Source organism: Micromonospora sp. NPDC049497, assembly GCF_044465805.1.
Taxonomy (GTDB): Bacteria; Actinomycetota; Actinomycetes; order Mycobacteriales; family Micromonosporaceae; genus Micromonospora.
Genome location: NZ_JBITMC010000001.1, coordinates 225,583 through 282,503, shown reverse-complemented (window position 1 = coordinate 282,503; position 56,921 = coordinate 225,583). Strand labels below are relative to the sequence as shown.

Sequence of the window (56,921 nt, the reverse complement as noted above, 5' to 3'; positions counted from 1 at the left end):
ATGACTGATACGGCGAGGACGGCCCGCGCCGGCGTCCCCGAGCGTCCCACGCTGGACGGGCTCGAGGAGACCTGGGCGCGCCGCTGGCAGGAGGAGGGCACGTACGCGTTCGACCGCAAGAAGGAGCGGGCGGACGTGTACGCGATCGACACCCCGCCGCCGACCGTATCGGGCGAGCTGCACATGGGGCACGTCTTCTCGTACACGCACACCGACGTGGTGGCCCGCTTCCAGCGGATGCGCGGGCGGACCGTGTTCTACCCGATGGGTTGGGACGACAACGGCCTGCCGACCGAGCGCCGGGTGCAGAACGTGTACGGGGTGCGCTGCGACCCGGCCCTGCCGTACGACCCGTCGTGGCAGCCGCCGGCCGCCCCGGTGGACGACGCCGCCCGGAAGGACCCGACACCCGTCTCCCGACGCACCTTCATCGAGCTGTGCGAGCGGCTGACCGTCGCCGACGAGCAGGTCTTCGAGGCGCTCTGGCGGCGGCTCGGGCTGTCCGTGGACTGGTCGCTGACGTACACGACGATCGGCCGGGTGGCCCGGGCGACGTCGCAGCGGGCGTTCCTGCGCAACCTCGCCCGGGACGAGGCGTACCAGGCGGAGGCGCCGACCCTGTGGGACGTCGGGTTCGCCACCGCCGTCGCCCAGGCGGAGCTGGAGGACCGGGAACGGCCCGGCGCGTACCACCGGCTGCGGTTCGCCGGGCCGGACGGGCGCGAGGTGCTCGTCGACACCACCCGGCCGGAGCTGCTGCCCGCCTGCGTGGCGCTGGTCTGCCACCCCGACGACGAGCGGTACGCGGACCTCGTGGGGTCGGCTGTGCGTACGCCCGTCTTCTCCGTCGAGGTGCCGGTGCGGGCGCACCCGCTGGCGGACCCGGCCAAGGGCACGGGCATCGCGATGGTCTGCACGTTCGGCGACCTGACCGACGTGACCTGGTGGCGGGAACTGGCCCTGGACACCCGCGTGGTGATCGGCCGCGACGGCCGGCTGCTGCCGGACGCGCCGGCCGGCGTGCCTCCGCAGCCGTACGCGGCGCTGGCCGGGCAGACCGTCAACGGCGCCCGGCGGACGCTCGTGGAGCTGCTCGCCGACGCGGGCGACCTGGTCGGCGAGCCGCGGCCGATCACGCACCCGGTGAAGTTCTACGAGCGCGGCGACCGTCCCCTGGAGATCGTCTCGACCCGGCAGTGGTACCTGCGCAACGGCGGTCGGGACGCGGCGCTGCGCGACGAGCTGCTGGCCCGGGGCGCCGGGCTGCGCTGGGTGCCGGAGCACATGAAGCACCGGTACGACCACTGGGTGGGCGGGCTGACCGGCGACTGGCTGGTCAGCCGGCAGCGCTTCTTCGGGGTGCCGGTGCCGGTGTGGTACCGGCTCGACAACGCTGGCGAGCCGGACTACGCCCACCCTCTCACACCGGATGAGGCGACGCTGCCGATCGACCCGTCCACCGACGTGCCGCCGGGCTACTCCGAGTCGCAGCGCGGTGCGCCGGGTGGTTTCGTCGGTGACCCGGACGTGCTGGACACGTGGGCCACCTCGTCGTTGACCCCGCAGATCGTCGGCGGTTGGGAGACCGACCCCGACCTGTTCGCCCGGGTCTTCCCGATGGACCTGCGCCCCCAGGGGCAGGAGATCATCCGGACCTGGCTCTTCTCCTCGGTCGTCCGCTCCCACCTGGAGCACGGTGTGCTGCCGTGGCGGGACGCCGTGCTCTCCGGCTGGATCCTCGACCCGGACCGGAAGAAGATGTCCAAGTCCAAGGGGAACGTGGTCACCCCGATGGCGTTGCTGGAGCAGCACGGTTCCGACGCGGTGCGGTACTGGGCGGCGAACGGCAAGCCGGGCATGGACCTCGCGTTCGACCCGGCGCAGATCAAGGTGGGCCGCCGACTCGCCACGAAGCTGCTCAACGCGTCGAGGTTCGCCCTCGGTCTGGGTGCCGCCGACGCGCTGCGCGCACCGGCGACGTCACCGCTGGACACCGCGATGCTCGCCGAACTGTCCACCGTGGTCGCCACGGCGACCACGGCCCTGGACGCGTACGACCACACGGCGGCGTTGCAGGCCGCCGAGTCGTTCTTCTGGCGGTTCTGCGACGACTACATCGAACTGGTGAAGGAGCGCGCCTACGGCACCGGGCCGGGTGCGGACTCGGCCCGCGCGGCGTTGGCCACCGCGCTCTCGGTGCAACTGCGGCTCTTCGCGCCGGTGCTGCCGTACGCGACGGAGGAGGTGTGGTCCTGGTGGCGGTACGGGTCGGTGCACCGCGCGACCTGGCCCACCACGTACGAGGTGGGCCGGGCGGTCCAGGCTCCGGGTGACCCGGCGTTGCTCCGGCTGGCCGGTGACGCGCTCAGCCAGGTCCGGCGGGCCAAGTCGGAGCGGAAGCTGTCGATGAAGGCGGAGGTGCCGCTGGCCGAGGCGCTCGGTCCGGCCGCCCTGCTCGACCAGCTCACCGTGATCAGCGAGGACCTGCGGGCGGCGGGGCGGATCGGCAAGCTCGACCTCCTGCCCGACCGCACCCCGGAGCTGGTGATCGCCTGCGCCTTCTAGCTGCGGCGCGGTGCGGCGCGGTGCGGTGCGGCGCGGTGTAAGGAAGGGCCCCCTATTAACGCCTGATGCATAGGAAGGGCCCCTTGTTAACGCGCGCGCTCCGCGAGCGGCGGTGTTAACAAGGGGCCCTTCCTCTACCGGAGGCGTTAAGAAGGGGCCCTTCCTTACACCTCAGCTGGTTTCGCCGGCCACCGAGAACGAGCGGAGGCGGTCGATCGCCAGGACGGTGAACCCGATCGCGACCACTGCGGTCATCACCGACGCCACCGGAACCGAGACGGTGGTGGAGAGCAGCCCGGTCGGGGCCAGCCGGTCGGCCAGGGCGATCACGTACTGCTGGATGGACAGCACCTTCGTGCCGCTGACGAAGTTGCCGAGCAGCCCCTCCCAGATCAGCACGTAGACCAGACCGAGCAGCACCGGCCGCCGGGTGATCAGGCTGAGCGCCAGGAACAGCGCCGAGTACGCCAGCGCGCCGATCGCCGAGGCGGCGGCGAGGGCCAGCCCGAGGCGTACCGAGTCGGCGAGCACGCCCGCGACGTAGAGCGGCAGGGCGACGGTGGCCGCGGTGACGCCGGCCGCCACCGCCAGCTTCGGAAGGACGATCTGCCAGCGCGGCAGCGGCTTGGTCAGGATGTGCACCACGGTGCCGTCGTCGATCTCGGCACCGAGCACACCGGTGCCGACGATCAGGGCGACCACCGGCAGGACCACGGCCAGGCCGAGGCCGACCAGCACCGGCGGGCCCCACTCCCCCGGGTCGACGCCCAGCGCCCGGGAGAGCACCGCGAGCAGCACCAGCAGCACCGGCAGCGGAAGCAGCAGCAGGAAGCGGCGACGCCCGAACAGCCCCCGCGCGGTGATCCAGGTAACGGTCGACATGTCAGGCCTCCACCAGGTAGGAGAAGACGCTCTCCAGGGACTCGTCCTCGGGCACCAGCTGCTGCACCCGGATCCCCCGGGCCAGGGCGATCTTCGGCAGGGCGCGGGTGAACGCGCCGTAGTCGCCGGCCCGCACGGTCAGCCCGTCGCGGCCAAGCTCCACGCCGGTCACCGACGTCTCGGCCATCAGGGCCACCGCGAGGGCCCGGTCGTCGGTCGAGCGTACGGCGAAGACGTGCGGCCGGTTGGTCATCAGCCGGCGGATGGTGCGGAAGTCGCCGGACGCGGCCAGCCGGCCGGCCACCATCACCTGGACCGTGCCGGAGACCTGCTCGACCTCCTCCAGGATGTGCGAGCTGAACAGGATGGTCCGGCCGGCCGCGCCGAGGCGGTGCAGCAGGTCCATCATGTGCAGCCGCTGGCGCGGGTCCATGCCGTTGAACGGTTCGTCGAGCAGCAGCACCTGCGGGTCGTGCACGAGCGCGGCGGCGACCCGGGCGCGCTGCCGCATGCCCTTGGAGTACGTGCCGATCCGGCGCGCCTGCGCGCCCTCCAGCTCGACCAGGGCGATCGCCCGGCGGGCCGCGTCCTCCGGGTCCGGCAGCCGGTGCAGCTTCGCGCTGGCCAGCACGAACTCGTACGCGGTCAGGAAGGTGTGCACGGCCTCCCGCTCGCTGACCAGGCCGAGCCGGCGGTAGACGTCGGGGTTGCGCCAGGTGGGGCGCCCGTCCAGGGTCACCGCTCCGCGGGACGGGGCGAGGAAGCCGGCCATCATGTGCAGCAGCGTCGTCTTGCCGGCGCCGTTCGGCCCGAGCAGCCCGGTGACGCCCGGGCCCAGCCGCATGCTCACGTCGTTGACGGCGACCACGTTGCCGTACCAGCGGGAGACGCCCGCGAGGTCGAGCGTGCTGGTGGTGGCGGCCGAGACCGCCGCCGTCGGGTCGGTGCTGGTCGCGGTCATCGGGCGGCCACCTTCCGGTATCGCAGGAGCAGCAGGGCGACGCACGCGCTGACCAGCACGACGGCGGCGAGGGCGTAGACCGGGCCGAAGCCGCCGATCGGCAGGCCCCCGCCCTGGCTCTCCGGCTCCAGCAGGTCACCGAGCGCCCAGGTGCCGACGCCGCTCACCAGGGTGGACGGGGAGGCCAGGAAGGCCAGTTCGTTGATCGCCTGGGACGGCATGATCGACAGCGTGCCGACGACCGGCGTGGTCATCAGGAAGACGGCGACGATCCCACCGGCGGCGAAGGCCCGCTTGCCGGTGAACGACGCCACCAGCAGCCCGATCGAGGCGAAGACCACCGCCCAGAGGCCGGCGTACAGCAGGCCGGGCAGCAGGTCCAGCAGCTCGTTCCACACCCCGCGCATGCCCTCCTTGGTAGTGAAGGCGGCACCGAGGAACATCACCAGCTGCGGGCCGCCGAGGAGCAGCCACAGCGCCGTCATCATGGCGAGCAGCTTGGCCAGCGGGTAGTCGGAGCGCGGCAGCGGGCGGGAGAAGTACAGCGGCAGCACGCCGCTGCGCAGGTCGCGGCTGACCAGCTCCGGCGCGGCCACCGCGACGAAGAAGATGACCAGCCAGCTCATCGCGTCGGCGAACTGGGCGTACGTCATGACGACCTCGCCGATCTGGCTGCGGACGGCGGTGACGCCGGCCGCGACCAGGGTGACGATGCCGACCACCAGCCAGGGGAAGATCTTGGCCTTGGCGGTGCGGCCCAGCCCGAAGACGGTCCGCAGGCCGTGCAGGTAGAGCGCGCCGAAGACGTGCCGGCGGCCCAGCCGGGGACCGGTGTAGCGCTGGTAGCCGATGTCGTGGATGACGCCGGTCGGCTCAGGCATGGCTGGGCTCCCTCGTGGCGAACAGCTCGGCGACCCGGTGCCGCCGCTGGTCGAGCCGGTGCAGCGGCAGGTCCAGCTCGGCCACCGCGCCGAGGATCGTGTCGTAGGTGGTGTCGTCGGTCAGCTCGACGAGCAGCAGGCGGCCGTCCCGGCGGACCGGGAGGCGCAGCGCGGCGAGCCGCGCGGCCAGGTCGTCGGTGCCCTCGCTGACCTCGACGGCGAGGACGTCGGTGGCCGTGGTCATGGCGGAGATGCGGTCAGCGCGCAGCAGCCGCCCGCCGTCGATCGCGACGAGCGTGTCGCAGATCCGCTCGACCTCGCCGAGCAGGTGGGAGCAGACCAGGACGGAGATGCCGAACTCGGTGCCGATCCGGTGCACCAGGGCGAGCATCGCGTCCCGGCCGGCCGGGTCGAGGCCGTTGGTCGGTTCGTCGAGCAGCAGCAGGTCCGGGTCGTGCACGAGCGCCTGGGCGAGCTTGACCCGCTGCTTCATGCCGGTGGAGTAGCCGCCGACCGGGCGGTAGCGCTCCTCGTAGAGCCCCACGTGCCGCAGCGCCTCGGAGGCCCGCTCGCGGGCGACGGTGCGCGGCAGGCCGCTCATCCGGCCGAGGTGGGTGACCAGCTCGGCGGCGGAGAGGTCGGGTGGGAGGGCGTCGTGCTCGGGCATGTAGCCGACGCGGGCGCGCACCTGGTCGGAGTCGGTGGTCGGGTCGAGGTCGAGGACCCGGACCCGGCCGCTGGTCGGAGGAAGGAGGCCGAGCAGGATCTTGATCAGCGTGGACTTGCCGGCGCCGTTCGCGCCGACCAGGCCGATGATCCCGGGCTCGACCGCGACGGTCAGGTCGGCCAGCGCGGTGACCCCACCCCCGTACGTCTTGGTCAGCGACTCGGTCGCGATGAGTGTCACGCCGCCAGCGTAGGTAGCCGGCGCACACCGGGACATCAGGCGCGCCCCTGATCCCACCACTAGGGGGCGTAAGAGTCTGGTAATCCCGCGGGAGCCGTCCGGGCGGAAGACTGGTCCCCATGGTCACCCGACTGCCGCGCGGGCCGCTGGTCCGGGGCGCGCTCGCCGTGCTCGTCGTCGTCTCCACGTTGGGACTCTGGTGGTTCCAGCCGTGGAAGCTGGTCACCGACACCGAGGTGGACGAGGAGCTGTCCACCGTCGCCACGGCCGCGCCGCCGGCGGCCGGCCCGACGACCGGTGGGACGGTCCGCGAGCCGGCGGGCGGCGGCCCGTCGGGGGGCCGGACCGCGGCCGGGCCGTTGCTGGTCGGCGAGGGCGCCTTCGTCACCCACGAGCACGCCACCTCCGGCACCGCCCGGATCATCCGTACGCCGGACGGCCGGCACCGGCTGGAACTGGTGGGCCTGGACACGTCGAACGGTCCGGACCTGCGGGTCTGGCTGACCGACCGACCCGTCCGCTCCGGCACCGCCGGCTGGCGGGTCTTCGACGACGGCCGGTGGGTGGAGCTGGGCCGGCTCAAGGGCAACCGGGGCGACCAGGCGTACGACATCCCGGCCGACGTCGACCTGGCCGGTCTGACCAGCGTGTCGATCTGGTGCAAGCGCTTCGCGGTGTCCTTCGGAGCGGCCCCGCTGACACCGGTGGGCTGACCCCGGGAGGCCCTCGTCACCCGACCTCACCCGGCCCGGGTGGAGTGGCACTCGACCGATCACCCGGTGGACTGAGAAACTGTGTGCCGGTCGCGGTCTTGGGGGTCAGATGAGCAACGGGTGGGTGCTGCCCGACGAGGTGCTTCGGGACGCGCCGGCGTACACGCCGCGCCCGGGTGAACTGGCCGACCTGGAGTTGTTGCTGACCGGGGCGTACGCCCCGCTCGCCGGCTTCATGACGCGCGCCGACCTGGTGTCGGTCAGTCGGCGGGGCCGGTTGGCCGACGGCACGCCGTGGCCGGTGGCGGTGACCCTCCAGGTGCCGGCGGCACTGGCGCAGGGGCTGGATCCGCGCGATCCGGCGCGGCGCACGCTGGTGCTCGCCGACGCCGAGGGCGCGCCGGTGGCGGCGCTGGACGTCGCCGACACGTGGCCGGTCCGCGACGGCGTGGCGGGCGTCGGAGGGCCGGTCCACCGGCTGGGTGACGGAGGTCACGGTCCGTTCCAGCGGCTGCGCCGCACCCCCGAGGAGGTACGCGGGCTGCTGCCGCCCGGCCGTGTCCTCGGGGTGATCGCCGACCGGCCGTTGCACCGGCCCCAGCTCGCGCAGATCGCGCACGCCGCCCGCACCCTCGCGGCTCACCTGCTGGTGCTGATCCCGGTGGGCGAGGACGGCGGTGGGGGGTTGCCGCCGGAGGCGCTGGTCCGCAGCGTCTTCGCCGCGCGGGACCGGATGCCTCCGGCCACCCTGGTGGGCGTGCCGCTGTCCCGACGCCGGGAGGAGATCAGCGACGCCCTGCTGCGGGCGCGGGTGGCGGCGGCGTACGGCGTGACCCACCTGCTCTCCACCGGCGAGACGCTCTCCGGTGCCGGGCTGCGGGTGCTGGTGCCCCGCGAGCTGGCGTACGACAACCGGGACGGGCAGTGGCGCTGGCGGGAGGACATCCCGCCGCGTAACCGGCGGCTGGCGCTGACGCAGGCGGAGATCGACGACCTGCTGGACCGGGGTTTCCCGCTGCCCGAGTGGCACACCCCGCCGGCGGTGGCGAAGGAGCTCGTCCGGGCCCGGCCGCCCCGGCGGTACCGGGGGTTGGTGATCTTCCTGACCGGCCTGTCGGGCTCGGGCAAGTCGACGGTCGCCCGGGGGCTCGCCGACGTCCTTCGGGAGCAGGGCGACCGCACGGTGACCCTGCTCGACGGTGACGTGGTGCGGCGGGAACTCTCGGCCGGGCTGAGCTTCAGCAAGGCCGACCGGGACCTGAACGTCCGGCGGATCGGCTGGGTGGCCGCCGAGATCGCCCGGCACCGGGGGGTGGGGATCTGCTGTCCCATCGCCCCGTACGCGCAGGCCCGCGCGACCGCCCGGGAGATGGCGCTGACCGCCGGGGCGGGCTTCGTGCTGGTCCACGTCGCCACCCCGCTGGAGGTCTGCGAGCAGCGGGACCGCAAGGGCCTGTACGCGCGGGCCCGCGCCGGCCTGCTGACCGGGATGACCGGCATCGACGACCCGTACGAGGAGCCGACCGACGCCGACCTGGTGCTCGACACGACCGACATGCCGATCGACGAGGCCGTGCAGGCGGTGCTGCACCACCTGACCGAGACCGGCTGGGTCGAGCCCAAACTGCCGGCCGTCTGAGCCGCACCGCCCTGCTCCGGCGGGCCCGACCGACCCGCTCCCTTCCGTGGTCGCCTCGCGCGCGCTAGTGTTCGTTCTTGTTGGAACACGTTGGACCGCGTGAGAGTGCGCGGCGGGACGGAGGTGCTCGGTTGCTCGCCCAGCAGCGGCAGACCGCCATCCTCGACCGGGTACGGGCCACCGGCGGTGTCCGCGTCACCGAGCTGGCCGCCGAGTTCGGCGTCTCCGACATGACCATCCGCCGCGACCTGGACGTGCTGCACGAACGGGGCCTGCTGGCGAAGGTGCACGGCGGCGCGACGATGACCGGGCCGGGCTCCACCGACGAGCCGGGCTTCCGGGCGAAGTCGGTCCGCCAGCTCGCCGAGAAGGCGGCCATCGCCCACCGCGCCGCCGAACTGGTCCGGCCGGGCGCCGCCATCGCCCTCTCCGCCGGCACCACCACCGCCGAGCTGGCCCGCCGGCTGGTCGACGTGCCGGGCCTGACCGTGGTGACCAACTCCCTGCCGGTCGCCGAGATCCTGCACGCGTCCGGGCGGCCCGACCAGACGGTGATCCTGACCGGCGGCGTGCGGACACCCTCGGACGCCCTGGTCGGCCCGCTCGCCGTCGGCGCGATCCGGTCGCTGCACCTGGACCTGCTGTTCCTCGGCGTGCACGGGATCACCGAGCGGGCCGGCTTCACCACACCGAACCTGATGGAGGCGGAGACCGACCGGGCCCTGGTGGCCGCCGCCGACCGCCTGGTCGTGCTGGCGGACCACACGAAGTGGGGCACCGTCGGCATCTCCTCCATCGTCGAGCTCGCCGCCGCCCACGTCCTGGTCACCGACGACCGGTTGCCCGCCGCCGCCCGGCGGGTGCTCGACGAGCAGGTGGACGAGCTGCTGATCGTGACCGGGACGGGCGCGGGACGGGCCACGCCGACGAACGAAGGGGTGGCGGAGTGAAGCGCACCGCGATCGAGCTGGCCGACGGCCGCGAACTGGTCTACTTCGACGAGCGCGACGACGCCGTCCGGGACCAGCCGGACCGCCGCGAACTGCCGCCACCCCCGCCGGCGTCCCAACTCCGGTACGACCCGCTGACCGACGAGTGGGTGGCGGTCGCCGTGCACCGGCAGACCCGCACCTTCCTGCCGCCGGCCGACCAGTGCCCGCTGTGCCCGTCGACCGCCGACCGGCTCAGCGAGGTGCCGGCCCCCGACTACGACGTGGTCGTCTTCGAGAACCGATTCCCGTCGCTCAGCGGGCGGGTCGCCGACGAGCCGGCGGAGATCACCCCGTTCACGCCGGTCCGCCCCGGCCAGGGCCGCTGCGAGGTGGTCTGCTTCACCGACGACCACAACGCGTCCTTCGCCAGCCTGCCGCCGCGCCGCGTGCGTACCGTGCTGGACGCGCTCGCCGACCGAACGCTGGCACTGGCCGAGCTGCCGGGCGTGGAGCAGGTCTTCTGCTTCGAGAACCGGGGCGTGGAGATCGGCGTGACCCTGCACCACCCGCACGGGCAGGTCTACGCGTACCCCTTCCTCACGCCGCGCACCCGGTCACTGCTGGCCGCCGCCCGCCGGCACGCCGAGCGCACCGGGGGCCGCAACCTGTACGCGGACGTGCTCGCCGCCGAGCGCGCCGCCGGCGACCGCGTGGTCGCCGCCAACGAGCACTGGACGGCGTACGTCCCGGCGGCCGCCCGGTGGCCTTTCGAGGTGCACGTCGCGCCGCACCGGCCGGTGCCGGACATCCCCGCGCTGGACGACGCCGAGCGGGCCGCCTTCGGGCCGCTCTACCTGGACGTGCTGCGCCGCTTCGACGGCCTCTTCGACATGCCGATGCCGTACATCTCGGCCTGGCACCAGGCCCCGGTACGCATCGACCGCGAGCTGGGCCACCTGCACCTTCAGCTGTTCAGCATCCGACGGGCGAAGGACAAGCTGAAGTACCTGGCCGGCTCCGAGTCCGGCATGGGCGTCTTCATCAACGACATCGCCCCCGAACGCGCCGCCGAACTCCTCCGCGCCGCGTGAAGGACGAATGGGCCGGGGCGCTCCGGCGCAGCATGCGCCGCCGGCCCGTTCGCAAGGGCCCCTTCTTAACGCCTGCGGTAGAGGAAGGGCCCCTTCTTAACACCGCCTCCGACGCGGCGTCCGCCTCCGATGCGGCGTCCGCCTCGGGCGGGACGCCCGCCTCGGGCGCGGCGTTCTGGAGACAGGGCGCGGGGGGCCCGGGACAGGGCCCCCCGCAGGGAAGGGACGGCTGGCTGTGCACGACAGCCGGGAAGGCTGGCTGATCGGCACGCGGGTCGCGAGGCGACTTCGGTCAACCTTCCTGGACGCGACTGGCATCTCGTCCACCCAGGTCAACGAGGCGCGCCGAGGCGAGTGACGGTATTTGGCGTGTCACACCCCGGACACGCACCGTACCGGGCCTTGACGCACGGAAGCCCGCCGGCGTGGTGCCGACGGGCTCCCGGGCGTACGGGGTGAACTCAGGCGGAGAGCCTGCGCGCCAGGTTCTCGTCGAGCGCGTTCATGAACTCGTCGGTGGTCAGCCACGGGGCGTCCCGCGAGATGAGCAGCGCGAGGTCCTTGGTCATCTGGCCACCCTCGACGGTGTCGACGATGACCTGCTCCAGGGTGTTGGCGAACTCGGTGACCGCCGGGGTGCCGTCCAGCTTGCCCCGGTGGGCCAAGCCACGGGTCCAGGCGTAGATCGAGGCGATCGGGTTGGTCGAGGTCTTCTCGCCCTTCTGGTACTGCCGGTAGTGCCGGGTGACCGTGCCGTGCGCGGCCTCGGCCTCGACGGTGCGGCCGTCCGGGGAGAGCAGGACCGAGGTCATCAGGCCGAGCGAGCCGAAGCCCTGCGCGACGGTGTCGGACTGCACGTCACCGTCGTAGTTCTTGCAGGCCCAGACGTAGCCGCCCTCCCACTTGAGCGCGGCGGCCACCATGTCGTCGATGAGCCGGTGCTCGTAGGTGATGCCGGCGGCGTCGAACTCGGCCTTGAACTCGTTCTCGAACACCTCGGCGAAGATGTCCTTGAAGCGACCGTCGTACGCCTTGAGGATGGTGTTCTTGGTCGACAGGTAGACCGGGTAGTTGCGGTCCAGGCCGTACCGGAACGAGGCCCGGGCGAAGTCCCGGATGGACTCGTCGAAGTTGTACATGCCCATGGCGATGCCGCCGCCGGAGAAGTTGGCGACCTCCATCTCCATCGGGGCGCTGCCGTCGGCGGGCGTGTAGGTGACGGTCACCTTGCCCGGGCCGGGGACGACGAAGTCGGTGGCCTTGTACTGGTCGCCGTGGGCGTGACGGCCGATGATGATCGGCTTGGTCCAGCCCGGCACCAGCCGCGGGACGTTGGACATGATGATCGGCTCACGGAAGACGACGCCGCCGAGGATGTTGCGGATGGTGCCGTTCGGCGACCGCCACATCTTCTTCAGGCCGAACTCCTCGACCCGGGCCTCGTCCGGGGTGATGGTGGCGCACTTGACGCCTACGCCGTGCTCCTTGATGGCGTTGGCGGCGTCGACGGTGACCTGGTCGTCGGTTTCGTCGCGGTGCTGGATCGACAGGTCGTAGTAGTGGAGGTCGACGTCGAGGTAGGGCAGGATCAGCTGCTCCCGGATCTGCTTCCAGATGATCCGGGTCATCTCGTCGCCGTCGAGCTCCACGACCGGGTTGTTTACCTTGATCTTCGCCATCGGCCGGCGCTCCTCTCGGGGGACACGTGCTCAAGCAGTACGAGCGTACTGGAAACTGGCCGGCACCTCCGAGCCGGCCTCGGCCGGGAGAGTGGCCGGGCAGCCGACGCGGGAGATCACTGGCATCATCGGCCGATGCCACTGAGCCGCATCCTCGGGTCTATCACGGTCACCGCACTGAGCGACGGCGAGGGGCCGTTCTTCCAACCGCGCGAGGAGGCGTTCCCGGACGCCACGCCCGGGCAGTGGCGCGCGGCGGACCGGCGTGACCCGGCGTCGACGACGGCGGACGGACGGTGGTGGTTGTCCTTCCGCAGCTTCGCGCTGCGCGCCGGGGACGGGCCGGTCACGCTTGTCGACGCCGGCATCGGTCCGGCCGACTCCCCCGCCGCGAGCTGGGCGCCGGTGCCGGGCCGGCTCCCGGAGGAACTGGCCGCCGCCGGCATCGAACCCGCCGACGTCCGTACGGTCGTCCTCACCCATCTGCACAGCGACCACATCGGCTGGGCGGTGACCGGCACGCCGGGCCGACCGTGGTTCCCGAACGCCGACTACGTGGTCCAGCGGGCCGAGTTGGACGCGACGGAGACCATCAACCCGGGGCTGCCGGCCGGCCTGGTCGCGCCGTTGCGCACCGCCGGCCAGCTCCGGGTGGTCGACGGCGAGACGACCCTGATCCCGGGCGTACGACTGCTGCCGACCCCGGGACACACCCCCGGCCACCAGTCGGTTCTGGTGGAGGCGGCCCACGAGCGACTCCTGCTCACCGGCGACCTGCTGGTGCACGCCGTGCAGCTGGTGGAGCCCACCCTCGCGTACGTCCACGAGGTGGATCCGGCGACCGCCCGGCGGTCCCGCACGACGCTGGTGCGCGACCTGGCCGCGGGTCTCCCGACAACCCTCGCCACCCCCCACCTCTCCGCCCCCTTCACCCCTCTCTGATCCCCTCCCATCCCCGGGCCCTGGACGCGCACGATCGCGCTCGGCGCGAAAGGGGGCACGCCGATGTGCCGGCGTGCCCCCTTTCGGGTCGTGCTGATGGATCACATGCTGGCGACGTCGGCCTGCTTGGCGCGGACAGCCTCGGCGGCCTCCTTGAGACTCGCCAGCTCGTCGGCGTCCAGGTCGGTCTCGACGACCCGCTTGACGCCCTCGGCGCCGATCTCGGCCTCGACGCCCAGGTACACGCCGGCGATGCCGTACTCGCCGTCGACCCAGGCGCAGACCGGCATGACCTCGCCGGAGTCCTCCGCGACGGCCTTGGCCATGCGGGCGGCGGCGGCGGACGGGGCGTAGTACGCCGAGCCGGTCTTCAGCAGCGCGACGACCTCGGCGCCACCGTTGCGGGTCTTGACGACCAGCTCCTCGATCTGCTCGGCCGGCATGGCCTCGCGCAGCGGCTTGCCGTTGACGGTGCTCTTCGACGGGACCGGAACCATCGTGTCGCCGTGCGAGCCGAGGGTCAGGGTCCGGACCGACTTCACCGGTACGCCGAGGGCCTCGGCGACGAAGTTGGTGAACCGGGCGGTGTCGAGCATGCCGGCCTGGCCGAGCACCCGGTTCTTCGGGAACTGGGTGGCGAGCTGGGCCAGCGCGGTCATCTCGTCCAGCGGGTTGGAGACGACGATGACGACCGCGTTCGGGGCGTACTTGGCGACGTTCTCGGACACCTGGCGCACGATCTTGGCGTTGGTCTCCAGCAGGTCCATCCGGCTCATGCCCGGCTTGCGGGGCAGACCGGCGGTGATGACGACGACGTCCGAGCCCTCGATGGCCTCGTAGCCCTCGCCGTTCGGGCCGGTGGTGACGCCGACGACCTTGGTCTCGAAGCCCTCGACCGCGCGCGACTGGTTGAGGTCCAGGGCGAGACCCGCGGGCTTGCCCTCCACGATGTCGGTGATCACGACGGTGTCGAAGACGTCGTACTCGGCCAGGCGCTGTGCGGTGGTGGAGCCGTAGAAGCCGGCCCCGACGACAGTGACCTTCTTACCCATGGTCGTCCCACTCCCTGATACCAGTCGGTTTTCCGGACCGTATCAGTCATCCTGGCACCGATCGGGCCAGGGGCGGCGACCATCGCCGGGATGGGGTGAACGTCACCGCCGTCCGGTCCGGCCCGCTCAGTCGCGCTCGGCCCGCTCGACCACGTTGGTGAGAAGCATGGCGCGGGTCATCGGGCCGACGCCGCCCGGCATCGGGACCAGCGCACCGGCCACCTCGGCCACCCCGGGGTCGACGTCGCCGGTGTAGCGGCCCTTGCCGTCCGGGCCGATCACCCGGGTGATGCCCACGTCCACCACCACCGCGCCCGGATTGATCATGTCGGCGGTGAGCAGGCCCGGTACGCCCGCCGCCACGATGACGATGTCGGCGGCGCGAGTGTGCGAGGGGAGGTCCAGGGTGCCGGTGTGGCACAGGGTCACGGTGGCGTTCTCGCTGCGCCGGGTCAGCAGCAGGCCCAGCGGGCGGCCGACGGTGTTGCCCCGGCCGACGACCGCGACCTTGGCGCCGCGCAGCGCGACGTCGTGCCGGCGGAGCAGCTCCACGATGCCGCGCGGGGTGCAGGGCAGGGGTCCGGGGTAGCCCAGCACGAGCCGGCCCAGGTTGACCGGGTGCAGGCCGTCGGCGTCCTTGTCCGGGTCGATCAGCTCCAGCACCCGCTGGGTGTCCAGGTGGCCGGGCAGCGGCAGTTGGACGATGTACCCGTGGCAGGCCGGGTCGGCGTTCAGGTCGGCCAGGACCGCGTCGACCTGGTCCTGCGTGGCGTCGGCGGGCAGCTCACGCCGGATGGAGGAGATGCCGACCTCTGCGCAGTCCCGGTGCTTGCCGTTGACGTACGCCTGGGAACCGGGATCCGCGCCGACCAGCACGGTGCCGAGTCCCGGCGTGATCCCGCGTTCCGCGAGTGCCTTCACCCGCGTCCGCAGCTCGTCCTTGATCTCGGCCGCGGTCGCCTTGCCGTCCAGAAGCGTCGCCGTCACGCCCAGATCGTCTCACGGCCGCCCCCCACGATCGCGACGACATGCGCAGCCCGTCGGCCGGTCCGCCGGACGCGCCGCCAGGTAACGGTGAGTGAAGTGCGCTTAGTCACCATGCGTAATTTTTTGTTGAGCCCCTCACAGCCGCAACCGACGAGGGGATCGCCGCGGGCGCAAACCGCGTGGGCACCACCAGACGACTCAAGCGTGCCGAACCGGACCCTCCCTCGTCACCACCGACCGCCGACAACCCCCTGGTGAAAGGCACGAGGCTGGCGGCCCCCATAGCAGGAACAGGAGCCGCGGGCAAGACGGCGATGACCGCACCGTTACCGCTTCGCAACGCCCTCGTTGCCGACGGGCGCCGGACGACTTACCGTTGCCCAACGTTGCGCAGCGTCACCCAACGCCGGGCCTGACTGCGCAGCGTGAGGAGATGAGGAGACTTCATGCGAGTTCGTAGGCTGGCTGCCTGGACCGCTCTCCCGCTTGCGGTGACCCTGGGCCTGGTGGCCTGCGGCTCGGGCGGCGGCAGCGGATCCGGTGAGAGCGACCCCAACGCGGCCGTGCGGATCGAGATCGCCGAGCCGCAGCACCTGGTGCCGACCAACACCAACGAGACGAGCGGCTCGCAGGTGCTCGCCGCCCTGTTCAGCCCGCTGGTCGACTACGACGAGGCCAACAAGGCCTACGAGGTGGCGGCCGAGTCGGTGACGTCGTCGGACAACACTGTCTGGACGATCAAGCTGAAGGACGGCTACACCTTCCACAACGGCGAGAAGGTCACCGCCGACAACTACATCGACGCGTGGAACTACGGCGCGTACGCCCCGAACGGTCAGAACTCCAGCTACTTCTACGAGAAGATCGCCGGGTACGAGGACCTGCAGGGTGAGAAGCCGAAGGCCGACAAGCTCACCGGCCTGAAGAAGGTCGACGACCTGACCTTCACCGTCACGCTGTCCCAGCCGTACTCCGAGTTCAAGACCATGCTCGGCTACACCGCCTTCTACCCGATGCCGAAGGCCGCGTTCTCCGCGCCCGGCGTGCTGGCCGAGGGCTACGAGCAGGCGCCGATCGGTCAGGGCCCGTTCAAGATGAAGGGCACCTGGCAGCACGACGCCAAGGTCGAGGTCGAGAAGTACGACGCCTTCCCCGGCGAGAAGCCGAAGGTGGCCGGCGTCGAGTTCCGGATCTACCAGCAGCAGACCGCCGCGTACGCGGACGTACTGTCGGACAACCTCGACGTGATCAAGACGATCCCCACCGAGAACCTGTCGACCGCCTCGACGGACCTGGGCGACCGGTTCAAGCAGAGCCCCGCCTCGACGTTCCAGTTCCTCTCCTTCCCGACGTACCAGAAGGAGTTCAGCAAGCCGGACGTCCGCAAGGCGATCTCGATGGCGATCGACCGCGACGAGATCACCACGGCGATCTTCAAGGACTCGCAGAAGCCGGCGCGCGCGTTCGTCTCGCCGGTCGTCGCGGGCTACCGCGAGAACACCGTCGGCGAGGCCGGCCAGTTCGACGCCGCGAAGGCCAAGGCCCTGTACGTGGCGGCCGGTGGTCCCCGCGAGATCCAGATCTCCTACAACGGCGACGGTGGCCACAAGGACTGGGTCGACGCGACCTGCAACCAGATCAAGGCCAACCTGGGCGTGGACTGCGTGGGCACCGCCGAGCCGAAGTTCGCGGACCTGCTGACCAAGGTCAAGGCCAAGCAGCCGGTGGGCCTGTTCCGCATGGGTTGGGTCATGGACTACCCGTCCATGGAGAACTACCTCGGCCCGCTGTACAGCACCAACGGCTCGTCGAACTACTACGGCTACAGCAACCCGGAGTTCGACAAGCTCCTGGCCGAGGGTTCGGCGGCGGCCACCGAGGAAGAGGCGATCGAGAAGTACCAGCAGGCCGAGGACCTTCTGGCCGAGGACCTGCCGGTGATTCCGCTCCGGTTCGGCCAGAACAACTTCGGTCACTCGACCAAGGTCACGAACGTGGAGATGGATCTCTTCGACCGCATCGACCTGCTGAAGATCGAGGCCGTCAAGTAACACGGCACGACGGGTCGGGCCATCGGCGGACGGTGGCCCGACCCGCCTCCCTCTTCGCCCCTTTTCAGAGAGACTGCCAAGTATGTTCCGCTTCATTCTGCGGCGTCTGCTCCAGATGGTCCTCGCGTTCTTCGGGACCACGCTGATCGTCTACGCGCTGATGTTCGCCGGTCAGGGCGACCCGATCCAGGCGCTCGCCGGCGAGCGTCCGGTCACCGCCGCCCAGCGGGCATACCTGACGGAGAAGTTCCACCTGGACCAGACCGGGGTCGGTGGCTTCTTCTACCGGTACTTCGACTACATCTCCAACCTGCTCCAGGGCGATCTGGGCGAGTCCCTCACCGGCCGGCAGATCGGCGACATCCTCGCCGACGCCTGGCCGGTCACGGTCCGGCTGGCCCTGATCGCCATGGCCGTCGCCGTGCTCTTCGGCGTCACCGCGGGCGTCCTCGCCGGCATCCGGCGGGCCAGCATCTTCGATAACTCGACGCTGGTGCTGACCCTGCTCGTGCTCGGCATCCCGACCATCGTGCTCGCCCCGCTGGCGCAGTACTTCCTCGGCGTCCGGTGGCAGGTCTTCCCGCCCACCGCCGGTGCCGACCCGGACTGGTACGCGCTGCTGCTCCCCGGCATCGTCCTCGGCTCCCTGTCGCTGGCCACCGCGCTGCGGCTGACCCGGACCTCGGTGGCGGAGAACCTGCGCGCCGACTACGTGCGTACCGCCCGCTCCAAGGGCCTGGTCAAGCGCCGCATCGTCGGCGTGCACGTGCTGCGCAACTCGCTCATCCCGGTGGTCACCTTCCTCGGCGTCGAGCTGGGCAACCTGATGAGCGGCGCGATCATCACCGAGGGCGTGTTCAACATCCCCGGTGTCGGCTTCAACCTCTTTCGCGGCATCCGCACCGAGGACGGCCCATTGGTGGTGGGAATCGTCAGCGTGCTCGTCGTGGTCTACCTCGTCTCCAACCTGGTGGTGGACGTCCTGTACGCCGTACTCGACCCGAGGATTCGCTATGAGTGACTTCGAAACCGTGGCGGCCAGCGAGAACCAGGCCGCGCGGCGGGGACCCTCGGGTGAGCCCGGGGCCCCGAACCAGGTCGGCGGCACCTCGACCCTCGCCGGCAAGCCGCGCAGCCTCGCCGGCGACGCCTGGCGGGACCTGCGCCGCAAGCCCATCTTCTGGATCAGCCTCGCGCTGGTCCTGCTGTTCACCGCGATGGCCGCCCTCCCGGGCCTGTTCACCAGCAACGACCCGGCCGACTGCGTGCTGGCCCGCCAGCACGCCGGGCCGTCCGCCGGGGCGATCTTCGGGTACGACTTCCAGGGCTGCGACACGTACGCCCGGGCGGTGTACGGCACCCGGGCCTCGCTGCTGGTCGGCGCCCTGTCGGCCCTGCTCACCGGTGCGATCGCGCTGGTCGTCGGCATGCTGGCCGGCTTCTTCGGCCGCTGGGTCGACGCGGTGCTCTCCCGGGTGATCGACATCGTGCTCGGCATCCCGCTGCTGCTCGCCGCGATCGTGCTCCTGAAGCGGGTCACCAGCGACAGCTCCACGGTCCGCATCGCGGCGATCATCTTCGTGCTGGCGGTGCTCGGCTGGACGACCGCGGCCCGGGTCGTGCGTTCCTCGGTGATCACCGCCAAGGAGCAGGACTACGTCGCGGCGGCCCGGATGCTCGGCGCCGGCAACGGGCGGATCATGTGGCGGCACATCCTGCCGAACGCCCTCGCCCCGGCCGTCGTGGTGCTGACCATCGCGCTCGGCTCGTTCATCGCCGCCGAGGCGACGCTGTCCTTCCTCGGCATCGGTCTCAAGGACCCGACCATCTCCTGGGGCCAGGACATCGACACTGGGCGTGTCCACATGCGCGAGTCGGCCATCCCGCTGCTCGTGCCATCGACCTTCCTCGCGCTCACCGTGCTGGCGTTCATCATGCTCGGCGACGCGATCCGTGACGCCTTCGACCCGAAGCTGCGGTGACAGACTCATGACCCACTCCGCCGTCCACCCCACCCCCGCCTCCCCGACGCCCGAGGGCGGTCACCTGCTGGAGGTACGGGACCTGCACGTCGAGTTCCGCACCGGCGAGGGCGTCGCCAAGGTCATCAACGGTGTCTCGTACCACCTGGACGCCGGTGAGACGCTCGCCGTCCTGGGCGAGTCCGGCTCCGGCAAGTCGGTCACCGCCCAGGCGATCATGGGCATCCTGGACACCCCGCCCGCGGTGATCCGCTCCGGCCAGATCCTCTACCAGGGCCGGGACCTGCTCACCCAGCCGGAGGAGAAGCGCCGGCAGGTACGGGGCAAGGAGATCGCGATGATCTTCCAGGACGCCCTGTCCGCCCTCAACCCGACCTTCCCGGTCGGCTGGCAGATCGGCGAGACGCTGCGCCAGCGGGCCGGGATGTCCCGGGGCGACGCCCGTCGCCGGGCGATCGAGCTGATGGACCTGGTGAAGATCCCGGCCGCGCAGAACCGCCTCGGCGACTACCCGCACCAGTTCTCCGGCGGCATGCGCCAGCGCGTCATGATCGCCATGGCGCTCGCGATGAACCCGAAGGTGCTCATCGCCGACGAGCCCACCACGGCGCTGGACGTCACCGTGCAGGCCCAGATCATGGACCTGCTGGCCGACCTGCGCCGAGACCTCGACATGGCGATGATCCTGATCACCCACGACCTCGGTGTGGTCGCCGGCGTCGCGGACCGGATCGCCGTCATGTACGCCGGACGGATCGTCGAGCACGCCGACGTCCGCCCGCTGTACAAGGCACCGGCCCACCCGTACACGAAGGGGTTGCTGGAGTCGATCCCGCGGATGGACCAGCGTGGGCAGCAGCTGTCGACGATCAAGGGGCTGCCGCCCAACCTGATGCGGATCCCCTCCGGCTGCCCGTTCCACCCCCGTTGCCCGTACGCGCAGCAGGTCTGCGTGGACGTCGTGCCGCACGACCTGGTCCTCGGTGACGGCCGGACCAGCGCGTGCCACTTCGCGCAGGAGGTCCATGATGACAGTGCCCGCTAGCTCCACCAAGGTCCGCGGCGAGACGGTCCTGTCCGTCGAGAACCTGGTCAAGCACTTCCCGATCAGCCGGGGCGTGGTGTTCCAGAGGCAGGTCGGCGCGGTCAAGGCCGTCGACGGGGTGAGCTTCGAGCTGCGCCGCGGCGAGACGCTCGGCATCGTCGGCGAGTCCGGCTGCGGCAAGTCCACCCTCGCCCGGCTGCTGATGCGCCTGGAGACGCCCACCTCCGGCAGCGCCACCCTGGAGGGCAAGGACCTGTTCAAGGCGTCCGGTTCCGAGCTGCGCCGGCTGCGACGCAACATGCAGATGGTGCTCCAGGACCCGTACACCTCGCTCAACCCCCGCATGACGGTCGGCGACATCATCGGCGAGCCGTTCGAGATCCACCCCGAGGCGGCCCCGAAGGGCAGCCGGCAGCAGCGGGTGCAGGAACTGCTGGACGTGGTCGGCCTGAACCCCGAGCACATCAACCGGTACCCGCACCAGTTCTCCGGCGGTCAGCGCCAGCGCATCGGCATCGCCCGCGCGCTCGCCCTGAAGCCGGAGGTCCTCGTCTGCGACGAGCCGGTCTCCGCCCTGGACGTGTCCATCCAGGCGCAGGTGATCAACCTGCTGGAGCAGCTCCAGGACGAGCTGGGTCTGTCGTACATCTTCATCGCGCACGACCTGTCGGTGGTCCGGCACATCGCCGACCGGGTCGCGGTGATGTACCTCGGGCGGATCGTGGAGATCGGCACCGAGAACGAGATCTACGAGCGCGCGACCCACCCGTACACCCAGGCTCTGCTCTCCGCCGTGCCCGTGCCGGACCCGGAGCTGCGCGACAACCGCACGATGATCCGCCTGGTGGGTGACGTGCCGAGCCCGGCCAACCCGCCGAGCGGGTGCCACTTCCGGACCCGCTGCTGGAAGGCCCAGGAGGTCTGCGCGCGCGAGGACCCGCCGGCTGTGCCGCGCGCGGCCGACTCGCACCCGTCCGCCTGCCACTTCGCGGAGCTGCGGGCGTAAGGAAGGGCCCCTTGTTAACGCCTCGCGTTGTACAAGGGGCCCTTCTTAACAGACCGGACCAGCCTCCACGGCCGGCGGGGGCTTCGATCTTCCGCTACCTGCCACCCACCGGGAGGATGGGGTGATGGGTCGACGGGGTGCGGGAAGGGCGGTTGCCGTTCTGCTGGTCGTGGTCGTGACCGCCTGCGACGCCACGCCCTCGCGACCGGACCCGCCTGGAGGCGCCGCCGCTCGATCCCCGGCCGTCGCGGATGGTCCGCCCGTTCCCTGCCCGGCCGATTTCCGCTACGGCACGGCCGGCAACGAGGTGGTCGGGGTGCCGACCACCTCTCGGGCGCTGCTGTTCGCGGCCGAGGTCCGGGCGGGCATCCAGATCAAGATCGCCTTCAAGGTACCCGGTTCGGGCGATCTGACCCTGCGGGCCGAGGGACCGGACGGGGCCGTCGTCGACGTGGCCGACCTGATCCGGCACTCTGGCGGCAGCAGCTGGCAGGCCCCCGGGGAGGAGTGGGGCAGCAACTGGACATTCTCCGCTCCGGGCTGCTGGACCGTACGCGCCGACCGCACCGACGGCACCCGCGCCGCCCTCGCCCTCCGCGTCGGCTGACCTCAGGCCGCAGATACAGAGAAAGAGTGGCCATTCCGCGTGGAATGGCCACTCTTTCGGTGTAACTGCGCGAAGGGCGGCGCGGGTCAGTGGAAGAAGTGGCGGGTGCCGGTCAGGTACATGGTCACGCCGGCCTCCTTGCAGGCCGCGATGACCTCCTCGTCACGGATCGAGCCACCCGGCTGGACGATCGCCCGCACGCCCGCGTCGATGAGGATCTTCGGACCGTCGGCGAACGGGAAGAAGGCGTCGGAGGCGGCGACGGAGCCGCGGACCCGCTCGGCGCCGGCCCGCTCCACCGCCAGGCGGGCCGAGTCGACCCGGTTGACCTGGCCCATGCCGACGCCGACGGTCGCGCCGTCGGAGGCCAGCAGGATCGCGTTGCTCTTCACCGCGCGGACCGCCCGCCAGGCGAAGGCGAGGTCGCGCAGGGCCGCCTCGTCCGCCGCCTCGCCGGTGGCCAGTCGCCAGGTCGCCGGATCGTCGCCCTCGGCGTCGACCGCGTCCCGCACCTGCACCAGCACACCACCGGTGACCTGCCGCCACTCCACCTTCGCGGGGTCGAACGCCGGCGCCCGCAACAGCCGGATGTTCTTCCTGGCCTGGAGGACCTCGGCTGCGCCCTCGTCGTAGCCGGGAGCGACGACGACCTCGGTGAAGATCTCCGCGACCTGCCGCGCCATCTCGACCGAGACGGGCCGGTTGACCGCGATCACCCCGCCGAACGCGGAGACCGGGTCGCACTCGTGCGCCTTGCGGTGCGCGTCGGCCACGTCGGCGCCGACCGCGATGCCGCAGGGGTTGGCGTGCTTGATGATGGCCACCGCCGGCTGGTCGGTGAAGTCGTTCGCGGCCCGCCACGCGGCGTCCGCGTCGACGTAGTTGTTGTAGGACATCTCCTTGCCGTGCAGCTGCTCCGCCTGGGCCAGACCCGCCGGGCTGCCGGGGTCGGCGTACAGGGCGGCCGCCTGGTGCGGGTTCTCGCCGTAGCGCAGCACCGCCTCGCGGCGCAGCGCCTGCCCGGTGAAGTGCGGCCAGCCGTCGGCGGCCGGCACGAGGGAGGCGGCGAACCAGTCGGCGACGGCCACGTCGTACTCGGCGATGTCGGCGAAGGCGCGGGCCGCGAGGGCCTTGCGCTGCGTCAGCGTGAAGCCGCCCGCGTCGAGCGCGGCGAGCAGCGCCGGGTACGCGGCCGGGTCGGTCACCACCGCCACGGAGGCGTGGTTCTTCGCGGCCGCCCGGACCATCGCCGGACCGCCGATGTCGATCTGCTCCACGCACTCGTCCTGGCTGGCGCCGGAGGCGACGGTGGCCTGGAACGGGTACAGGTTCGACACCAGCAGGTCGATCCCGGCGATGCCGTGCTCGTCGAGCTGCGCGGCGTGGGCGTCCTTGCGCAGGTCGGCCAGGAGGCCACCGTGGATCTTCGGGTGCAGGGTCTTGACCCGGCCGTCGAGGATCTCCGGGAAACCGGTGACGGTCTCCACCGCGGTCACCGGCACGCCGGCACCGGCGATGGTCGACGCCGTGCTCCCGGTCGAGACGATCTCCACCCCGGCCGTGTGCAGGGCGCGGGCCAGCTCGACCAGGCCGGCCTTGTCGTAGACGCTGACCAGCGCCCGACGGATCGGGCGGCGCTCGCCCTCAGTGGCACTCACGGAACCGTGACCTTCCTTCCGGTTATCGTCCAACCTTCGCGGACCAGGCGGCCCACCTGCTCGACGAGCTGGCGCCGCTCGGCGGACTTGATGCGCTCGGTGAGCGTGTCCACATCGTCGTCGTCGAGGACCGGCACGGCGACCTGCGCGACGATCGGGCCGGTGTCCATGCCGGCGTCGACGAAGAAGAGCGTGGCCCCGGTGACCTTCACGCCGTAGGCGAGCGCGTCGCGGGGGCCGTGGATGCCGGGGAACGCCGGCAGCAGCGTGTTGTGCGTGTTGAGGTAGCGGTCACCGAAGGCGGCGAGGAAGTGCGGGCCGACCAGTTTCAGGAACCCGGCCGAGATGACCAGGTCGGGCTCGTGCTCGGCGACGTGCGCGGTCAGCGCCTTGTCCCAGTCCTCGCGGGCCGGGTGGTCCCGCACCCGGTCGACGAAGGTCGGCACCCCGGCGGCGGCGGCCAGGTCCAGGCCGCGGATGCCGTCCCGGTCCGCGCCGACGGCGACCACCCGGGCGCCGTACGCGGGGTCGGCGGTGGCGTCGAGCAGGGCCTGGAGGTTGCTCCCGGAGCCGGAGACGAGGACGACGATGCGGGCGGCGGACGCGGGCTCGGTCACCGGGCAACCCTATCGGGCACCGCCGGGCGACCCGACCGGCGGGCAGCGCGCGGTTTCCGGAGGGGCGTGGCGGGTGCCCGGAGGGTGGACGGCCCGTCGTTCACCGGAGGCCGGGCGAGCGGCGACCGGGTACGCTGCCGTCTCCCGGGCCCGGTCCCGTCCGGCCCGTCCCCCGTCCGTGATCCCGGCGCCCCGCGTCGGTCCCCCGCCCGAGGAGTAGGCCGCGATGCAGCCCGGTCAGGACCCGTACGGTCAGCAGCCCCACCAGGACCCGACCGCCCCGCCCCCGCCTCCGGCGCCGTACGGTCAGCAGCCCTCCTCCGGGCAGCCCTACGACCCGTACGCGCAGCCGCCCACCTCGGGCCAGCCGTGGGGTCAGCAGCAGCCGTACCAGGACCCGTACGCCCCGCAGCCGTACGGGCAGCAGCCCTACGGTCAGCAGCCGTACGGGCAGCCGTCGTACGGCGGGACGCCGATGTATCCGAACGCCGGCTACCCGGCGCCCGGTGGGCAGCAGAACACGCTCGGGCTGGTCTCGATGATCCTCGGCATCGCCTCGATCCCGCTGGTCTGCTGCTACCTGGGCCTCCCGGTGGGCATCGCCGCCGTGGTGACCGGCTGGCTGGGCAAGCAGAAGTCGGCCCAGGGGCTCGCCAACAACTCCGGCCAGGCTCTGGCCGGCCTCATCTGCGGCGGCATCGGCGCGGTGCTGGGCATCCTCTACATCGTCCTGGTCATCGTCGGGCTCAACCTGCCCGACACGTACTGACCTTCAGGGGCCGCCACGGGGCGCCCGGCCGGACCGGGCGCCCGGCGGCCGTTCAGCGCGGGCGACCGAGGAACCAGGTCGCGGCGGCGCCGAGCAGCGCGCCGACCGCGGTGACCGCGGCGGCGACGGCCCCCACCTGCCAGGCGACCGGCCCCATCTCGGCCAGCCGGCCGCCGCCGACCGGCCCGGCCGAGGCCGCCGCGGCGACTCCCAGTAGCAGGCCGGCGACCGGCCCGGCGAGCGCCGCCGCGGTCAGCACGGGACCCCAGCGCGGCGGCTTCCGGTCGTCGGCGGCGAGCCGCAGCAGCCGGCGCGCGAGCAGCCAGCCGGCGACCATCCCGGCGAGGACCGGCACCGCGAGCAACGCGGTCCCGAACCCGTCGACCGGGCCGCGCGGCAGGCCGGCCAGCAACGGTACGGCGGGCAGTGCGCCGACGGACACCTCGCTCGTGCGGACGGCGGTGTCGGTGCCGACGGCGAAGCCGGGCCCGAGCAGGTAGCTGGTCGACCAGATCGCCGCGTTCGGGGCGTAGGCGAGGCTGACCAGGGTGATCCCGGCCTGCCCGGCGACCCCGGTGCGGTACGCCCCGATCAGGTCTGCGGCGTCGCCGCCCCCGGTCGCCACCGCCAGCCCGGCCGCGCCCGCGCCGGCGCCGAGCAGCAGCAGCCCGGCGACCAGTCCGGTGCGTACCCCGTCGCGCAGCGGCGCCACCGCCCGTTCGGCGAGCAGGCCCGCGACGCCCGTGGTCCGTGCCGCGCCGACGAGCGCGGCGAGCGTGCCGACCACCGCGAGGGTCAGCCCGGCCCGCACCGGGGCGACGTCCGTTCCGCCGGTGCCGACCAGCAGCGCGGCGAGGACACCGAGCAGCGCGTACGCCAGGCCGACCGCCCCGGCGGCCGCGAGCGTCCGGTGGGGTGACCGGCCACCGCGGGCCCCGATGGCACGGCTGGTGTGCACGCCCGCCCGGGCGAGGCGCCAGAGGGCCAGCCCGGTCAGTGCGAGCGGGGCGAGCCCGAGCGGGCCGGCGGCGGTGGTCACCGGCACCCCGTGCCCGAGCAGCCAGCCGGCCAGGCCCGCGCGCAGCGCGCCGCCGAGGGACGCGGCGTCCTCGCTGAGCTGGAACAGCCAGAGCACCACGGCGACCGGCAGCCAGGAGGTCAACGCGGCACCGCCGGCGGCCACCGAGGCCGCCACGGCGAGCGGGGCACGGCGGCGGGCCGGCTCACCGGAGCGCGGCGCGGGGACCCGCCGGGCGGGGCCGGGACGGCCGGGCGGCCGGGGACCGGCGCCGACCCGTGGGGCGGCACTTCTGGGCTGTTCGGGGGTGACGGACGACATCGGGGTCTACTCTGGCATGCCGCACCGGCGACGGCAGTCCGATACCGCCTCCGACCGGCTACGAGTTCCCTGATCCACCGCCGGGCAGCCGCGGATCCGGTCTAGCCTCGGCGCGGGGGGACGACCGCACGGCACCCGACACTGGAGAGGGAAGTCGTGAACGCTCCGTACCCGCCGCCCCCGCCACCGCCGGCTGCCGGCCGGGACCGCACGACCCTCTGGGGCGTACTGGGCATCATCACCGGTCTGCTCTGCTGCGGCATCCTGGGCATCGTCTTCGGCTACCTGTCGATCCGCGACGCCAAGCGCTACGGCCAGTCGCCGATCCTCGGCTACCTGGCCATCGCCTTCGGCGTGCTCAACATCATCGGCAGCGGGATCCTCTGGGCGGGCGGCAACTACCCGCTCTACGACAACGACTGAGAGGGCCGACCGGAACCCGGTCGGCCCTCTCGTCGTACGTCGTGCGGGCTCAGCCCGCGGACATGATCTCCCGCATCAGCTTGGCGGTCTCGGTCGGCGTCTTGCCGACCTTGACGCCGACGGCCTCCAGGGCGGCCTGCTTGGCCTCCGCGGTGCCGGCCGAGCCGGAGATGATCGCGCCAGCGTGACCCATGGTCTTGCCGGGCGGGGCGGTGAAGCCGGCGATGTAGCCGACCACCGGCTTGGTGACGTTCGCCTTGATGAACTCGGCGGCCCGCTCCTCGGCGTCGCCACCGATCTCACCGATCATGACGATGGCGTCGGTCTCCGGGTCGGCCTCGAACGCGGCGAGCGCGTCGATGTGGGTGGTGCCGATGATCGGGTCACCACCGATGCCGACGCAGGTGGAGAAGCCGATGTCGCGCAGCTCGTACATCATCTGGTAGGTCAGCGTGCCGCTCTTGCTGACCAGGCCGATCCGGCCGCTGCCGGTGATGTCGGCCGGGATGATGCCGGCGTTCGAGGCGCCCGGCGAGGCGATGCCGGGGCAGTTCGGCCCGATGATCCGGGTCCGCTCGCCCTGCGCGACGTTGTACGCCCAGAACGCGGCGGTGTCGTGCACCGGCACGCCCTCGGTGATCACGACGGCCAGCGGGATGCCCGCGTCGATGGCCTCGACGACCGCGCCCTTGGTGAACTGCGGCGGTACGAAGATCACCGTGACGTCGGCGCCGGTCTCCTTCATCGCGTCCGCGACGGAGGCGAAGACCGGCAGCTCGGTGCCGTCGAAGTCGACGGTCGTGCCGGCCTTGCGCGGGTTGACGCCGCCGACGACGTTGGTGCCGGCGGCGAGCATCCGCCGGGTGTGCTTGGAACCCTCGGAGCCGGTCATCCCCTGCACGATGACCTTCGAGTCCTTGGTCAGCCAGATAGCCATGATCAGACCCCCGTAGCTGCCAGCTCGGCGGCCCGCTCGGCCGCGCCGTCCATGGTGTCGACCCGCTGGATCAGCGGGTTGTTCGCGCCGTCGAGGATCGCCCGACCGGCCTCGGCGTTGTTGCCGTCGAGGCGGACGACGAGGGGCTTGGTGACCTTCTCGCCGCGCTGCTCCAGCAGGGCGAGCGCCTGCACGATGCCGTTGGCGACGGCGTCGCAGGCGGTGATGCCGCCGAAGACGTTGACGAAGACGCTGCGCACCGACGGGTCGGAGAGCACGATCTCCAGGCCGTTGGCCATCACCGCGGCGCTCGCGCCACCGCCGATGTCGAGGAAGTTGGCCGGCTTGACGCCGCCGTGCCGCTCGCCCGCGTACGCGACCACGTCCAGGGTGGACATGACCAGACCCGCGCCGTTGCCGATGATGCCGACCTCGCCGTCGAGCTTGACGTAGTTGAGGTCCTTCTCCTTGGCGGCCTGCTCCAGCGGGTCCACCGCGGCCTGGTCGACCAGCGCCTCGTGGTCCGGGTGCCGGAACGCGGCGTTCTCGTCCAGGGTGATCTTGGCGTCGAGCAGCAGGAGCCGCCCCTCACCGGTCGTCGCCAGCGGGTTCACCTCGACCAGCGTGGCGTCCTCGGCGACGAAGGCCTTCCACAGGCCCACGGCGACCTCGACGACCTGGTCGGCGACCTCGGCGGGGAAGCCGGCGGCGGTCACGATCTCGCGCGCCTTCGCCTCGTCGACGCCGGTGTTGGCGTCGATCGGGGCCTTGACGACCTTCTCCGGGGTGTCGACCGCGACCTGCTCGATGTCCATGCCGCCGGCGACGCTGGCGATGCAGAGGAAGGTGCGGTTCGCCCGGTCGAGCAGGTAGGAGAAGTAGTACTCCTCGGCCACGTCCGCGGTCACAGTGATCATGACCTTGTGGACGGTGTGGCCCTTGATGTCCATGCCGAGGATGTCGGTGGCGCGGGCCACCGTCTCCTCCGCGCCCTCGGCGAGCTTCACGCCGCCGGCCTTACCGCGGCCGCCGACCTTCACCTGCGCCTTGACGACCACCCGACCGCCGAGGCGTTCGGCGATCGCGCGGGCCTCCTCCGGGGTCGTGGCGACGCCGCCGGCGAGCACGGGCAAGCCGTGCCGCTCGAACAGGTCCCGCCCCTGGTACTCGTACAGGTCCACGATTGCGCGTCCCGTCCCGTCTCCGCGGCGCGCCGTCGCGCCGCCACCAGCGTTATGGAAAACAGTTTGACGCCTGTCATCAGTTGAAACAGGCCATTGGGCGCAGCCTAGCGAGGTGGGCACCGCTAGCAACCGAGCGGGTGCGCGGTGTGCGGTAATGCACAACCGGCCCGTCGGTGCACCCGTCCTGCGCGGACGACGCCCGATCGTCAGCCTTCCGGGCGACATTGCGCCGGGTGCGTAACCCCTCCCGGAGGGCGTCGTTGAGTCAGGTGTCGGCGCGCTGATTCAGCGCGACGGCGGGAGACGGCCGATGCCCTGTCGGTCGAGGGGTGGCGGCGGGGCATCGTGCATAGAGGGGCCGGACGTGTGAGGGGTGCGTCCGGCCCCTCCCCCTGCCCGTACACCGGCGGACCGGCACCTGCGGGGCTCGCCCCGCCCGGCGTCAGCCGACCGGCTGGGCCACGTTCTGGCGCACCCACTCCACGATCGACCCGGTGGTCGCGCCCGGGGTGAAAATCTTGGCGACCCCGAGCTTCTCCAGCTCCGGGATGTCGGCGTCCGGGATGATGCCGCCGCCGAACACGACGATGTCGCGGGCGTCCCGCTCGCCGAGCAGCTCCAGCACCCTCCGGAACAGCGTCATGTGCGCCCCGGAGAGCACGGACATACCGACGGCGTCGGCGTCCTCCTGGATCGCGGTCTCCACGATCTGCTCCGGGGTCTGGTGCAGGCCGGTGTAGATGACCTCCATACCGGCGTCCCGGAGGGCACGCGCGACGACCTTGGCGCCGCGGTCGTGGCCGTCCAGGCCCGGCTTGGCGACGACGACCCGAACACGAGAGCTCATCTGCGCATCCCTTTCACCGGCTTCGCGGCTTCACCTGAACGAACGGTAACCCGACCGGGCCGGCCCGGGAAATCCGGGCGGCCCCGCTGTCCGACGGTGGTCGTCGGCCGGGCACCGTTCCGGCCCGCCGGACCCTCGTCGGGCTGCCACACAGAAGAGCACACACCGGAGCCGGGTCACGGTGGCCGTCAAGCGGGACGACTCCGCCGTTCGGTCACGGTGAGCGACGAACGGGGGAGGACGGGGACATCTTTTCCGTGGCACGAGCCATGACAATCATGGACGCAAAGGGACAGAATGCGGCACTGTTTCGGCGCTTCGGCTTGTGACGGACGTGGCGGTTGGCTAACGTGTCCACGGTTGTCATCAGGTCCACGGACGGGTGACGACGCGGCCAGCCGAGGTTCATCCGAGCTTCACGGGCACGGCGGGCCGCTTCGGAACCCCGACAACGGAGGGTGTGCGTGCGCCAGCGCCTGTCGTCTGAGCCCGATAGATATCGCGGTCGTCGCCGCGTACCCACCCCGCCCCGGAGCCGCTACGCCGCCGTCGTCACCACCGCCTTCGTCGGCGCCGGTGTCGTCGCGCTGGGCGCGGGCGCCATGCCGGACGCCAAGAGCGTCAACCCGTCGGTCCTCGACGAACTCAAGGCCGCCTCCACCCTGGACCAGGGCGCTGCGGAACGCGCCGAGGCCGCCAACCGCGCCTCGCGGGACAACGATCGGGGCGCGGACGAGGCCGCCGAGGACGAGGTCTGGCTGCTCCCCCTCCAGGGCTACGACTTCAACTCCCCCTACGGCATGCGGTGGGGCAAGCTGCACACCGGCGTCGACCTGGTCGCACCGGAGGGCACGCCCTACGTCGCCATCCACGACGGCACCGTCACCAAGGCCGGCTGGTTCGGCGGCTACGGCTACACCGTGATCGTGCAGCACGCCGACGGCAGCGAGGCGATCTACGGCCACTCCTCGGCGGTCAGCGTCAGTGAGGGTCAGCAGGTCAAGGCCGGCGACCAGTTGGGCCTGGTGGGCAACACGGGCCACTCGTACGGCTCGCACCTGCACCTGGAGGTCCATGTCAAGGGCGAGCCTCGCGACCCGGTGCCGTGGCTCCAGGAGCGCGGAGTGGACATCAAGCTCCAGATCGAGGCAATCTACAGCGAGGTAGCCGCTTCCTGACGCTGCGTATCGACCGTTGACCGCCCGGATCGACAGATCCGGGCGGTTTTTCATTGCCGGCGGACAACGAAAGTCATCCAGGTCACAGATCGAAATGTGACCGGGAACACGGCGACGCATGATCACTTACCGGGACGAAGACGTCGCTTCCCGGACACAAGCGGCAGCGCACCCTCGACGTCGCGGCCGGCGTACCGGTCCCGGTACCCGTCCCCGGACCGGGCGACACCAGTATTTCGAGGTCAAGTGCCCCTCGATCCAGTGAAGGTCCGCCCGTGCAGGAAGACAACTTCATCCCGAACGAGAACACCCCGGACAGCCCCGGACGGCACCGGCAGCCATCCGGCCGGCGTACCCGTCACCTGATCGTCGCCGCGGTGGCCCTGGGCGCCCTCGGCATCGGCGGCGTCGCGGTCGCCGCGACCACCGGGGCCGACGAGGCCACCGTCCCGGCCGCCGCCATCGACGCCCAGGCCCGGGCCGAGGCCGCCGACCGTGCCGACCGCTCCACCCGCGAGTCGAGCGCTCCCGCCACCCCCTCGGCGAGCCCGGCCAGCCCGACGCCCAGCCCGTCGACGGCCCGCCCGTCCGCCAAGCCCAGCCCCAAGGCGACCACCGCCAGGCCGCAGCCCACGAAGACCGCCAAGCCGAAGCCCACCTGGGTCATCCCCATGAAGGGCGCGGAGATCACCTCCTGCTACGGCCCGCGCTGGGGCACGCTGCACGCCGGCATCGACTTCGCGTTGCCCGCCGGCACACCGGTCCGCGCCGCCTTCGGCGGCACCGTCACCAAGGCCGGTGACGTCGGCGACGGCTACGGCATCTCGGTCGTCGTCGACCACGGCAACGGCTACCTCACGCAGTACGCGCACCTGAGCACCGCGTCGGTCGGCGTGGGCGAGAAGGTCGGCGCCGGCGAGACGATCGGCCTGGAGGGCTCCACCGGCGACTCCACCGGCCCGCACCTGCACTTCGAGGTGCACCAGGGGCAGATGTGGAACCAGATCGACCCGGCGCCGTTCCTGCGCGCCCGGGGCGTCGACGTCGGCTGCTGAGCCCGTGGACGACGAGGGCCCGGGTCCGGCGTACCCCGCCGGCCCGGGCCGCGTCATGTCAGGCGTCGGCGCCTCCGCCGGTGTCCCTGCCCGTCAGATCTTGTCGATCGGGGCGTGGCGCAGCACCAGCCACATCGTCTGGTCGCCGAAGTCGATCTGCGCTCGCGCCCCCGGGCCGTGCCCCTCGACGGCGAGCACCCGACCCAGGCCGTACCGCTGGTGGTTGACCCGGTCCCCGGCCGCCACCTTCGGCCCCTGGGGCAGCTCGCTGGCCGTGGTCAGGCGGCTGCCGTCGACACCGAGCCGCTTGGCGAGCTGCGCCGCCCTCGGCGTACCCCCGGTGAAGCCGCCACGCCCGCCGGGCGCGCGGTCGGCACGGCCGCCCACGCCGCCGCCCCCACCGGCCCACGAGGTGTACGACCCCTCGGTGCGCTCCCAGTGCACCAGCTCGGTGGGCAGCTCCTCCAGGAACCGTGACGGCGGGTTGTAGGCCGGCTGCCCCCACGCCGAGCGGGTGACCGCCCGGGAGAGGTAGAGGCGCTGCCGGGCCCGGGTGATGCCGACGTACGCAAGCCGGCGCTCCTCCTCCAGCTCGCGGGTGTCACCGAGGGAGCGCAGGTGCGGGAAGACCCCGTCCTCCAGGCCGGTCAGGAAGACCACCGGGAACTCCAGGCCCTTGGCCGTGTGCAGGGTCATCAGGGTGACCACGCCCTGGTGGTCGGGATCGTCGGAGGGGATCTGGTCGGCGTCGGCGACCAGCGCGACCTGCTCCAGGAAGCCGGCCACGGTGGCCCGCTCCCCCTCCTCGCCCAGCGCCTCGATGCGCTCCGTGTACTCCCGGGCGACGCTGACGAGCTCCTGGAGGTTGTCGACCCGGCCGGCGTCCTGCGGGTCGAGGCTCTCCTCCAGCTCGGTCAGGTAACCCGAGCGGGTGAGCAGCGCCTCCAGCACCTCCTCCGGGGTGCCGGTCTCGGCCAGCTCCCGTGCGCCGTCGAGCAGGGCGACGAACTCCGCGATGCCGTTGGCGGCCCGGGTGGAGATGCCCGGCGCGTCCTTCGCCCGGCGCAGGGCCGCGCCGAAGGAGATCCGGTCCCGGCTGGAGAGCGCCTCCACGCAGGCCTCCGCGCGGTCACCGATGCCCCGTCGCGGGGTGTTGAGGATCCGGCGCAGGCTCACCGTGTCGTCGTCGTTGACCACCGCCCGCAGGTAGGCCAGCGCGTCGCGGACCTCCTTGCGCTCGTAGAAGCGCACCCCTCCGACCACCTTGTAGGGCAGGCCGGCCCGGATGAACACCTCTTCGAAGACCCGGGACTGCGCGTTGGTGCGGTAGAAGACCGCGACGTCCCCCGGGCGGGTCTCCCCCGCGTCGACCAGGCGGTCGATCTCCCGGCCCACCCAGTCCGCCTCGGCGTGCTCGGTGTCGGCCACGTAGCCGACGATCGGATCGCCGGCCCCCGCCTCGCTCCACAGCCGCTTGGGCTTGCGGGAGGTGTTGCGGTCGATCACCGCGTTGGCGGCGTTGAGGATGGTCTGGGTGGAGCGGTAGTTCTGCTCGAGCAGGATCGTCCGGGCGTCGCCGAAGTCCCGTTCGAACTCCAGGATGTTGCGGATCGTCGCGCCCCGGAACGCGTAGATCGACTGGTCCGCGTCACCGACCACGCACAGCTCGGCCGGCTCGATGCCCTCGGTGCCGGAGACCAGCTCCTTGATCAGCACGTACTGGGCGTGGTTGGTGTCCTGGTACTCGTCGACCAGCACGTGCCGGAACCGCCGGCGGTAGCTCTCGGCGACGTGCGGGTGCGACTGGAGCAGGTGCACCGTCGTCATGATCAGGTCGTCGAAGTCCAGTGCGTGCGCCTCGCGCAGCCGCCGCTGGTAGAGCGTGTACGCCTCGGCCAGCGCCCGCTCGTTGGGCCCCTTGGCCCGACCCGCGAACTCCTCCGGGTCGACAAGCTCGTTCTTCAGGTTGGACACCTGGGCCGCCAGCCCGCGCGCGGGGTAACGCTTGGGGTCGAGGTCCAGCTCGCGGGCGACCATCTGCATCAGCCGGCGGGAGTCGTCCGCGTCGTAGATCGAGAAGGTCGACTTCAGGCCGGCGTGCTCGTGCTCGGCCCGCAGGATGCGGACGCACGCGGAGTGGAACGTCGACACCCACATCAGCCGGGCGCGCGGACCCACCAGGTGCGCCACCCGCTCCTTCATCTCGCCGGCGGCCTTGTTGGTGAAGGTGATCGCGATGATCTCGCCCGGGTGCACGTCCCGCGCGGCGAGCAGGTAGGCGATCCGGTGGGTGAGCACGCGCGTCTTGCCCGACCCGGCACCGGCGACGATCAGCAGCGGCGAGCCGGCGTGGGTGACCGCGTCCCGCTGGGGACCGTTGAGGCCCTCGACCAACTGCCGGGGATCGAGGTGCGCGGACGGCCCGGGCCTCCGGGGCGGGGTCCGGGCAGGCTCGGGCGCGGGAGGGGACGCGGGGATGTCGAAGAGAGGATGCATCGCACGGCGAGTCTATGCCGCCCGCCGGACACTTCCGCCGACGCACGCCCGCGGTGCAAGGAAGGGCCCCTTCTTAACGCCTCCGGTAGAGGAAGGGCCCCCGCTTAACGTCCGCCGAGGCGGTCTTCGGGGGTTTCCTTGCGCGGCCCGTGCCCGGGCGGCATACTCGACGGCGTGTTCGGTCAGCGCTTCTACTTTTACTACGGCACCGGGAGTCCGGCAGCCGTAGGTCGCGCCTGAACGACAAGACCTACGAAAAGCCCCGGGCTCCGAGAGCCCGGGGCTTTTTCGTCCCGGGATCCGGGCACCGGGCCCGACGTCCGAGGGGTACGGCGATGATGGCAGACGTGGCGGAGCAGAGCGGCAGCCTGGCGCGACCGGAGGCCGGTGGGACCGACGGCAGCCCCGGCGACACCCGTACGGGCACCACGGAACCGATGGCGGCGGCCCGGATCGCCGAGATCCGCAAGCGGATCGACGAGATCGACAGCGCGCTGATCGACCTGTGGCAGGAGCGCGCCCGGCTGTCCCAGGAGGTCGGGGCGACCCGGATGGCCTCCGGCGGCACCCGTCTGGTGCTCTCCCGGGAGCAGGAGATCCTGGAGCGGTTCCGGTCCGCCCTCGGCGCGGACGGCACGCAGGTGGCGCTGCTGCTGCTCCGGGCCGGCCGCGGGCCGCTCTGACCTTCGGATCCGACGGGTGCGGTCCGCAGCGCCCGGCCCGCACCGCCCGTGCCCGTCGCCCGCGTTCCGCCGGCCCGGCCTCGGACGGGCGAAACGAGGACCGGGGCGCCGACCGTTGTGCGGTCGACGCCCCGGATCACTGAGGAGGCACTACCTTCACCGCCGGCCCGGTCTGCGGTGGCCGGGCGACGGCGTCTGGGCGGTCAGTCGACCGCGTGCACCACGTCGCGTACCTCGGCGAAGTGGCAGGCGCTCGGGTGCGGCGACTTCGCCTGCGGCACCAGGAGCGGCTCCTTCTCGGCGCAGATGTCCTGGGCCTTCCAGCAGCGGGTCCGGAACCGGCAGCCCGACGGCGGGTTGGCCGGCGACGGCACGTCACCGGTCAGGACGATCTGGTCCCGCAGCCCGCGGAGCTTCGGGTCCGGGACCGGCACCGCGGAGAGCAGCGCCTGGGTGTACGGGTGGGTCGGGTTCTCGTAGATCTCGTCCTCGGTGCCGATCTCGACGATCTTGCCGAGGTACATCACCGCGACCCGGTCGGCGATGTGCCGGACCACCGAGAGGTCGTGCGCGATGAAGACGTACGACAGACCCAGCTCGTTCTGGAGTTTCTCCAGCAGGTTGATGACCTGCGCCTGGATGGACACGTCCAGGGCGGAGACCGGCTCGTCGCACAGGATGATCTCCGGGTTGAGCGCGAGCGCGCGGGCGATGCCGATGCGCTGGCGCTGACCGCCGGAGAACTGGTGCGGGTACCGGTTGATGTGCTCGGGGTTGAGACCGACCAGCTCCAGCAGCTCCTGGACCCGGGCCCGGCGCTTGTTGCGTGGGACCACGTCCGGGTGCACCTCGAACGGCTCGCCGACGATGTCGCCGACGGTCATCCGGGGGTTGAGCGAGGTGTACGGGTCCTGCATGACCAGCTGGATGTTGCGCCGGCCACGGCGTCGATCGGCGCCGCCGACCTTCGCCATGTTCCGGCCCTGCACGAACAGGTCCCCGGAGGTCGGGTTCTCGAGCCCGACCAGCATGCGCGCCAGCGTGGACTTGCCGCAGCCGGACTCGCCGACGATGCCGAGCGTCTCGCCCCGGCGCAGCTGCAGGTTGACCCCGTCGACCGCGCGGACCGCGCCGATCTGCTTCTTGAAGAGGATCCCCCGGGTGAGGGGGAAGTGCTTCACCAGGTCGCGGGTCTCCAGCACGTAGTCACTCATCGCCCTTGACCTCCTTCCAGAAGTGGCAGGCGGCGGTCCGGACCGGCGACACCTGGTACAGCGGCGGCGACGGGTCCTGCCGGCAGACGTCCTGCGCGTAACGGCACCGCGGGTTGAACGCGCACCCCTTGGGGATGTTCGTCAGCGCCGGCGGCAGCCCCTTGATGGCGCTCAGCTCCTGGCCCTTGAGGTCCAGTCGCGGAATCGACTCCAGCAGGCCCTTGGTGTACGGGTGGGCGGGGCTGGCGTAGATGTCCTCGACCGGCGCCTCCTCGATGACCCGACCGGCGTACATGACCGAGATCCGGTCGGCGACGTCCGCGACCACGCCCATGTCGTGCGTGATCAGCACCAGGCCCATGTTCCGCTCGCGCTGGAGTTCGGCCAGCAGCGCCATGATCTGCGCCTGCACGGTCACGTCGAGCGCGGTGGTCGGTTCGTCGGCGATCAGGATCTCGGGGTCGAGGGCGAGCGCCATCGCGATCATCACGCGCTGGCGCATACCGCCGGAGAACTGGTGCGGGTACTCGTTCACCCGCTGGCGCGCGGCCGGAATCTTGACCAGGTCCAGCAGCTCGATGGAGCGGGCCTTGGCGTCCTTGCGGGACATGCCGCGGTGCTTGCGGAACAGTTCGCCGAGCTGGAACCCGACGGTGAAGACCGGGTTCAGCGCGGAGAGCGCGTCCTGGAAGATCATCGCGATCTTGTTGGCCCGCACCTTGCGCCGCTGCGACTCGGGCAGCTTCAGCAGGTCGACACCGCGGTAGAGGATCTGACCGCCGGTGATGAACCCGGGCGGCGTGTCCAGGATGCCCATGATGGCCTGGGCGGTGACGCTCTTGCCGCAGCCGGACTCACCGAGGATCGCCCGGGTCTCACCCGCCCGGAGGTCGAAGCTGACACCGTTGACCGCGTGCGCGATGCCGTTGCGGGTGCGGAACTCGACGTGGAGGTCCTTGACCTGCAGCGGCATGGCGTTCGGGTCGAGGCCGGGAATGGCGTCCATCTTGACGTTCACATCAGTGCTCATGGCGCTCACCGGAACTTCGGATCGAGGGCGTCACGCAGGGCGTCACCCATGAGGATGAAGGACAGCACCGTGCCGACCAACAGCCCGCAGGGGAAGAGCAGCAGCCACGGGTCCTCCAGGAAGTAGACCTGGTGGTCCGAGATCATGATGCCCCACGACTGGGCGGGCGGCTGGAGACCGACACCGAGGAAGGTCAGCGTGGCCTCCGCGGCGACGAACGAGCCGAGCACGATGGTCGCGTACACGAGCATCGGGGCGACCGCGTTGGGCAGGATGTGCCGGAACATCAGCCGGCCGTTGCCCGCGCCCACGGCCCGCGCCGCCTGCACGTAGTCGAGGTCCTTCGACGAGATGACGCTGCCTCGGATGATCCGGGCGATCGTCGGCCACGCCAGCAGGAAGAGCACCAGCGTGATGGTCCAGATGTTCTGCCGCTTGATCACGGTGAGGAACACGATCGCGCCGAGCAGGAACGGCAGCGAGAAGAAGATGTCCATGATGCGCGAGATGATGGTGTCGACCCAGCCGCCGTAGTAGCCGGCGAGCAGGCCCAGCACACCGCCCACGAGCACGATCGCGCTGGTGGCCATGATCGCGATGACCATGGACGGCCGCGCGCCGTAGATGGCGTGCGAGTAGTAGTCACAGCCCAGCGTGTTGAAGCCGAAGGGGTGGTCCCAGCTCGGAGAGATCCGCGAGCGGTCGGTGCTGCAGTCACGCGGATCCTGGCTGGTCCACAGGCCCGGGAGGGCCGCCATGGAACTGACCACGAGGATGTAGGCGAAGGCGAGCATGAAGACCGGGTCCCGGACCAACTGCCGGCGGGCGTCCGCCCACAGGCTCGCGCTGCGCTCCTTGCCGCCGGTGGCCGGCTCGTCCGGAGTCGGGCCTTCGCCGCCGATCGGAGCACCGCCGACGGCGGTGCTGGCGCCCGTCAGGTCACTCATGTCCACACCTCGTTTCGATCTGCCCTGCCGCGGGCGGCCAGGAGACGCTGCTCCCGCCGCCGGTCGCTCACCACGGTCCGGTCACTCATAACGGATCCGCGGGTCGAGCACGGCGTACAGGATGTCGACCAGCAGGTTCGCGATCAGCACCACCAGCACCAGCATGGTGACCACACCGACCACCACCGAGGACTCACCGGTACGCGCCGAGAGCGTCACCAGCCGGCCGATGCCCGGCACGTTGAAGATGGTCTCGGTGACCACGGCGCCGGCCATCGAGGAGCCGATGTCGACACCGAGGAAGGTGATGACCGGGATCAGCGAGTTGCGCAGCGTGTGCACGCCGATGACCCGCTTGTTCGCCAGGCCCTTGGCCCGCGCGGTCCGGACGTAGTCGGCCCGGATGTTCTCCATGATGCTGGTCCGGGTGAGCCGGGCGGTGACGGCGAGCGAGGTCGCGCCGAGCACCATACCGGGGATGATCAGGCTGGCCCACGGGTAGTCGGGCTTGAAACCGGGGCTGAACATGCCGTTCGCGATGACCTCGGGCACCCAGGCCTGGTCGCGCAGGACGTTGCCGAACTTGACCCCGACGAACTCCCGCACCAGCACGCCGAGCACGAAGATCGGCACCGAGATCACGAACACGGTGGTGATCTTCACCAGGTTGTCGGCGAAGCTACCGCCCCGCAGGCCCGCCCACACACCAGCCGAGATACCGACGATGGTCTGGAAGACCATGGCGATCACGAGCAGCTTCAGGGTGTACGGGATGGCGTCGGCGACCAGCTCGGTGACCTCCCGCTGCCGCAGGTTGATCCCGAAGTCGAAGCGGAAGAAGACGTCGGTGACCCGGTCGACGAACAACCCGAAGCAGGGGTTGCCCCTCTGGTCGAGGCAGGGGTCGGCGTAACCGAGTCGCTCGGTGATCGCCTCCAGCAGGGCCGGCGGCGGCGTCCGGTCACCGAACAGCGCCCGAACCGGGTTCCCGCTGAACTGGATCGCCAGCGAAGTCAGGTAGTGGAGCAGGAACATGGTGCCCAGCATGGTCGGGATGAACTGGAGCAACCGTCGAATGACGTAGCGCCCCATGTCGGGGTCTCCTCTCGGCGCTGACGTGGCGGCAACGATCACCCGGTGGGGAGACCGTTGCCGCCACGTCGTGTTACGGCTTGATCAGGACTCTGAAGCTCAGTTCTGCTTCAGCGAGGTCGAACCGTAATCAGCGTCAGCGACGGGGTTCCAGACGAACTTGTCCACGTTCTCGCCGTAGACCGCCGCGGTCTTGCTCCACCACATCGGGATGACCGGGAGCTCCTCGACCAGGATGTCCTCCGCCTTCTGGTAGAAGGGGATCGCCTCGTCGATGTTCTTGGCGGCGTCACCCTGCTTCAGCAGCTCGTCGAACTGCGCGTTGCTGAAGGTCGAGTTGTTGCTGTCCGCACCGGTGCTGTACAGCGGAGCCAGGTAGGTCTCCAGGTACGGGTAGTCCGGGCCCCAGCCGAGGCGGAACGGACCGGTGAACTTCTTGCTGTCCGCGGTCTCCAGGTACTCGGCGAACTGCAGGTTGACCTTCAGCTCGTAGTCGATGCCCAGAGCGGCCTTGATCTGGTCGCCGACCGCCTGCAGCCACTTCTCGTGACCGGCACCGGCGTTCGCCCACAGGGTCAGCTTCTTGCCGGCGGGCCAGCCACCGGCCTGCTGCAGGAGCTGCTTGGCCTTCTCGACGTCCTTCTTGCAGTACTGGCAGACGTTGTCCCGAGCGCCCTGGAAGGACGGCGCGACGTAGCCGGTGGCCGGGGTGAACCGGCCGTCGAAGACGGCGTCGATGATGGACTGCCGGTCGATCGCCAGCGAGAGCGCCTGGCGGATCTCCTTCTTCTGGAACTCCGGCTGGTACATCGGCATGCCGACGTAGGTGAAGCTGTCACCCGGCTGCTCGAAGAGGCGGTCGGCGTAGGTCGACTTCGCCTCCTTGTACCGCGCCGGCGGCAGGGTGTACATCACGTCCAGCTCACCGGCCTGGAAGGCGGCGTAACCGGCGTCGACGTCCGCGAAGATCCGGTAGGTGATCTTGTCGGGCTTGCCCGGCTCACCCTTCCAGCTGTCGCTGCGGACCAGGTTGATGGCAACGTTGTGCTGCCAGCTGCCCTCGATCTTGTACGGGCCGTTGCCGATCGGCGTCTCGTTGCACTTGTCGGCAGCGTCGACACACGCCTTGGCCATCGGGGAGAAGCCCGGGTAGCCGATCGTGGTCGGGAAGCCGGAGAACGGCGAGTCCAGCTCGACGGTGAAGGTCAGGTCGTCGACCTTCTTCAGGCCGGAGAGCTCCTTGGACTTCGGCTCGGGAGCCTTCTTCGGGCCCTCGCCGTCCGGGTCGGTGGACGAGACGTCCTTGATGCCGGCGATCCGCTTCATGAAGTAGCCGTTGTTCTGGGCGTTCGGCCCGTAAGCGGCGTAGTTCCACGAGCGGATGAAGGCGTCCGCGTTGACCGGCTCACCGTTGTCGAAGGTGTAGCCGCTCTTGATCTTGATCGTCCAGACCTTCTGGTCGGTCGACTCGATCGACTCGGCCAGGTCGTTCTCCGGAGCACCGGTCTCGGTGTTGTACTTGACGAGACCGCGGTAGAGCTGCCGGATCACGTACAGCGACGGCTCGTCGTCACCGGCGGACGGCAGCAGGAACGCCGGCTCCGACGCGTAGACGCGAAGCTCGCCACCGGCCTTGCCACCGGCCTCGTCGGCCGTGTCATCGCCGCCACCGCTGCATGCGGTGGCCAACATAGTGATGGCGGTCGCCGCGACCGCCACCTTCAGGAATTTCCCGCGCATGGGAGTGCCTCCTCAAGGGCGCTCAGCTCACGAGGGGGTTGTGAGGTGCCTGCAACTGTGACACCCGATGCGTCCTGGCGGGAAGGCGTGTTATCAACCCGATACCCGGCCGGGACGGTGCCGACATCGACGCCGAGGCGAGTCGTCGCCGCCCGCCGAGGCGTGGTAGGACCTGCGCGAACGCTCCTCGCGAGCGCTCACACCGCGAGGACGATCGGCGTGCGTGGCGTTCCCACGCTCCGCCACGCCCCTGGCCGACGTCCGCCGGGCGCCCGCCACCTTCGCCCGTCCGGACGATGTCGACTTCGGCTGTGCGGACACCCGTCGCCACCGGGGGGAGGCGGGCAGCGACGTGGGCACTCTTGATCACGCAGAGTTACTACGTGGTTGCGACGACGCTCCCGCGTCGAGGTGGTGCGGGCGCCGGGCGGAGGAGCGACGGGCCGACCCCGTGGCGGTCGGGTCGGGCGGATCGATGCTGCCACCGCTACCCGGACGGCACGCTGACCGCGACGCCCGCCCGGCGGCGGGACGATCCGCCGGCTCCGCCCGACCGGGGTGCTGACCAGCGCACCTCCGCGTCGGCGGAACCACCCGGCCAGGCCCGCCACCGGATCACGTGGCTGTCGAGGAGCCGGCGACGTGCGTGATCCACCCCGGACGCCTGCACCGGAACGCGTGCGGAGACCTGCTCGCGGCCGGACCGGAGCCGTGGGTCGTGCGGGGGTCCGGTACGCCGCCGGCCGGACAGGAACCTGCCATCGACGTCACCGACAGTCATGACGTCACGTCGGTCGGCGGATCACACCAGGCGTCGGTCCGCCGCCCACCGGGACAACTCGTACCGGTTGGACATCTGGAGCTTGCGGAGCACGTTGGACACGTGCGTCTCGACCGTCTTGATCGAGATGTACAGCTCCTTGGCGATCTCCTTGTAGGCGTATCCCCGGGCGAGCAGGCGCAGCACCTCCCGCTCCCGGTTGGTGAGCTGGTCCAACTCGGGATCGGCCACCGGGGCGTCGGGCCGGGCCGCGAAGGCGTCCAGCACGAAGCCGGCCAGCCGGGGACTGAACACGGCGTCACCGTCGGCCACCCGGCGGATCGCCGCCGCCAACTCGTCCGGCGAGATGGTCTTCGTGACGTACCCCCGGGCACCGGCCCGGATCAGCCCGATCACGTCCTCGGCCGCGTCCGAGACGCTCAGCGCCAGGAACTTGACCTGCGGGTGCGTACGCCGCATGGCGTCCAGCACCGCACGCCCCCCGCCGTCGGGCATGTGCACGTCGAGCAGGACCACGTCGGGCTGCGTCGCGGCGATCCTGGTGACCGCCTCGGCCACCGTGCTCGCCTCGCCGACCACCTCGACGTGGGCGCCGAGTTCGGCACGGACCCCGGCCCGGAACATGGCGTGGTCGTCGACGAGGAAGACGCGCAGCCGCTCCGGCCCCGCACCCGCGCCCTCGGTCGGCTCCATCGACAGCTCGCCCATCATTTGTCCCTCTCCGCCGTGGCCTGGTCCTTGCTGATCGGAAGGATCAACCGGACCTCGGTCCCCTCCCCCGGCCCGGACCGGATCTCCGCCCGGCCGCCGTGCCGCTTCATCCGCCCGATGATCGAACCGCGGACGCCGTGCCGGTGGTCCTCCACCGTATCCGGGTCGAAGCCCTTGCCCCGGTCGCGGACGAAGACGCTGACCTGATCGGGCTCGACCTCCGCGTACAGCGAGACGGTCTGCACCCCGGCGTGCCGCGCGGCGTTCACCAGCCCCTCGCGGGCGGCGGCGACCAGCGCGCCGACCCGTTCGTCGGTCTCCCGGTCACCCACGACGACGGCCTCGACGGTGATCGCGTAGGTGTCCTCGACCTCCGCGGCGGCCTGCTCCAACGCCGCGGCGAACCGCTCGTTCGGCGAGGCGGTGGGCTTGTAGAGCCAGTTGCGCAGGGAGCGCTCCTGCCCCCGGGCCAGCCGCTGCACGGTCTTGACGTCACCGGCGTTGCGTTGGATCAGGGCGAGGGTGTGCAGCACCTGGTCGTGCACCATGGCGGCCAGCTCGGCCCGTTCCTGCTCGCGGATGCGCCCCTCGCGCTCCGAGCGGAGCTGGTTGTACGTCCGCCACAGCACCGGCGCGGCGACCACACCGACACCGGCCAGCCCGACCAGCGCGAAGATCACGCCGTTGAGCACGGCGTCGAAGTTCTGCGCCGGCGAGTAGACCGCCGCGACGCCGATGATGCCGACGGCGACCAGCACCCCGCCACCGATGAACCGGAGCACGAAGGCCCGCCGGTCGCTCTCCTCCACCACCGCGCCCAGCCAGGGCACCGGCATGGAGTCCCCCCACTGGCGGCGGCGTTCCGGCGCGGACTGGTGCCAGATCACGCCGGCGCCGACCGCGATGATCGCGACCAGCCAGCCGGCCGTGCCGGTCGCACCGATCGAGTCGAAGACCACCATCTGGACCACGAGGACGACCAGTCCGATCGCCACGAACGGAAGCAGTTGGCCGACATCGCGCCGGGGCGGCGCGGTGGTGTCGCCGGGACGCAGCGGCACCACCGCCCAGAAGGCGGCGTAGAGCAGCAGACCGAGGCCGCTGAGCCCGAGCAGCACCATGAAGGCGACCCGCACGCGCAGGACCGAGATGCCGAGATGCTCGGCGATCCCGGCGGCCACACCGGCGGCCATCCGGTGCTCGGGGGCGCGGTAGAGGCGTGGTGGCTGGGTCACGGCGCTGATCGGAGGCTCCCCTGGTGACGGCGGGTACGGCGCGGGCAACAGTCCGCTGCCGGCGCCGGCTCGATCGTCACACGCCGGCCGGCCCCCCGACCACGGGGACGCCCCCGACATTCGGCCCTCCGGTATCTCAGGGTGGGGTCAGGGTCCCCTCCTGAGGCCGGCGGGGCCGGTCAGGGAGCAGGATCGGGGCATGAACGACGAAGCTGCCCAGCCCCCGGCCCCGGGAGCGGCACAGCCGGGCGGACCGCCACCGGCGACACCGACTCCCGGTGCGGCCCCGCCGGTCGCGGCACCGGCCGCCGCCGGGTTCCCGGGCGCGGACGCCACCGGCGGGGCCGCACCGCCGGAGGGCGCCGCGCCGACCGCCGTCCCGCCGCCTCCGCCCGGTGGCGCCGGCTTCACCTCCCGGTACGGGCTGGTGCGTCCCCGTGACGGCCGCTACCTGGCGGGCGTCTGCGCGGCGATCGGCCGGGCCACCAACACCGACCCGGTGGTGTGGCGCGTGCTCCTGGCGGTGCTGGGCTTCTTCGGCGGCATCGGCATCCTGGTCTACGTCACCGCCTGGCTGATCATCCCCGGCGAGGGCGACAGCGCCTCGCCGGTCGAGTCGATGCTGGGTCGGGGCCGGTCCAGCATGTCGCCGGTCACCGTGATCGTGCTCAGCATCCTGGTCGCGGTCAGCTTCGCGTACATCGTCACCGACGCCTTCCGCGCGCTGCTGCTGGGCGCGACGATCCTGGTGGGCGGCTCGCTGCTGCTCAACCGTGAGAACCGCGACCGGCAGCCTGGCCCGCCGGCCGGCGCCGTGCCTCCGGGGCCTGCCGCCGCACCTCCGGGTCCGATCCCCCCGGTCACCTACCCCGGCCCGGCCGCCGCGCCGCCGCCGGCCGCCGCGCCCGCCACCCCGTGGGCGTACGCCGACCCGCTCGCCGCCCCGGCCGTGCCCGCCCCGCCGACGGTCCCGGGTACGCCGACCGAGCCGACCGCCGAACTGCCGGCCCAGCCCACGCCTGCCGCTCCGCCCGGCGCACCGACCCCCGGCTGGCCGGCGCCGGCCTTCCCCACCTCCGGCTGGCCCGCGCCACCGGTCACCGGCACACCCGTCGTTCCTCCCGTGAGCGCTCCCCCGGCCCGCTCCGGTTACCAGCCACCGTTCGCCCCGTACGGGCCGTACGCCGGGCGACCGGTCCCGCCACCACCGCCACCACCGGTCAAGCCGCCGAAGCGGCCCCGGGAACGGTCGCCGCTGGGTGCGGTCACCTTCTCGCTGATCTTCCTCGCCCTGGGCACGGTGGCGGTTCTCGACCTCCTGCACGTCTTCGACATGGGTGCCTCGGCGTACTTCGCGGCGGCCCTGGCCACCATCGGGCTGGGCCTGCTGGTCGGCACCTGGTTCGGTCGGGCACGCTGGCTGATCGCGCTGGGCCTGGTCACGTCCGCCGCCCTGGCCGTGGCCACCGTGGCCGAGTCGTACGACCGGATCCGGGGCGTGGACGGCGCGGTGACCTGGGCACCGACCAGCCACACCGAGCTGGCCACCCGGTACGAGAACAGCTTCGGCGACGCGGTCCTGGACCTGCGCGCCGTCGACTTCGACAAGAAGACCACCGAGATCACCGTCGCGATCAACTTCGGCGAGGCGACGGTGGTGGTGCCTCCGAACGTCGACGTGACCACGCTGGCCGACGTCAACGCCGGGGATGCGACCGTCTTCGGCCGGCGCTACCGCACGCTGGACGACCGCGCGCGGGGGGTGGACGGACCCCTGCGGGAGACCACCGACCTGGGCGCCGACGGCGCCGGCGGTGGCACACTCCGCCTGCTCATCCACGTCAACGCCGGCAATCTGGAGGTGACCCGGTGAGCGCGAGGAGTGAGCCGGGGTTGCGAGCCCCGCAGTCGCGAACGACAAAGAGCCCGGTGAGCGCGAGGAGTGAGCCGGGGTTGCGAGCCCCGCAGTCGCGAACGAAGGAGACCACCCCGTGAGGGCCCACCGCACCGACCTCGTGTCCCTCGCCTTCGGCCTGCTCTTCCTCGGGTTCGCCGTCTGGTGGCTGGTGGCCCAGATCCTGGGGCTCGTCCTGCCGCCGGTCGGCTGGTTCCTGGCGGGCGCCCTGCTCGTGGTCGGTGTGCTGGGGCTGGTGGGGGCGCTGCGGTCGGCGCGGCGGGCGGTGGGGCCGCCGTCCGGCGACACGCCGGCTCCGGGCACCGACGAGTGGCCCTCGCAGGCCGTCACCGACCACGACGACCGGGCGGACGAGTGGCCCACCGAGGCGGTCACGGATCGCGACGAACGCGCCGACGAGTGGCCCACGGACCGCGACGAACGGACCGACGAGCGGCCCATCCTGCCGTCCGCCGACGACCGGGAGCGTCCCCCGAGCTGACCTGCGGCGGTGCCGACCCCCGCCGAAGCCGCCTATGCTGGCCGGTGGAGACCCGCCTCCGCCGGCCCGGCCCGCGCCGCCGGGCCGCCTCCGGCGCAGCGACGCCGGTCGGGGCGGTCCCGCCGCGATCTCGTCCCCATTTCGTCAGGAGCCCGACCGACATGACGCAGTCCCCCGCCGTGCGCACCTCCGGCCGGTCCGGTCCGGTCCGCATCGGCGAGCGAGCCGCCCGCACCCTCGTCGCCGAGCTCGCCCGGATGAACGACCCGAAGTCCGCCCTGCTGGTCGGCGCGACCCCGGAGTCCGCGGTGCTCGCCGCGGCGATCGACGGGCTGCTGCCCGGCGACACGCTCACCCTCGTGCCGGCCGCCTCGACCGACGCCCGGCTGCTCCGGGAGCACGTCACGGCGCAGGGACGCTGGGTCGCCGAGCGGGTCCGGGTGGTCGACACCCTCGCCGAGGCGGAGCCCGCTGCGGTGGTGGTCGCGGGCGAGCCGTTCACCGGCACGCCCGAGGAGACCCGCGCGGTCGTGGGGGAGCTGGCGAAGTACCTCACCGGCGGCGCCGTGCTGAGCGTCGCGACGACGGCCACGCCCGGGCGTACCGCCGGAGCGGCGGCCGAGCTGGATCGGCAGGGGGCGCTCTACGGGGTCGGCAGTGACCTGGTGCTGCGCAACACGCCGCCGCTGCGCGTGCACCGGCTCCGCTTCACCCCGGCCGACGCCGCCGCGGCCGACCGGCTCGCCCCGGCGTACCGCCCGTCGAGCGTCCCGCTGACCCGCGGCATGCACATCGACTCGAACGGGGTGGCCGCCGCCGGCATCACGCTCGGGCTGGCCGCGCTGGCCCGGCTGACCCGACCGAGCTCGAAGCTGTGGCTGCTTCCGGCGCTGGCCGCCGCCCCGGTGGCCGCCTTCTTCCGCGACCCGCAGCGGGACGTGCCGGAGGACCCGTCGGCCGTGGTCGCGTCGGCGGACGGCCAGGTGCTGTCGGTGCAGCGGCTGCACGACGAGCGTTTCGGCGACGGTGAGTGGTTGCGGATCGCGGTCTTCCTGTCGGTGCTCGACGTGCACGTCAACCGTGCTCCGGTGGCCGGCAAGGTGGTCGACTACTTCGTGGCCGACGGTGGCTTCGTCAACGCGATGAAGCCGGACGCCGAGCACAACGTGGCGGCGTACACGGTGCTGGACACCGCGCGCGGCACGGTGGTTGTGGCGCAGCGCACCGGGCTGATCGCCCGGCGGATCGTGCAGCGGGCGCCGATCGGCGCGCTGCTGGCGAAGGGCGAGCGCTTCGGCCTCATCCGGTTCGGCTCGCGCACCGACGTCTACCTGCCCGCCGAGGCGGCGGAGCCGCTGGTCGGCCCCGGCGACAAGGTGGTCGGTGGTTCAACGGTCATCGCCCGCTGGCGCTGAGGTCCGCGGACGGAGAAGGGGCGCCGCGATCGTCGCGGCGCCCCTTTCTGCGTACGGGGTCAGGCGGTGCGGCGCTGGCGCAGCCAGAGGACCGGGCCGCTGACCAGGTAGCCGACCACGATCAGGGCGAACGTGACGCGGACGTCGACCAGGGCGCCGACCACCGGGGCCAGCCACACCCACGGCGGGAGCTTGACCAGCCGGGCGAGCTTGGCGTACGGGAAGCTGGACACCATCGCGAAGGCGAGCAGGCCCACCCCGGTGACCAGGACCAGCCCCGGGATCGGCAGGCCGATGGCGACGGTCAGCGCGAGCACGGCGGCGGCCATGGTGGTCGGCACGCCACAGAAGAAGCGCCCGTCCTTCGGCGAGACGTTGAACCGCGCGAGCCGGATGGCGGCGCAGGCCGCGACGAGTGCGCAGGCGACGGCGGCGGCGGCCGGGGGCACCGAGCCGGCGAGCGAGGCGTAGACCACGACCGGGGCGGCGAGGCCGAACGAGCACATGTCGGCCAGCGAGTCCATCTGGGCACCGAACGGGCTGGCGACGCCGAGCTTGCGGGCGAGCGCACCGTCCAGGCCGTCGAAGGCGACGCAGGCGATGAGGCACAGCGCCGCGATCCGGGCCTCGCCCTGCATGGCGAGGAAGATCGCCAGCATGCCGAGCATCAGGCTCGCCAGGGTGCAGGCGTTGACCAGCGCGAACTTCATCCGGCGGGCCATCGTCCGCTCACCGGGCAGCAGCGGGATCGACCGCGCCGTGTCGTCGTCGACCGGGGTGACGGGGCCAAGGGCGGGGCTGACCGGGACGACCGCGTCGACCTGGGCCCGCTCGTAACGGCTCAGGCCGTACCGGCGACGCGGCCGGTCGGTGTACCGGTGCTCGGGCAGCGCCAGGTCTGTGGCTCCGCGCAGGTCGCCGTCGCGGCGGCCCACCCGGACCAGGAGCACCTGCCGGGCGAACGTGCCGCTGCGGCGCAGCGGGCCCGCCCAGCGGCGCCCTGCGGGGCGCGGACTGTCAGTGGTACGACGCCGGCGCCAGGGGGCTCTCGGCACGTTTCCTCCATCACCGGATCGGTTGACCGCCACTCCGGGCGGGCGTCCGGCTGTCTCGTGCCGGACCATCATCTGACCCGGCAGCCGTTTTGCGGAGTACACCATCGCACAGGGGTACGGGGATTGGCGATAGCTGCCGGCGGTACTTATATCTCCCTTAAACCGCGCGAACCGCTCTCTTATTCCCATCTCGGGCTTCATCGCCCGTTTCCTCCATCAACCCCACGCCAAATGTACCGGACCCTTGCAGTACCGGCTCGCCGAGCGGGTGCCGCCTGCCCGGAAGTCCGGTTCCAGTCGCGGTGGGGCGAGGCCACGCCTACGGACGGTAACCGAGCGGTCGACCGTCGACCACCCGGGCGGCGATCTCCGTCAGGCGCAGGTCGGCGAGCTGCTCCGGGGTGAACCAGCCGGCCCGGGCGGTGGAGCCGCCGGCCAACTCGGTCACCTCGGGTTCGGTGGGCAGGTCGACCGCCACCCGGTAGACCACCCGTACGCCGTGCCAGTCCAGCGGGCGGCCCTCGGGCCCCAGCGCGGCGGGGTTGTGCAGGTTGTCCACGCCGATCAGGTCCACCACCCGGCCGAGCTGGCCGGACTCCTCGACGAGCTCCCGCAGGAGTGCGGCCACCGGCTGCTCGCCGTGGTCGGTGCCGCCGCCGGGCAGATGCCAGCGGCCGGCTCCCGGGTAGCCCTCGGCGATCATCGTCAACAGCACCCGCCCGGACGGGTCGGTCACCAGCCCGTACGCGCCGAAGCGCAGCCGCCGGTCCGCCGGCGGGGTGGCGAACGGCTCGCGGCGACGCAGGGCCCCCGGTGGCAGCGGGGTGACCGGCAGGCCGAGCGCCTCGGCGGTGAAGGGCAGCAGCGGCAGCTCACCGGCCTCGGCCGGGCGCAGCCAGCGGGCGAGATCGGTGGTCCCGTCCCCTTCGTCGCGCAACGTCCCGGCGGTGGCGATGACGTCGAAGACCAGCCGGTCGGTGTGCAGCGCCACCCGGAGGTCGGCGTACGGGACGACGTCGGCGACCACCGACCGCAGCCCGGTCACCTCGACGGTCAGCCCGGTCTCCTCGGCTACCTCACGGACGACGGCGTGCGCCGGGTGCTCGGCGTGCTCCAGCCCGCCCCCGGGCAGCGACCAGACCCCGGGAAAGTCGGCCCGGGCCGAACCCCGCACGAGCAGCACCCGCCCGGACGGGTCCCCGACGACCCCGTACGCCCCGACCCGCCGCCGTTCCTCCATGGCACCCACCAATCCCCCGCCCGATCCGTCGACCACGACGGTGTCAACCCGTGATCGCCGTGTCCTGACGATAACGTCATGATCGGCGCGGCGTGCCGCGCTGCGTCGACGGTCGAGCGCGGCGCGCGGGACCGTCGGCGCCGGTCGGTCCGGCTGGCGCGGCGGAGGGCGATGTCGCATTCGGTGAGTGGAACGTCATGTACGTCACCCGGCTGCCGTGACAGCCATGGAGTTCCACTCGGCACAGAGCGCTGGCGCTTGCCGCCGGACGCACACGCATGTCCCGGGGACCGGGATCACCGCACGGCGTGGGAGGCGAACCGCCCGGAGGCTACGTCACCGGCCGGGAAAGGACGGCCTCGAGGCAGGGATGGGAGTCAGGTGAGGCGGGCGGCTTGGACGGCTTCGGCCGTGACCTCGGTGAGGCGATCGGCGGGGAGGGCGCCGAGCTCCTCCCTGGCGAACCAGCGGGCCTCGCAGGTGGAGCCGCCGATGTCGGCGACGGTGGGCGGGGCGGGCTGGTCGACGACCACCCGGTAGAAGGCCCGGACGCCGTGCCAGTCGATCGGGTAGCCCTCCGGGCCGAGCGAGGCGGCGTCCCGGTGGCTGGCCACCCCGAGCAGCTCGACCAGGCGGCCGGTCTGCCCGGTCTCCTCGACCAGCTCGCGGATCAGGGCCGCGCCCGGCTGCTCGCCGTAGTCCGTGCCGCCGCCGGGCAGGTGCCAGCAGCCCGCGCCCGGGTAGCCGTCGGACACCCGGGTCAGCAGCACCCGGTCGTCCGGGTCGGTCACCACGGCGTACGCGGCGAAGCGCTGCGCCCGGTGCAGCCCGTCCGGGCCCGGCACCGCGTAGAAGGAGGGAAACTCCGGCGCCTCGTCGGGGACGATGTCGGCCGACGAGGCGGGCAGGCCGAGGGCGCGCGCCGTGAACGAGCGCAGCGGCAGCTCGCGGGCCTCGTCGAGGGTGAACCAACGGGCCAGGTCCGTGGGCCGGTCCACGCGGTCGTTGAGCGTCCCGCCCCGCACCGAGACCTGGTAGACCAGGCGGTCGGTGTGGATCGTGATGCCCCGCTCGGGCAGCGCCCGCATGTCGGCCAGCACGTCGTGCAGGCCGGCGACGGAGACCGAAAGCCCGGTCTCGGCCGCCGTCTCACGGACGACGGTGTGGTGGGGGTCCTCGCCGTGGTCGACCGCCCCGCCGGGCAGCGACCACGTGCCGGGGGTGCCGGAGCGCTCCGATGCGTGGACCAGCAACACTCGGCCAACTGAGTCAGCACAAACTGCGTATGCCGCGATCCTGCGGAGCGGCTCCAGCAAGGTGGTCACGGAGCCAAATTCTCCCCGTCCCGGGTTACCTCCATCGAAAAGAGTCAGATTCCTGACTCAATGCTCGCGGATCAGGGGCGCATCAGGGTATGGATCCGGGCGGTCACCGAGGTCGCCCGGGACACCGGCGCGGACCGTGGAGGCATGACAACCACCACCCCTCCCCAGGCCCCGTACAAGCAGCTCCGCCGCCCCACCCACGACCGGATGGTCGCCGGGGTGGCCAGCGGGGTCGGCCGCTACTTCGCCGTCGACCCCAACCTCGTCCGGGTGGTCTTCGCCGTCGGCGGCCTGCTCACCGGCGGGCTCGCGCTGCTCGCGTACCCGATCATGTGGTTCCTGATGCCCGAGGAGCCGGCCGGCGCCCCCGCCTGGCCGCACCCGACGGGCACCGCGCCGCAGCCCGCACCCGCCGCGACCACGCCGCCGACCGTCGTGGGGCCGACCTGGCCGACCAGTCAGGCCGAGCCGCCGACCGTCGCGACGCCGACGACCCCGACCACGCCGCCCACCGTGCCGCCGGCGGCGTGAGCCGGGCTCACTCCCACTCGATGGTGCCCGGCGGCTTGCTGGTCACGTCCAGCACGACCCGGTTGACCTCGGCGACCTCGTTGGTGATCCGGGTGGAGATCCGGGCGACGACGTCGTACGGCAGCCGGGACCAGTCGGCGGTCATCGCATCCTCGCTGGAGACCGGGCGCAGCACCACGGGATGCCCGTAGCTGCGCCCGTCACCCTGCACTCCGACGCTGCGGACGTCGGCCAGCAGCACCACCGGGAACTGCCACACGCCCCGGTCGAGGCCGGCGGCGGTCAGCTCCTGGCGGGCGATCAGGTCGGCCCTGCGGAGCACGGCGAGCCGCTCCTCGTCGACCGCGCCGATGATCCGGATGGCCAGGCCGGGGCCCGGGAACGGGTGGCGCCAGACCATCGCCTCGGGCAGACCCAGCTGGATGCCGAGCGCGCGGACCTCGTCCTTGAACAGCGTTCGCAGTGGTTCCACCAGGGCGAACTTCAGGTCCTCCGGCAGGCCGCCCACGTTGTGGTGGCTCTTGATGTTGGCGGTGCCGGTGCCGCCGCCGGACTCCACCACGTCCGGGTAGAGGGTGCCCTGCACCAGGAACTCGACGTCGCCGTGCGCGGCGATCTCCCGGGCGGCGGCCTCGAAGACCCGGATGAACTCCCGACCGATGATCTTGCGCTTCTGCTCCGGGTCGATGACGCCGGCCAGCGCGCCCAGGAACCGCTCCCGCGCGTCGACCACCTTGAGTTTGATGCCGGTGGCCGCGACGTAGTCCTTCTCGACCTGCTCGGCCTCGCCGGCCCGCAGCAGGCCGTGGTCGACGAAGACGCAGGTCAACTGGTCGCCGACGGCCCTGTGCACCAGCGCCGCGGCCACCGCCGAGTCGACACCGCCGCTCAGGCCGCAGATGACCTCCTTGTCGCCCACCTGCTCCCGGATCTGGGCGACCTGCTCGTCGATGATGTTCTCCGACGTCCAGGTCGGCTCGATGCCCGCGATGTCGTAGAGGAACCGGGTGAGCATCTCCTGCCCGTGGGCGGTGTGCCCGACCTCGGGGTGGAACTGCACACCGGCCCGCCGCCCGGCCAGGTCCTCGAACGCGGCGACCGGGGCGCCCGCCGACTCGGCGGTCACCGTGAAGCCCTCCGGGGCCTCGGTCACGCAGTCGCCGTGGCTCATCCAGACCGGCAGGTCGGCCGGCAGATCGCGCAGCAGCACGCCGGGGTCGAGGAGGCGGGGGCGCAGCGGGGTGCCGCCGTACTCGCGGTTGCCGGTCCGTGCGACCGTGCCGCCGAGGGCCTGGGCCATCGCCTGGAAGCCGTAGCAGATGCCGAACACGGGGACATCCGAGGTGAACATCCGGGCGTCGACCTGCGGGGCACCGGGCGCGTAGACGCTCGACGGGCCGCCGGAGAGGACGATCGCGGCCGGGTTCTTCGCCAGCATGTCGGCGACCGGCATGGTGTGCGGGACGATCTCCGAGTAGACCTTCGCCTCGCGCACCCGGCGCGCGATGAGCTGGGCGTACTGGGCTCCGAAGTCCACCACGAGGACGGGGCGAGGCGTGCTCATGGCCGCAGATCCTACCGACCGTGACCGGCCCGCCCACGGCGGCCGGCAGGTCCGCCACGATCCGTGATCCCCCCACGGGGCAGGGCCACCTCGTCGTCGACCGCGTGACCGAACCCCTCGGCGGCGCTGACCTTGCGGGCGATGACGCCGAGCAGGACGCCGTAGACCACCTTGGAGGTGATGTCGGCGAGCGTGTACGTCATCTGCCGGGCCACGACGCCATCGGCGGAGTCCCACATCGCCGGCATCAGATAGGCGCCGGGGTAGAGCATCCAGGAGACCAGCACGAGCCACCAGACGGCTCGGGCGACACCCCGGGCGGACTCCGGCAGCCGGGCCAGGTTGCCGAAGATCACCCACGCGACCAGGGCGAGCAGGAGCAGGAAGAAGACCGTGCTGACCAGGCCCCAGATCCAGAACGGTGCAGAGCGTTCCACCTCGTGGAACTGCCCGGCGTACCCGGTGTAGATCATGGCCAGCCCGCCGGCTACGAACGCCGCCCAGATGTGGTGGAACCGGCGACCGGTGATCCCCATCACGACCAGCAACTGGATCAGCAGTACCGGCACGTCGATCGACCAGTTGACGTAGCGGTAGCCGTTGGAGAAGAGCGTGCCGGACTGCACGAAGGCGCTGCCGTCCCACCGGAACGCGCCCACCCAGCGTTGGTAGAGCAGCAGCAGCTCGAAGAAGGCCGAGACCATCACGACGGCGGACAGCACCGAGGTGAGCCGGTACCGCGGCGCGATGGAGCCGGCGGTGACCAGGAAGTAGACGAGGCCGGCGGCCATCACGGCGAAGCCGAGACTGAGCACGTGGGAGACCAACGTGTACTGGTCGACGTTGTACGAGAACAGATTCTCGAAGTTCACGGCCCCTCCTCCGACACCTGCGCGGAACGCCGAGTTCGCCCCGGTAAAGATGGTTTTCCGCTTTACCGTATGGGGCGGGGCCAGCGCCCCCGAGCGGAATCGGCGGGCCCGACCGAACGGAGGAGTGAGCGGATGACCGGGTGGTGGCTGTGGCTCTACGTCGCCGCCATGGCAGCGGGCCTGCTGCTTTTCGTCCGGTGGGCAGCCGACCCCCGGGGCGTCCCCCGGATCGAGTACCACGTGGCGATCGCCATCCCCCTCTGGTCCGGGTTCTGGTACACCGTCACCGCCCTCGGGGGCGGACAGACCGATGGCGGCGGCCACCTGACCTACTGGGCCCGGTACGCGGACTGGGCCGTGAGCGCCTCCCTGCTTCTCGTCGCCTTGGCCCTCACCGCGACGCACGCCCTGCCCCGTCGGCACCCCGCGCTCCTCGCCGCACTGATCGGCATCAACGTCGCGATGATCCTCAGCGGCCTTCTCGCCGACCTCGCCGACGGCCTGCTGACCCGCTGGCTGCTCTACGCGTTCGGCGCGGTCGCCCTCCTCGTCATCTACGCCCTGATCTGGGGGCCGCTGCGCAGCCTGGCCCGCCGTCAGCCGAGCGGGTTGCACCACGCCTACTGGGAGGTCGCCCTTCTGCTCACCGTGCTCTGGGCCGGGTACCCGGTGATCTGGCTCCTCGGCCCGCCCGGCCTCGACCTGCTCGGCGCATCCGTCGACACCGCGCTGTTCGTCCTGCTCTCCATCGTGTCGAAGGTGGGCTGGAGCATCCTCGACCTCGGCCGGCTCCGGCAGTTGGCCGCCCGCGGCGAACTCCCGGTGCTCCGGTGACCACCCCGACCCCGGCCGTTTGGCGATCGCCTCCCCCGAACCGTCCCGCCCACCGCGCCGCGTACCCGCTGCTGGCCCGCGCCAGGCTGGCCCCGCCGCTGGGCGTCGCGACGCTGCTGGCGCTCGCACCCCTGCTCGACCGGTACGGTTTCGGCGCCTCGCCGGTGTACCTGGTGGCCGGGCTGCTCCTGGGGCTGCCACACGGCGCGGTCGACCACCTCGTCCCCGCCTGGCTGACCGTACGGGCGCGTCCGCTGCCGGTGCGGTTGGGACTGACCCTGGCGTACGCGGCTGTCGCGGCCGTCGCGTACGCGGCCTTCCGCGCCGCGCCAGAGGTCGCCCTGGTCGGGTTTCTCCTGCTGTCGATCGCCCACTTCGGCACCGCTGACGAGGCATTCCACGCCGAACGGGATCGCCGACCCGGCCGTCCGACGGTGTCGGGAGTGCTCGCTCACGGCGGCCCACCCGTGGTCGTGCCGCTGCTGCTCTGGCCGGACGCCGTGGACCCACTGCTGGCGGCGGTGGCACCCGGCGTACCACCGCTGCTCACCGTCGAGGTCCGCGCGGTGGCGGCGGCCTGCCTGATCGTGGCGGCCGCCTGCACCGTGCTCCGCCGCCTGCGCGCGGGACGGCTCCGGGAGGCCGTCGAACCGGTCCTGCTCATCGGCTTCTTCGCCGCGGTGCCGCCCGCGCTGGCGATCGGGGCGTACTTCGCCGGCTGGCACTCGCTGCGGCACGTCGCCCGCCTCCTGCACGCCGACCCCGGGAACCAGGCCGACCTGACCGCCGGCCGGCTCGGCCCGCCGCTGCGTCGCTTCGCCCGGCGGGCGGCTCTGCCCACCGTGGCCGCCTCGGCCGCTCTGGCCGCGCTGGTCGGCTGGCCCGACCAGCCGGCCGACGCGCTGCCCGCCATGGTCGCCGTGCTGGCGGCACTGACCCTCCCGCACGCCGCGCTCGTCGCCTGGATGGACCGGCGGACCGGTACCGAGAAACCGCCGCCGGCCGGTGAGGGATCGATGAGGGCGTTAAGAAGGGGCCCTTCCTCTACCGGAGGCGTTAAAGGGGGGCCCTTCCTTACCGCAGGGCCCCGGGGGCGTCCGCCGGCACCGCCGGGCTGCGCGGGGGCACCGGCTCCAGACGGGTGTACGGCGCACCGAGCGGCGGCCGGGGATCCTCCTCGCCCCTGTTCGGCCAGAAGGACATCGCCCGCTCCGCCTGGGCGGTGATGGTCAGCGACGGGTTCACGCCCAGGTTCGCCGAGACGGCCGCACCGTCCACCACGTGCAGCCCCGGGTGTCCGTACACCCGGTGCCACGGGTCGATCACGCCGTCGGCCGGGGACGCGCCGATCACCGCCCCGCCCAGGATGTGCGCCGTCATCGGGATGTTGAACGGCTCCGTCAGCGCGCCGCCGGGGGTGCCGCCGATCTCCTCGGCGAGCAGCCGGACCGCGTTGTTGCCGGCCGGGATCCAGGTCGGGTTCGGCGCCCCGTGCCCCGGGCCGGAGACCAGCCGCCGACCGAGGAGGCCGCGCCGGACCCGGGTGGTGAGGGAGTTGTCCGCCGACTGCATGACCAGGGCGATCACCGTACGCTCCGACCAGCCGCGGACGGACAGCATCCGGGCGGCCAGGCCGGGCTGCCGGACGATGCTGCCCAGCCACCGGCGCACCCGGTGCGGGCCGCCGTCGACCAGCAGCGACTGGAGCAGACCCATCGCGTTGGAACCCCGGCCGTAGCGGACCGGCTCGATGTGGGTCTGCGGGTCGGGGTGGAACGAGCTGGTGATCGCCACGCCCTGGGTGAAGTCCGTCCGCTCGGCCCGGGCCCGC

General features: G+C 72.0%; 48 protein-coding genes and 2 pseudogenes (1 of these 50 running past the window's edge). 23 read left to right on the top strand and 27 right to left on the bottom strand.

Features of this window, described 5'->3' with window-relative positions; all coding sequences use genetic code 11:
• Nucleotides 1-2,565: a valine--tRNA ligase gene (gene valS, locus ACIBR0_RS01305; RefSeq protein WP_396712017.1), complete on the top strand. Its 2,565-nt coding sequence runs from the start codon at nt 1-3 to the stop codon at nt 2,563-2,565.
• Between the two features lie 171 nt (nt 2,566-2,736).
• Here the strand turns inward: valS and ACIBR0_RS01300 are convergent, their stop codons facing one another.
• Genes ACIBR0_RS01300 through ACIBR0_RS01285 form a run of 4 tightly spaced genes read right to left on the bottom strand, consistent with a single transcriptional unit; the run spans nt 2,737 to nt 6,196 of the window.
• A complete protein-coding gene (locus ACIBR0_RS01300; RefSeq protein ID WP_396712015.1) occupies nt 2,737-3,447 on the bottom strand; it encodes an ABC transporter permease in 711 nt (236 codons plus the stop codon).
• A gap of 1 nt (nt 3,448) precedes the next feature.
• Nucleotides 3,449-4,408, bottom strand: a complete 960-nt coding sequence (locus tag ACIBR0_RS01295) for an ABC transporter ATP-binding protein (protein WP_396712013.1) — start codon at nt 4,406-4,408, stop codon at nt 3,449-3,451.
• Nucleotides 4,405-5,289 (bottom strand): ABC transporter permease, encoded by an 885-nt coding sequence (locus tag ACIBR0_RS01290; RefSeq protein ID WP_396712012.1) that lies wholly within the window; start codon nt 5,287-5,289, stop codon nt 4,405-4,407. The genes ACIBR0_RS01295 and ACIBR0_RS01290 overlap by 4 nt, the downstream gene beginning before the upstream one ends.
• The gene (locus ACIBR0_RS01285; protein WP_357032820.1) at nt 5,282-6,196 is read right to left on the bottom strand and encodes an ABC transporter ATP-binding protein; all 915 of its coding nucleotides are present in this window, start codon (nt 6,194-6,196) and stop codon (nt 5,282-5,284) included. Before ACIBR0_RS01285 ends, ACIBR0_RS01290 begins: the two co-directional genes overlap by 8 nt.
• A gap of 119 nt (nt 6,197-6,315) precedes the next feature.
• Here ACIBR0_RS01285 and ACIBR0_RS01280 point away from each other — a divergent pair, with 119 nt between their 5' ends.
• The 4 genes from ACIBR0_RS01280 (at nt 6,316) to galT (ending at nt 10,571) form a co-directional block, all read left to right on the top strand.
• Nucleotides 6,316-6,909: a DM13 domain-containing protein gene (locus ACIBR0_RS01280; RefSeq protein ID WP_396712010.1), complete on the top strand. Its 594-nt coding sequence runs from the start codon at nt 6,316-6,318 to the stop codon at nt 6,907-6,909.
• Nucleotides 6,910-7,018: 109 nt separating this feature from the next.
• On the top strand, nt 7,019-8,548 hold the full coding sequence (gene cysC, locus ACIBR0_RS01275; protein ID WP_396712008.1) for an adenylyl-sulfate kinase: 1,530 nt from the start codon (nt 7,019-7,021) through the stop codon (nt 8,546-8,548).
• A 131-nt stretch (nt 8,549-8,679) separates the two neighbouring features.
• A complete protein-coding gene (locus tag ACIBR0_RS01270) occupies nt 8,680-9,498 on the top strand; it encodes a DeoR/GlpR family DNA-binding transcription regulator (protein ID WP_396712006.1) in 819 nt (272 codons plus the stop codon).
• Nucleotides 9,495-10,571 (top strand): galactose-1-phosphate uridylyltransferase, encoded by a 1,077-nt coding sequence (galT, locus tag ACIBR0_RS01265; RefSeq protein WP_396712004.1) that lies wholly within the window; start codon nt 9,495-9,497, stop codon nt 10,569-10,571. Before ACIBR0_RS01270 ends, galT begins: the two co-directional genes overlap by 4 nt.
• Before the next feature lie 461 nt (nt 10,572-11,032).
• Here galT and ACIBR0_RS01260 read toward each other — a convergent pair whose 3' ends face one another.
• On the bottom strand, nt 11,033-12,250 hold the full coding sequence (locus ACIBR0_RS01260) for an NADP-dependent isocitrate dehydrogenase (protein ID WP_396712002.1): 1,218 nt from the start codon (nt 12,248-12,250) through the stop codon (nt 11,033-11,035).
• A gap of 135 nt (nt 12,251-12,385) precedes the next feature.
• Here ACIBR0_RS01260 and ACIBR0_RS01255 point away from each other — a divergent pair, with 135 nt between their 5' ends.
• Nucleotides 12,386-13,192, top strand: a complete 807-nt coding sequence (locus ACIBR0_RS01255; protein ID WP_396712000.1) for an MBL fold metallo-hydrolase — start codon at nt 12,386-12,388, stop codon at nt 13,190-13,192.
• A gap of 101 nt (nt 13,193-13,293) precedes the next feature.
• On the opposite strand, the gene mdh is transcribed toward ACIBR0_RS01255, so the two are convergent.
• Nucleotides 13,294-14,244 carry a malate dehydrogenase gene (gene mdh, locus ACIBR0_RS01250; RefSeq protein WP_357031757.1) on the bottom strand — a complete coding sequence of 317 codons (951 nt, stop codon included), beginning with the start codon at nt 14,242-14,244 and terminating at the stop codon, nt 13,294-13,296.
• 126 nt (nt 14,245-14,370) lie between these two features.
• Nucleotides 14,371-15,231 carry a bifunctional methylenetetrahydrofolate dehydrogenase/methenyltetrahydrofolate cyclohydrolase gene (locus ACIBR0_RS01245; protein WP_357031754.1) on the bottom strand — a complete coding sequence of 287 codons (861 nt, stop codon included), beginning with the start codon at nt 15,229-15,231 and terminating at the stop codon, nt 14,371-14,373.
• A 446-nt stretch (nt 15,232-15,677) separates the two neighbouring features.
• Here ACIBR0_RS01245 and ACIBR0_RS01240 point away from each other — a divergent pair, with 446 nt between their 5' ends.
• The 6 genes from ACIBR0_RS01240 (at nt 15,678) to ACIBR0_RS01215 (ending at nt 21,922) form a co-directional block, all read left to right on the top strand.
• Nucleotides 15,678-17,282 carry an ABC transporter substrate-binding protein gene (locus tag ACIBR0_RS01240; RefSeq protein WP_396711997.1) on the top strand — a complete coding sequence of 535 codons (1,605 nt, stop codon included), beginning with the start codon at nt 15,678-15,680 and terminating at the stop codon, nt 17,280-17,282.
• A gap of 82 nt (nt 17,283-17,364) precedes the next feature.
• Entirely contained in the window at nt 17,365-18,303 is a 939-nt protein-coding gene (locus ACIBR0_RS01235; protein ID WP_396711995.1) for an ABC transporter permease, read from the top strand.
• The gene (locus tag ACIBR0_RS01230; RefSeq protein ID WP_396711993.1) at nt 18,296-19,264 is read left to right on the top strand and encodes an ABC transporter permease; all 969 of its coding nucleotides are present in this window, start codon (nt 18,296-18,298) and stop codon (nt 19,262-19,264) included. Before ACIBR0_RS01235 ends, ACIBR0_RS01230 begins: the two co-directional genes overlap by 8 nt.
• Nucleotides 19,265-19,271: 7 nt before the next feature.
• Entirely contained in the window at nt 19,272-20,309 is a 1,038-nt protein-coding gene (locus ACIBR0_RS01225; protein ID WP_357031741.1) for an ABC transporter ATP-binding protein, read from the top strand.
• Nucleotides 20,293-21,315, top strand: a complete 1,023-nt coding sequence (locus ACIBR0_RS01220) for an ABC transporter ATP-binding protein (RefSeq protein ID WP_396711991.1) — start codon at nt 20,293-20,295, stop codon at nt 21,313-21,315. Before ACIBR0_RS01225 ends, ACIBR0_RS01220 begins: the two co-directional genes overlap by 17 nt.
• Nucleotides 21,316-21,631: 316 nt before the next feature.
• Entirely contained in the window at nt 21,632-21,922 is a 291-nt protein-coding gene (locus ACIBR0_RS01215) for a hypothetical protein (protein ID WP_396711989.1), read from the top strand.
• A gap of 86 nt (nt 21,923-22,008) precedes the next feature.
• Here the strand turns inward: ACIBR0_RS01215 and purH are convergent, their stop codons facing one another.
• Nucleotides 22,009-23,580 (bottom strand): bifunctional phosphoribosylaminoimidazolecarboxamide formyltransferase/IMP cyclohydrolase, encoded by a 1,572-nt coding sequence (purH, locus tag ACIBR0_RS01210; protein ID WP_396711987.1) that lies wholly within the window; start codon nt 23,578-23,580, stop codon nt 22,009-22,011.
• On the bottom strand, nt 23,577-24,197 hold the full coding sequence (gene purN / locus ACIBR0_RS01205) for a phosphoribosylglycinamide formyltransferase (protein ID WP_357031730.1): 621 nt from the start codon (nt 24,195-24,197) through the stop codon (nt 23,577-23,579). Before purN ends, purH begins: the two co-directional genes overlap by 4 nt.
• 226 nt (nt 24,198-24,423) lie before the next feature.
• Between purN and ACIBR0_RS01200 the strand changes: the two genes are divergently transcribed.
• Nucleotides 24,424-24,966, top strand: coding sequence for a hypothetical protein (locus ACIBR0_RS01200; protein ID WP_396711985.1), 543 nt, complete (start codon nt 24,424-24,426; stop codon nt 24,964-24,966).
• Between the two features lie 52 nt (nt 24,967-25,018).
• Here the strand turns inward: ACIBR0_RS01200 and ACIBR0_RS01195 are convergent, their stop codons facing one another.
• Nucleotides 25,019-26,305, bottom strand: a complete 1,287-nt coding sequence (locus ACIBR0_RS01195; RefSeq protein WP_396711983.1) for a DUF6350 family protein — start codon at nt 26,303-26,305, stop codon at nt 25,019-25,021.
• 156 nt (nt 26,306-26,461) lie between these two features.
• On the opposite strand from ACIBR0_RS01195, the gene ACIBR0_RS01190 reads away from it, so the two are divergent.
• Nucleotides 26,462-26,728 (top strand): DUF4190 domain-containing protein, encoded by a 267-nt coding sequence (locus tag ACIBR0_RS01190; protein WP_357031553.1) that lies wholly within the window; start codon nt 26,462-26,464, stop codon nt 26,726-26,728.
• A gap of 49 nt (nt 26,729-26,777) precedes the next feature.
• On the opposite strand, the gene sucD is transcribed toward ACIBR0_RS01190, so the two are convergent.
• From sucD to ACIBR0_RS01175, 3 genes are all read right to left on the bottom strand, one after another.
• The gene (sucD, locus tag ACIBR0_RS01185) at nt 26,778-27,665 is read right to left on the bottom strand and encodes a succinate--CoA ligase subunit alpha (RefSeq protein WP_357031556.1); all 888 of its coding nucleotides are present in this window, start codon (nt 27,663-27,665) and stop codon (nt 26,778-26,780) included.
• Between the two features lie 2 nt (nt 27,666-27,667).
• Entirely contained in the window at nt 27,668-28,846 is a 1,179-nt protein-coding gene (gene sucC / locus ACIBR0_RS01180; protein WP_396711981.1) for an ADP-forming succinate--CoA ligase subunit beta, read from the bottom strand.
• Between the two features lie 445 nt (nt 28,847-29,291).
• A complete protein-coding gene (locus ACIBR0_RS01175; protein WP_396711979.1) occupies nt 29,292-29,696 on the bottom strand; it encodes a cobalamin B12-binding domain-containing protein in 405 nt (134 codons plus the stop codon).
• Nucleotides 29,697-30,160: 464 nt separating this feature from the next.
• Here ACIBR0_RS01175 and ACIBR0_RS01170 point away from each other — a divergent pair, with 464 nt between their 5' ends.
• Both ACIBR0_RS01170 and ACIBR0_RS01165 read left to right on the top strand, forming a co-directional pair.
• On the top strand, nt 30,161-30,874 hold the full coding sequence (locus ACIBR0_RS01170) for a M23 family metallopeptidase (protein WP_396711978.1): 714 nt from the start codon (nt 30,161-30,163) through the stop codon (nt 30,872-30,874).
• Nucleotides 30,875-31,149: 275 nt separating this feature from the next.
• Nucleotides 31,150-31,929, top strand: a complete 780-nt coding sequence (locus ACIBR0_RS01165) for a M23 family metallopeptidase (RefSeq protein ID WP_396711976.1) — start codon at nt 31,150-31,152, stop codon at nt 31,927-31,929.
• A gap of 93 nt (nt 31,930-32,022) precedes the next feature.
• Here the strand turns inward: ACIBR0_RS01165 and pcrA are convergent, their stop codons facing one another.
• Nucleotides 32,023-34,425, bottom strand: a complete 2,403-nt coding sequence (pcrA, locus tag ACIBR0_RS01160; protein WP_357031571.1) for a DNA helicase PcrA — start codon at nt 34,423-34,425, stop codon at nt 32,023-32,025.
• 335 nt (nt 34,426-34,760) lie between these two features.
• On the opposite strand from pcrA, the gene ACIBR0_RS01155 reads away from it, so the two are divergent.
• Complete coding sequence (locus tag ACIBR0_RS01155; protein ID WP_396711973.1) at nt 34,761-35,108, top strand: chorismate mutase; 348 nt, start codon at nt 34,761-34,763, stop codon at nt 35,106-35,108.
• 203 nt (nt 35,109-35,311) lie between these two features.
• Here ACIBR0_RS01155 and ACIBR0_RS01150 read toward each other — a convergent pair whose 3' ends face one another.
• The 7 genes from ACIBR0_RS01150 to ACIBR0_RS01120 form a co-directional block, all read right to left on the bottom strand.
• Nucleotides 35,312-36,322 carry a dipeptide ABC transporter ATP-binding protein gene (locus tag ACIBR0_RS01150; RefSeq protein ID WP_357031577.1) on the bottom strand — a complete coding sequence of 337 codons (1,011 nt, stop codon included), beginning with the start codon at nt 36,320-36,322 and terminating at the stop codon, nt 35,312-35,314.
• Nucleotides 36,315-37,352 carry an ABC transporter ATP-binding protein gene (locus tag ACIBR0_RS01145; RefSeq protein ID WP_396711971.1) on the bottom strand — a complete coding sequence of 346 codons (1,038 nt, stop codon included), beginning with the start codon at nt 37,350-37,352 and terminating at the stop codon, nt 36,315-36,317. Before ACIBR0_RS01145 ends, ACIBR0_RS01150 begins: the two co-directional genes overlap by 8 nt.
• 5 nt (nt 37,353-37,357) lie before the next feature.
• Complete coding sequence (locus tag ACIBR0_RS01140; RefSeq protein WP_396711969.1) at nt 37,358-38,299, bottom strand: ABC transporter permease; 942 nt, start codon at nt 38,297-38,299, stop codon at nt 37,358-37,360.
• Between the two features lie 81 nt (nt 38,300-38,380).
• Nucleotides 38,381-39,391, bottom strand: a complete 1,011-nt coding sequence (locus tag ACIBR0_RS01135) for an ABC transporter permease (protein ID WP_396711967.1) — start codon at nt 39,389-39,391, stop codon at nt 38,381-38,383.
• Between the two features lie 99 nt (nt 39,392-39,490).
• Complete coding sequence (locus tag ACIBR0_RS01130; protein WP_396711965.1) at nt 39,491-41,131, bottom strand: ABC transporter substrate-binding protein; 1,641 nt, start codon at nt 41,129-41,131, stop codon at nt 39,491-39,493.
• A gap of 802 nt (nt 41,132-41,933) precedes the next feature.
• The gene (locus tag ACIBR0_RS01125; RefSeq protein ID WP_357031593.1) at nt 41,934-42,620 is read right to left on the bottom strand and encodes a response regulator transcription factor; all 687 of its coding nucleotides are present in this window, start codon (nt 42,618-42,620) and stop codon (nt 41,934-41,936) included.
• A complete protein-coding gene (locus ACIBR0_RS01120; protein WP_357031596.1) occupies nt 42,620-43,858 on the bottom strand; it encodes a PspC domain-containing protein in 1,239 nt (412 codons plus the stop codon). Before ACIBR0_RS01120 ends, ACIBR0_RS01125 begins: the two co-directional genes overlap by 1 nt.
• Before the next feature lie 199 nt (nt 43,859-44,057).
• On the opposite strand from ACIBR0_RS01120, the gene ACIBR0_RS01115 reads away from it, so the two are divergent.
• The 3 genes and pseudogenes from ACIBR0_RS01115 to ACIBR0_RS01105 all read left to right on the top strand — a co-directional run bounded on the left by ACIBR0_RS01115 (nt 44,058) and on the right by ACIBR0_RS01105 (nt 47,669).
• Nucleotides 44,058-45,731, top strand: coding sequence for a PspC domain-containing protein (locus tag ACIBR0_RS01115; protein WP_396711962.1), 1,674 nt, complete (start codon nt 44,058-44,060; stop codon nt 45,729-45,731).
• Nucleotides 45,732-45,849: 118 nt separating this feature from the next.
• Nucleotides 45,850-46,033 (top strand): annotated as a pseudogene (locus ACIBR0_RS01110) (hypothetical protein); the annotation flags it as partial.
• A 382-nt stretch (nt 46,034-46,415) separates the two neighbouring features.
• A complete protein-coding gene (locus ACIBR0_RS01105; protein WP_396711961.1) occupies nt 46,416-47,669 on the top strand; it encodes a phosphatidylserine decarboxylase in 1,254 nt (417 codons plus the stop codon).
• A gap of 59 nt (nt 47,670-47,728) precedes the next feature.
• On the opposite strand, the gene ACIBR0_RS01100 is transcribed toward ACIBR0_RS01105, so the two are convergent.
• The 3 genes from ACIBR0_RS01100 to ACIBR0_RS01090 all read right to left on the bottom strand — a co-directional run bounded on the left by ACIBR0_RS01100 (nt 47,729) and on the right by ACIBR0_RS01090 (nt 51,289).
• A complete protein-coding gene (locus ACIBR0_RS01100; RefSeq protein ID WP_396712433.1) occupies nt 47,729-48,649 on the bottom strand; it encodes a CDP-alcohol phosphatidyltransferase family protein in 921 nt (306 codons plus the stop codon).
• 394 nt (nt 48,650-49,043) lie between these two features.
• Nucleotides 49,044-49,964, bottom strand: a complete 921-nt coding sequence (locus ACIBR0_RS01095; RefSeq protein WP_396711959.1) for an NUDIX hydrolase — start codon at nt 49,962-49,964, stop codon at nt 49,044-49,046.
• Nucleotides 49,965-50,341: 377 nt separating this feature from the next.
• Entirely contained in the window at nt 50,342-51,289 is a 948-nt protein-coding gene (locus ACIBR0_RS01090; protein WP_396711957.1) for an NUDIX hydrolase, read from the bottom strand.
• 144 nt (nt 51,290-51,433) lie between these two features.
• On the opposite strand from ACIBR0_RS01090, the gene ACIBR0_RS01085 reads away from it, so the two are divergent.
• Nucleotides 51,434-51,820, top strand: a complete 387-nt coding sequence (locus ACIBR0_RS01085) for a PspC domain-containing protein (RefSeq protein ID WP_396711956.1) — start codon at nt 51,434-51,436, stop codon at nt 51,818-51,820.
• 7 nt (nt 51,821-51,827) lie between these two features.
• Here the strand turns inward: ACIBR0_RS01085 and guaA are convergent, their stop codons facing one another.
• Both guaA and ACIBR0_RS01075 read right to left on the bottom strand, forming a co-directional pair.
• Nucleotides 51,828-53,384 carry a glutamine-hydrolyzing GMP synthase gene (gene guaA / locus ACIBR0_RS01080; RefSeq protein ID WP_396711954.1) on the bottom strand — a complete coding sequence of 519 codons (1,557 nt, stop codon included), beginning with the start codon at nt 53,382-53,384 and terminating at the stop codon, nt 51,828-51,830.
• Nucleotides 53,385-53,395: 11 nt separating this feature from the next.
• Nucleotides 53,396-54,256, bottom strand: a complete 861-nt coding sequence (locus tag ACIBR0_RS01075; RefSeq protein WP_396711952.1) for a bacteriorhodopsin — start codon at nt 54,254-54,256, stop codon at nt 53,396-53,398.
• Between the two features lie 132 nt (nt 54,257-54,388).
• Between ACIBR0_RS01075 and ACIBR0_RS01070 the strand changes: the two genes are divergently transcribed.
• Nucleotides 54,389-55,090, top strand: coding sequence for a bacteriorhodopsin (locus ACIBR0_RS01070; RefSeq protein WP_396711950.1), 702 nt, complete (start codon nt 54,389-54,391; stop codon nt 55,088-55,090).
• Nucleotides 55,087-56,049 (top strand): annotated as a pseudogene (locus ACIBR0_RS01065) (Brp/Blh family beta-carotene 15,15'-dioxygenase); the annotation flags it as partial. The gene ACIBR0_RS01070 and the pseudogene ACIBR0_RS01065, both read left to right, overlap by 4 nt.
• A 115-nt stretch (nt 56,050-56,164) precedes the next feature.
• Here the strand turns inward: ACIBR0_RS01065 and ACIBR0_RS01060 are convergent.
• Nucleotides 56,165-56,921, bottom strand: partial view of a GMC family oxidoreductase gene (locus tag ACIBR0_RS01060; protein WP_357031624.1) — the final stretch only. It continues 938 nt past the right edge of the window; 757 of the gene's 1,695 nt are visible here — the last part of the coding sequence; its start codon lies off the right edge, out of view; the stop codon is at nt 56,165-56,167.

Bases quoted from the DNA above. Each gene is read 5' to 3' on its own strand.
- valS (WP_396712017.1), top strand. From the start codon at position 1: ATGACTGATACGGCGAGGACGGCCCGCGCCGGCGTCCCCGAGCGTCCC.
- ACIBR0_RS01300 (WP_396712015.1), bottom strand. From the start codon at position 3,447: ATGTCGACCGTTACCTGGATCACCGCGCGGGGGCTGTTCGGGCGTCGC.
- ACIBR0_RS01295 (WP_396712013.1), bottom strand. From the start codon at position 4,408: ATGACCGCGACCAGCACCGACCCGACGGCGGCGGTCTCGGCCGCCACC.
- ACIBR0_RS01290 (WP_396712012.1), bottom strand. From the start codon at position 5,289: ATGCCTGAGCCGACCGGCGTCATCCACGACATCGGCTACCAGCGCTAC.
- ACIBR0_RS01280 (WP_396712010.1), top strand. From the start codon at position 6,316: ATGGTCACCCGACTGCCGCGCGGGCCGCTGGTCCGGGGCGCGCTCGCC.
- cysC (WP_396712008.1), top strand. From the start codon at position 7,019: ATGAGCAACGGGTGGGTGCTGCCCGACGAGGTGCTTCGGGACGCGCCG.
- ACIBR0_RS01260 (WP_396712002.1), bottom strand. From the start codon at position 12,250: ATGGCGAAGATCAAGGTAAACAACCCGGTCGTGGAGCTCGACGGCGAC.
- ACIBR0_RS01255 (WP_396712000.1), top strand. From the start codon at position 12,386: ATGCCACTGAGCCGCATCCTCGGGTCTATCACGGTCACCGCACTGAGC.
- mdh (WP_357031757.1), bottom strand. From the start codon at position 14,244: ATGGGTAAGAAGGTCACTGTCGTCGGGGCCGGCTTCTACGGCTCCACC.
- ACIBR0_RS01240 (WP_396711997.1), top strand. From the start codon at position 15,678: ATGCGAGTTCGTAGGCTGGCTGCCTGGACCGCTCTCCCGCTTGCGGTG.
- ACIBR0_RS01235 (WP_396711995.1), top strand. From the start codon at position 17,365: ATGTTCCGCTTCATTCTGCGGCGTCTGCTCCAGATGGTCCTCGCGTTC.
- ACIBR0_RS01230 (WP_396711993.1), top strand. From the start codon at position 18,296: ATGAGTGACTTCGAAACCGTGGCGGCCAGCGAGAACCAGGCCGCGCGG.
- ACIBR0_RS01225 (WP_357031741.1), top strand. From the start codon at position 19,272: ATGACCCACTCCGCCGTCCACCCCACCCCCGCCTCCCCGACGCCCGAG.
- ACIBR0_RS01220 (WP_396711991.1), top strand. From the start codon at position 20,293: ATGACAGTGCCCGCTAGCTCCACCAAGGTCCGCGGCGAGACGGTCCTG.
- ACIBR0_RS01200 (WP_396711985.1), top strand. From the start codon at position 24,424: ATGCAGCCCGGTCAGGACCCGTACGGTCAGCAGCCCCACCAGGACCCG.
- ACIBR0_RS01195 (WP_396711983.1), bottom strand. From the start codon at position 26,305: ATGTCGTCCGTCACCCCCGAACAGCCCAGAAGTGCCGCCCCACGGGTC.
- sucD (WP_357031556.1), bottom strand. From the start codon at position 27,665: ATGGCTATCTGGCTGACCAAGGACTCGAAGGTCATCGTGCAGGGGATG.
- ACIBR0_RS01175 (WP_396711979.1), bottom strand. From the start codon at position 29,696: ATGAGCTCTCGTGTTCGGGTCGTCGTCGCCAAGCCGGGCCTGGACGGC.
- pcrA (WP_357031571.1), bottom strand. From the start codon at position 34,425: ATGCATCCTCTCTTCGACATCCCCGCGTCCCCTCCCGCGCCCGAGCCT.
- ACIBR0_RS01155 (WP_396711973.1), top strand. From the start codon at position 34,761: ATGATGGCAGACGTGGCGGAGCAGAGCGGCAGCCTGGCGCGACCGGAG.
- ACIBR0_RS01150 (WP_357031577.1), bottom strand. From the start codon at position 36,322: ATGAGTGACTACGTGCTGGAGACCCGCGACCTGGTGAAGCACTTCCCC.
- ACIBR0_RS01145 (WP_396711971.1), bottom strand. From the start codon at position 37,352: ATGAGCACTGATGTGAACGTCAAGATGGACGCCATTCCCGGCCTCGAC.
- ACIBR0_RS01140 (WP_396711969.1), bottom strand. From the start codon at position 38,299: ATGAGTGACCTGACGGGCGCCAGCACCGCCGTCGGCGGTGCTCCGATC.
- ACIBR0_RS01135 (WP_396711967.1), bottom strand. From the start codon at position 39,391: ATGGGGCGCTACGTCATTCGACGGTTGCTCCAGTTCATCCCGACCATG.
- ACIBR0_RS01130 (WP_396711965.1), bottom strand. From the start codon at position 41,131: ATGCGCGGGAAATTCCTGAAGGTGGCGGTCGCGGCGACCGCCATCACT.
- ACIBR0_RS01125 (WP_357031593.1), bottom strand. From the start codon at position 42,620: ATGGGCGAGCTGTCGATGGAGCCGACCGAGGGCGCGGGTGCGGGGCCG.
- ACIBR0_RS01115 (WP_396711962.1), top strand. From the start codon at position 44,058: ATGAACGACGAAGCTGCCCAGCCCCCGGCCCCGGGAGCGGCACAGCCG.
- ACIBR0_RS01105 (WP_396711961.1), top strand. From the start codon at position 46,416: ATGACGCAGTCCCCCGCCGTGCGCACCTCCGGCCGGTCCGGTCCGGTC.
- ACIBR0_RS01095 (WP_396711959.1), bottom strand. From the start codon at position 49,964: ATGGAGGAACGGCGGCGGGTCGGGGCGTACGGGGTCGTCGGGGACCCG.
- ACIBR0_RS01085 (WP_396711956.1), top strand. From the start codon at position 51,434: ATGACAACCACCACCCCTCCCCAGGCCCCGTACAAGCAGCTCCGCCGC.
- guaA (WP_396711954.1), bottom strand. From the start codon at position 53,384: ATGAGCACGCCTCGCCCCGTCCTCGTGGTGGACTTCGGAGCCCAGTAC.
- ACIBR0_RS01070 (WP_396711950.1), top strand. From the start codon at position 54,389: ATGACCGGGTGGTGGCTGTGGCTCTACGTCGCCGCCATGGCAGCGGGC.